This window comes from Mycobacterium attenuatum, assembly GCF_900566085.1.
In the GTDB taxonomy this organism is placed as follows: domain Bacteria; phylum Actinomycetota; class Actinomycetes; order Mycobacteriales; family Mycobacteriaceae; genus Mycobacterium; species Mycobacterium attenuatum.
The window spans coordinates 1-40,508 of the sequence record NZ_UPHT01000056.1 but is presented as its reverse complement, the minus strand read 5'-3'; the positions used below and the strand labels follow the sequence as shown (position 1 = coordinate 40,508).

35 protein-coding genes and 1 pseudogene are annotated in these 40,508 nt (G+C 66.7%); 27 read left to right on the top strand and 9 right to left on the bottom strand.

The features are described 5' to 3' along the window. Positions 1–334 precede the first annotated feature (334 nt). Positions 335–820: a (R)-mandelonitrile lyase gene (locus tag EET13_RS09665; RefSeq protein ID WP_211186397.1), complete on the bottom strand. Its 486-nt coding sequence runs from the start codon at positions 818–820 to the stop codon at positions 335–337. 183 nt (positions 821–1,003) lie between these two features. Between EET13_RS09665 and EET13_RS09660 the strand changes: the two genes are divergently transcribed. After that, positions 1,004–2,017 (top strand): alpha/beta hydrolase, encoded by a 1,014-nt coding sequence (locus EET13_RS09660; protein WP_122442079.1) that lies wholly within the window; start codon positions 1,004–1,006, stop codon positions 2,015–2,017. A gap of 8 nt (positions 2,018–2,025) precedes the next feature. Further along, on the top strand, positions 2,026–3,405 hold the full coding sequence (gene mtr, locus EET13_RS09655; protein WP_122442078.1) for a mycothione reductase: 1,380 nt from the start codon (positions 2,026–2,028) through the stop codon (positions 3,403–3,405). Positions 3,406–3,407: 2 nt separating this feature from the next. On the opposite strand, the gene EET13_RS09650 is transcribed toward mtr, so the two are convergent. Beyond that, positions 3,408–3,941 carry a Fur family transcriptional regulator gene (locus tag EET13_RS09650; RefSeq protein WP_122442077.1) on the bottom strand — a complete coding sequence of 178 codons (534 nt, stop codon included), beginning with the start codon at positions 3,939–3,941 and terminating at the stop codon, positions 3,408–3,410. A gap of 341 nt (positions 3,942–4,282) precedes the next feature. Here EET13_RS09650 and EET13_RS09645 point away from each other — a divergent pair, with 341 nt between their 5' ends. The 24 genes from EET13_RS09645 to EET13_RS09530 all read left to right on the top strand — a co-directional run bounded on the left by EET13_RS09645 (position 4,283) and on the right by EET13_RS09530 (position 26,955). Next, the gene (locus EET13_RS09645) at positions 4,283–4,648 is read left to right on the top strand and encodes a WhiB family transcriptional regulator (protein ID WP_280177671.1); all 366 of its coding nucleotides are present in this window, start codon (positions 4,283–4,285) and stop codon (positions 4,646–4,648) included. A gap of 124 nt (positions 4,649–4,772) precedes the next feature. Further along, a complete protein-coding gene (gene nicT, locus EET13_RS09640; RefSeq protein WP_122442075.1) occupies positions 4,773–5,909 on the top strand; it encodes a Nickel transporter NicT in 1,137 nt (378 codons plus the stop codon). A 121-nt stretch (positions 5,910–6,030) separates the two neighbouring features. Continuing rightward, the gene (locus tag EET13_RS09635; protein ID WP_122442074.1) at positions 6,031–6,366 is read left to right on the top strand and encodes a hydrogenase maturation nickel metallochaperone HypA; all 336 of its coding nucleotides are present in this window, start codon (positions 6,031–6,033) and stop codon (positions 6,364–6,366) included. 12 nt (positions 6,367–6,378) lie between these two features. Continuing rightward, a complete protein-coding gene (hypB, locus tag EET13_RS09630) occupies positions 6,379–7,143 on the top strand; it encodes a hydrogenase nickel incorporation protein HypB (protein WP_122442083.1) in 765 nt (254 codons plus the stop codon). 273 nt (positions 7,144–7,416) lie between these two features. Then, positions 7,417–8,472 (top strand): NADH-quinone oxidoreductase subunit B family protein, encoded by a 1,056-nt coding sequence (locus EET13_RS09625; RefSeq protein WP_122442082.1) that lies wholly within the window; start codon positions 7,417–7,419, stop codon positions 8,470–8,472. 39 nt (positions 8,473–8,511) lie between these two features. Beyond that, complete coding sequence (locus tag EET13_RS09620) at positions 8,512–10,311, top strand: nickel-dependent hydrogenase large subunit (protein WP_122442073.1); 1,800 nt, start codon at positions 8,512–8,514, stop codon at positions 10,309–10,311. An 83-nt stretch (positions 10,312–10,394) separates the two neighbouring features. After that, a complete protein-coding gene (locus EET13_RS09615; RefSeq protein ID WP_122442072.1) occupies positions 10,395–11,288 on the top strand; it encodes a NifU family protein in 894 nt (297 codons plus the stop codon). After that, the gene (locus tag EET13_RS09610) at positions 11,285–11,911 is read left to right on the top strand and encodes a DUF5947 family protein (protein ID WP_122442071.1); all 627 of its coding nucleotides are present in this window, start codon (positions 11,285–11,287) and stop codon (positions 11,909–11,911) included. The genes EET13_RS09615 and EET13_RS09610 overlap by 4 nt, the downstream gene beginning before the upstream one ends. 8 nt (positions 11,912–11,919) lie before the next feature. Then, positions 11,920–12,564 carry a DUF6084 family protein gene (locus EET13_RS09605; protein WP_122442081.1) on the top strand — a complete coding sequence of 215 codons (645 nt, stop codon included), beginning with the start codon at positions 11,920–11,922 and terminating at the stop codon, positions 12,562–12,564. After that, entirely contained in the window at positions 12,561–13,874 is a 1,314-nt protein-coding gene (locus tag EET13_RS09600; protein ID WP_122442070.1) for a hypothetical protein, read from the top strand. The genes EET13_RS09605 and EET13_RS09600 overlap by 4 nt, the downstream gene beginning before the upstream one ends. A 12-nt stretch (positions 13,875–13,886) precedes the next feature. Next, positions 13,887–14,006 (top strand): DUF6893 family small protein, encoded by a 120-nt coding sequence (locus tag EET13_RS32740; protein WP_023372388.1) that lies wholly within the window; start codon positions 13,887–13,889, stop codon positions 14,004–14,006. A 27-nt stretch (positions 14,007–14,033) separates the two neighbouring features. Continuing rightward, entirely contained in the window at positions 14,034–14,534 is a 501-nt protein-coding gene (locus EET13_RS09595) for a hydrogenase maturation protease (protein ID WP_122442069.1), read from the top strand. 2 nt (positions 14,535–14,536) lie between these two features. Further along, positions 14,537–14,797, top strand: coding sequence for a HypC/HybG/HupF family hydrogenase formation chaperone (locus EET13_RS09590; RefSeq protein ID WP_122442068.1), 261 nt, complete (start codon positions 14,537–14,539; stop codon positions 14,795–14,797). Position 14,798: 1 nt separating this feature from the next. Beyond that, positions 14,799–17,147, top strand: coding sequence for a carbamoyltransferase HypF (gene hypF / locus EET13_RS09585; RefSeq protein WP_122442067.1), 2,349 nt, complete (start codon positions 14,799–14,801; stop codon positions 17,145–17,147). After that, positions 17,144–17,860: a HypC/HybG/HupF family hydrogenase formation chaperone gene (locus tag EET13_RS09580; RefSeq protein ID WP_023372384.1), complete on the top strand. Its 717-nt coding sequence runs from the start codon at positions 17,144–17,146 to the stop codon at positions 17,858–17,860. Before hypF ends, EET13_RS09580 begins: the two co-directional genes overlap by 4 nt. After that, on the top strand, positions 17,860–18,522 hold the full coding sequence (locus tag EET13_RS09575; protein ID WP_168990732.1) for a D-sedoheptulose-7-phosphate isomerase: 663 nt from the start codon (positions 17,860–17,862) through the stop codon (positions 18,520–18,522). The genes EET13_RS09580 and EET13_RS09575 overlap by 1 nt, the downstream gene beginning before the upstream one ends. Next, positions 18,519–19,631: a hydrogenase expression/formation protein HypE gene (hypE, locus tag EET13_RS09570; RefSeq protein ID WP_122442065.1), complete on the top strand. Its 1,113-nt coding sequence runs from the start codon at positions 18,519–18,521 to the stop codon at positions 19,629–19,631. The genes EET13_RS09575 and hypE overlap by 4 nt, the downstream gene beginning before the upstream one ends. 18 nt (positions 19,632–19,649) lie before the next feature. Next, positions 19,650–19,922 carry a HypC/HybG/HupF family hydrogenase formation chaperone gene (locus EET13_RS09565; RefSeq protein WP_023372381.1) on the top strand — a complete coding sequence of 91 codons (273 nt, stop codon included), beginning with the start codon at positions 19,650–19,652 and terminating at the stop codon, positions 19,920–19,922. Between the two features lie 16 nt (positions 19,923–19,938). Continuing rightward, a complete protein-coding gene (gene hypD / locus EET13_RS09560; protein ID WP_122442064.1) occupies positions 19,939–21,078 on the top strand; it encodes a hydrogenase formation protein HypD in 1,140 nt (379 codons plus the stop codon). A gap of 2 nt (positions 21,079–21,080) precedes the next feature. After that, entirely contained in the window at positions 21,081–21,824 is a 744-nt protein-coding gene (locus tag EET13_RS09555; protein ID WP_425294232.1) for a DUF6390 family protein, read from the top strand. Between the two features lie 8 nt (positions 21,825–21,832). Beyond that, on the top strand, positions 21,833–22,951 hold the full coding sequence (locus EET13_RS09550; RefSeq protein ID WP_122442063.1) for an alkaline phosphatase family protein: 1,119 nt from the start codon (positions 21,833–21,835) through the stop codon (positions 22,949–22,951). A 544-nt stretch (positions 22,952–23,495) separates the two neighbouring features. Next, the gene (locus EET13_RS09545; protein ID WP_122442062.1) at positions 23,496–23,687 is read left to right on the top strand and encodes a hypothetical protein; all 192 of its coding nucleotides are present in this window, start codon (positions 23,496–23,498) and stop codon (positions 23,685–23,687) included. A gap of 14 nt (positions 23,688–23,701) precedes the next feature. Continuing rightward, on the top strand, positions 23,702–24,985 hold the full coding sequence (locus EET13_RS09540; protein WP_122442061.1) for a PPE family protein: 1,284 nt from the start codon (positions 23,702–23,704) through the stop codon (positions 24,983–24,985). Positions 24,986–25,785: 800 nt separating this feature from the next. Next, on the top strand, positions 25,786–26,955 hold the full coding sequence (locus EET13_RS09530) for a PPE family protein (protein WP_122442059.1): 1,170 nt from the start codon (positions 25,786–25,788) through the stop codon (positions 26,953–26,955). Positions 26,956–27,015: 60 nt separating this feature from the next. On the opposite strand, the gene EET13_RS09525 is transcribed toward EET13_RS09530, so the two are convergent. From EET13_RS09525 to EET13_RS09490, 7 genes and pseudogenes are all read right to left on the bottom strand, one after another. Beyond that, on the bottom strand, positions 27,016–27,756 hold the full coding sequence (locus EET13_RS09525; RefSeq protein ID WP_122442058.1) for a gamma-glutamyl-gamma-aminobutyrate hydrolase family protein: 741 nt from the start codon (positions 27,754–27,756) through the stop codon (positions 27,016–27,018). A 248-nt stretch (positions 27,757–28,004) separates the two neighbouring features. Further along, positions 28,005–28,559: an alpha/beta hydrolase gene (locus tag EET13_RS09520; protein ID WP_122442057.1), complete on the bottom strand. Its 555-nt coding sequence runs from the start codon at positions 28,557–28,559 to the stop codon at positions 28,005–28,007. Between the two features lie 72 nt (positions 28,560–28,631). After that, entirely contained in the window at positions 28,632–35,129 is a 6,498-nt protein-coding gene (locus EET13_RS09515; protein ID WP_122442056.1) for a PPE domain-containing protein, read from the bottom strand. Between the two features lie 236 nt (positions 35,130–35,365). After that, positions 35,366–36,868: a cobyric acid synthase gene (locus tag EET13_RS09510; RefSeq protein WP_122442055.1), complete on the bottom strand. Its 1,503-nt coding sequence runs from the start codon at positions 36,866–36,868 to the stop codon at positions 35,366–35,368. Between the two features lie 31 nt (positions 36,869–36,899). Further along, positions 36,900–37,757 (bottom strand): type I methionyl aminopeptidase, encoded by an 858-nt coding sequence (gene map, locus EET13_RS09505; RefSeq protein ID WP_122442054.1) that lies wholly within the window; start codon positions 37,755–37,757, stop codon positions 36,900–36,902. A 206-nt stretch (positions 37,758–37,963) separates the two neighbouring features. Further along, positions 37,964–38,440, bottom strand: a pseudogene (locus EET13_RS09495) (PE family protein); the annotation flags it as partial. Positions 38,441–39,050: 610 nt separating this feature from the next. Then, positions 39,051–39,635, bottom strand: coding sequence for a DUF1707 SHOCT-like domain-containing protein (locus tag EET13_RS09490; RefSeq protein WP_122442051.1), 585 nt, complete (start codon positions 39,633–39,635; stop codon positions 39,051–39,053). A 214-nt stretch (positions 39,636–39,849) separates the two neighbouring features. Between EET13_RS09490 and EET13_RS09485 the strand changes: the two genes are divergently transcribed. Further along, a partial coding sequence (locus EET13_RS09485; protein ID WP_136623142.1) for a PE family protein occupies positions 39,850–40,508 on the top strand: 659 nt, incomplete at its 3' end.

Genomic DNA, 40,508 nt, shown 5'->3' with positions numbered 1-40,508 from the left:
CGGTGATCCTCACCTGGGCGGGTTGGGGCGGGCTGGGCTGGGCGGGCCGGGGGCGATCCGGTTCGCAGACCGAAGCGGACCGCACGACAGTGTAGAAGTGACCGGGTTGCCGGTCAATCATGCTCGCCGGCGGCGTTCGGGCGCCACGGATACGTGGTGATTACGCTCCGCATAGGTACTCCGGGGTATTCCGGGGTATTCCGGGTATTCGGGGGCATTGCGGGGTACTCGGTACGCCCGGCGCGCCTGGTCCACGTTGCTCACCTCGTCCGAAAAGTCCCGGCAATTGAACACTCGATGCGTTGGCGGCCTGATCAACCCGGATCAACCCGGATCAACCCAGGTACTGCTCGTCGCTGACCTGCTCCATCCAATCGACAAAACGCCCGTCGACCATCTCTTGAATCGCAATGTGGGTCATCTCGCCGCTGGGGGTGGCTCCATGCCAGTGTTTGACGCCGGCCGGAGTCCAAATCACATCGCCGGGATTGATCTGCTGCCTGTCGTGACCCCATTGCTGCACCCAGCCGGTGCCGGCGGTGACGATCAGCGTCTGGCCGGCCGGATGCGTGTGCCAGCCGCTGCGGGCGCCAGCGGCGAAGGTGAGCTGTCCGCCGAAGGCGTTCGCGGAGCCCGCCGGTCCGAACAACGGCTTGAGCACGACGTCGCCGGTAAAGAAATCATGCGGTCCCGGAGCAGCCGGACGTTCACCGTCGCGGGAGATGCGCATGGCCTCCTCCGCTCCGGGTGGACCAGCCTTGAAAACGCCGAACCGAGCATATGCGGCGACGAACGCCGCGAGTGTCACGATGCCTCGCATGTCACGCCTTTCACCGGACCGGTAACCGGATCCTAGCTACCGGGACCGGAAAGCGGGGACGTTTCAGGTCCTCCACGCGTGCTGATGCGAACGCCGGCGTCACCGACACCCGTGCCGGCGAACCCCTGGTGCATCGGCTCGACCGAGCGTCCGACAGCGCCGACCACCCTCTAAGCTGGCCCCGTGACTGGCTGGATGCCCGATGTCCTGCCCGGCTATTGGCAGTATCTGATTCCGCTGGGACCGGACCCCGACGGCGAAGGCGACGTGGTCGCAACGCTGATCCGTCGGGGAGAACCCGTCCGGACCGATCACGCGGTCCTGGCGGTGCACGGCTATACCGACTACTTCTTCCACACCGAACTGGCCGATCACTTCGCGCACCGCGGGTTCGGCTTCTATGCGCTGGACCTGCGCAAGTGCGGCCGCTCCCGCCAGGATGGCCAGACCCCGCACTTCATCACCGATCTGGCGCACTATGACGCCGAACTCGAGCACGCCCTGCGGGTCATCGGCGAGCAAACGCGGACCGCCCGGGTTCTGGTGTATGCCCATTCGGCCGGCGGGCTGATCGTCTCGCTCTGGCTGGACCGACTGCGCCGGCGCAGCGCGGCAACGCCCCCCGTCGGCGGGCTGGTGCTCAACAGCCCTTTCCTGGACCTGCACGGGCCGGCGATTCTGCGTTCCGGCCTCACCGCGGCTGCGGTCGCCGCGATCTCGCGAATGCGGCCCAAGAGAGTGGTCCGGCTACCGCGTGAGAGCGGATACGGCACCACTCTGCACCGCGATTATGAGGGCGAATTCGACTACAACCTGCAGTGGAAGCCCGTGGGCGGCTTCCCGATCACCTTCGGCTGGGTGCATGCCACGCGCCGCGGCCAGGCCCGGCTACATCGCGGGCTCGACGTCGGCGTGCCCAACCTGATCCTTCGTTCCGATCACACGGTGCGCGAAACCGCCGGCGCCGCAGCCATGCAACGCGGCGACGCGGTGCTCGACGTCACCCATATCGCCCGCTGGGCCGGTTGCATCGGCAACCGCAGCACCATCATTCCGGTGCCCGACGCCAAACACGATGTGTTCCTGTCGCTGCCGGAGCCGCGCCGGATCGCCTATCGCCACCTGGACAACTGGCTGGACCACTACCTCAGCACACGAGATGACACCGGCGCCTCGGCCTCGTCGGGGAAAAGGTGAGCGGCCCAATGGAAACCTATGACCTTGCAATCATCGGAACCGGTTCGGGCAACAGCATTCTCGACGACCGCTATGCGCACAAACGGGTGGCGATCTGCGAGCAGGGCACCTTCGGCGGCACCTGCCTGAACGTCGGGTGCCTACCGACCAAGATGTTCGTCTACGCCGCCGATGTGGCCGGCACCATCCGCGACGCCGGCCGGTACGGCGTCGATGCGCACGTGGACGGGGTGCGCTGGGACGACATCGTCTCGCGGGTCTTCGGGCGCATCGATCCGATCGCGATGGGCGGCGAGCAATATCGGCGCTCGGCCCGCAACATCGACGTCTATCCCGCCCATACCCGCTTCGGCGGTGTCCAGGCCGACGGGCGCTATCTGTTGCGCACCGACGGTGGTGACGAGTTCACGGCTGACCAGGTGGTGATCGCAGCCGGCTCGCGTCCGGTGATTCCGCCGGCGATCCTGGCCTGCGGCGTCAAGTACCACACCAGCGATACCGTCATGCGGATCGCCGAGCTGCCGAAGCATCTGGTGATCGTCGGAAGCGGTTTCGTGGCAGCCGAATTCGCGCACGTCTTCTCCGCGTTCGGCGTTCGCGTCACGTTGGTGATCCGAGGCGGCTGCCTGCTGCGGCATTGCGACGACACGCTGTGCGAACGTTTTACCCGCATCGCATCGACCAAGTGGGAACTGCGCACCCACCGCAATGTCGTGGCCGGGGAAAACACCGCGACGGGCGTGTCACTCACGCTCGACGACGGGTCCACCATCGACGCGGACCTGCTGCTGGTGGCGACCGGTCGCAGGTCCAACGCCGACCTGTTGGACGCCGACCGCGCCGGTGTCGATATACAAGACGGCAGAGTTGTGGTCGACGAACATCAAAGAACTTCTGCGCGTGACGTTTTCGCGCTCGGCGACGTCTCGTCGCCGTATCAGCTCAAGCACGTCGCCAACCACGAAGCGCGCGTGGTGCAGCACAACCTGCTACGCGACTGGGACGACACCGCGTCGATGGCCGTCACCGACCACCGTTACGTGCCGGCGGCGGTGTTCACCGATCCCCAGCTGGCTGCTGTGGGGCTAACCGAAAATGAAGCCGTGGCAAGAGGTTTCGACATTTGCGTCGCCATACAGGACTATGGCGACGTCGGTTATGGCTGGGCGATGGAGGACACCACCGGGTTTGTCAAGCTGATCGCCGAGCGCGGCAGCGGGCGTCTGCTGGGCGCGCACATCATGGGCCACCAGGCGTCGTCGATCATTCAGCCGCTGATCCAGGCGATGAGCTTCGGACTTACCGCAGCCCAGATGGCCCGCGGCCAGTACTGGATTCACCCGGCGCTGCCGGAGGTCGTCGAGAACGCGCTACTGAACCTGCGCTGACCTCAGCGCCGGCGTTGCGCCGGATCGCGTCGCCGTGGCGGGCGCGGATCGGTGGGGTCACCGAGGTCCTGCACGCTGTCCTGGCAGTCCGGGCACAAGCCGCGCAGGGTCAAACCGGCGCGTTCCGACAGGGCGAACGAGCTGCCCGCCATGGCGTGCTCCAGCGCCGAGCTCAGCTGCCGCGCGGGCACTTCGATGATCGCCCCGCACTGGGTGCACACCGCGTGGTGGTGCGGCGCGGTGGCCAGCCCGTAGGTGGTGATCCCGCCATCGAGGGTCAACGCATGTAACACTCCCTGGTCGACCAGGGTGGTGACGGTGCGGTAGACGGTGGCCAGGTCGGGCGGCTGAGCCTCGGCGGACAGGCAGGCGCCCAGCCGCTGATGAATTTCGGCCACCGACAAATGGCCGTTGACCGGTTCAAGCACGGCCAGCACCTGAATACGCGAGGGCATCCGTCGCAGGCCGCGGGCGCGCAAGAGTTCGCCGATGCGTTCGGTGACGGCCGGATCCAGACCCGACGACTTTGACGTCACCCGTTCAGTGTCGCGCCGGAAGGTCGGGATTGCCAGTGTCCCGGCCGGCCCGGGCGGATCTTGCCGCCGGGACCGGAGAGGACGATGGTCCCAACCACAAGGGATTTGAAGCACCCCGGGTTGTGACAATCGGCCCTAGGCCCGGCGACATGCCCTTTCGTACGGTCACGGCAGACGCCTGTTGAACACCGCTTCATCCCCAACTGCGGGGCTGAACACGACAGGGAGTTAGCCGTCGGCGAATCTGGCGCGTGCACGCACTTGGCCGCGGGCAAACAGGCCGTTCGAAAAGTTCATCTGTTAACGCCGGCCGCAAGCCTTGGGGGGATCTCGTGCCAACAATCCGCAACACCGCCCGAAGCGGCGCCATTACGTGTGTTCAGAGCCTCAACGTGGAGGAAGCCCAGGCTCGCGCCGCGTGGGTGGCCAAAGCGCTGTGCCGCAACATCGATCCGGAGGAATTGTTCGTGCGCGGCGCCGCCCAACGAGAAGCGGCGGCGATCTGCCGGAACTGCCCGGTGATTCTCGAGTGCGCCGCCGATGCGCTCGACAACCGCGTCGAGTACGGGATCTGGGGCGGACTCACCGAACGGCAACGTCGCGCCCTGCTCAAGCGGCACCCGGAGGTGCAGTCCTGGGCGGCCTTCATCAACGCCCGGCGAAACCACCGCAGCGCCGTGCCAGACAACGGCGCGGCCAGCGCGTAGCGCGCCCGGTGCCGCTCAAGCTCACCGGTGAACGACGCAGCGTTGCTGCGAATGACTTGCAATAGCTGCTGAGGCAACTTACAGTCGTGCCTGTTGTGTTCCGCCCGCCGCCGCAAGGACCAACATGGCCCGTAGAGAACTCAACCGGCGCCCGTCAGATCCCTCCCAGTCGACAGGTTTCTGCCGGATGCTCGGCGTCCTGGCACCAGCGGAGTGGTGGCGTCTGGCATCGATGTTGGCCGTCATCGTCGCGCTGCACCTGGTCGGCTGGATCATCCTCATTGGCCTGGTGGAGCCCGCGCGACTCGCCGTAGGCGGCAAGGCATTTGGCATCGGCATCGGCGTGACCGCATATACGCTCGGCATGCGGCACGCCTTTGACGCCGACCACATCGCCGCCATCGACAACACCACCCGCAAGCTGATGAACGACGGACAGCGGCCGCTGGCCACCGGGTTCTTTTTCTCGCTGGGCCACTCCACGGTCGTCTTCGCGCTGGCAATCCTGCTGGCGAGCGGAGTCAAGACCATCGTGGGGCCGGTCCGCGACGACTCTTCGGCGTTGCACCACTACACGGGTCTGATCGGCACCGGCGTCTCGGGGCTGTTCCTGTATCTGATCGCCGTGCTCAATGTCGTCGTGCTGGTCGGCATCCTGCGGGTGTTCCTCCGGTTGCGGCATGGCGAGTTCAACGAAGCCGAACTGGAGCAACAGCTGGACAATCGCGGGCTGATCAACCGATTCCTGGGCCGGTTCACCGGCTCGATCACCAAGTCCTGGCACATGTATCCGGTGGGATTGCTGTTCGGCCTGGGCTTCGACACCGCCACCGAAATCGCGCTGCTGGTCCTGGCGGGCACCAGCGCGGCGGCCGGCCTGCCCTGGTACGCCATCTTGTGCTTGCCGGTGCTGTTCACCGCGGGCATGTGCCTGCTGGACACCATCGACGGTTCGTTCATGAACTTCGCCTACGGCTGGGCGTTCGCCAGCCCGGTGCGAAAGATCTACTACAACATCACCGTCACCGCGCTGTCGGTCGCGGTCGCGCTGCTGATCGGCAGCGTGGAACTGCTCGGCCTGTTCGCCGGTGAATTCGGCTGGCAGGGCTCGTTCTGGCAGTGGGTCGCCGGGCTGGACCTGAACATGGTCGGCTTCGCCGTCGTCGGCATGTTCGTGGTCACCTGGGCCGTCGCCCTGCTTGTCTGGCGCGTGGGCCGCATCGAAGAAAAGTGGCTCCCGGCGGCCGACAGCGCGGCCTGACGGCTCGGGTTCGCACTCAGCCACATTCCGTCGCCGGTCGCGGCGAGATAGCCCCGTTGGTTGCCGACGGTGTAGAACAGGCTCATGGGCTCGTCGACCCGCAGGCACGCGGGGCACGGTCATGCATGAGTTCGCCCTGTGCGAAGCGATCGCCGGTGTGGTCCGGACGCATGCCGACGGACGCCACGTCGACGTCGTTCGCGTGCGCGTCGGCGCACTTCGCCAGGTGGTCCCGGAATCCCTGTCATTCTGCTGGACGCTGGTGCGCGAGTCGGAGAACATGGCCGACGCCGAACTCGAACTGGAATGCGTCACCGCCGAGGTGCGCTGCCGTGCCTGCGGCCGGCAATCGGAACTAACCTCAGCCTGGTTGATCTGGTGCCCGCACTGCGACAGTCCCGACGTCGAGGTGCTCCGCGGCAATGAATTCCTGGTGACGTCGCTGGATGTCTCGTGAAAGGTGTTCAAAATGGGTAGGTTTCACCGCCATGACGACGGGACCGTGCACGTTCACCAGCATGAGCACGAGCACTGGGACCACACCGGGTACCAGACCGGCGCTGCGCGCATCGATGTGCTCGAAGACATCTTCGCCGAAAATGACGCCCGGGCCGCTATCAACCGGGCGGCCTTCGACACCAATGGCATCCGCGCGCTCAACCTCATGAGCTCGCCCGGGTCGGGAAAGACCACCGTGCTGCAAGCCACGCTCGACGAGCTCGCCGGCGAGTTCGCGATCGGGGTGATCGAGGGTGACATAGCCACCGACCTGGACGCCGCCAAGCTCAGCGGCCGCGGCGCCCAGGTGTCGCTGCTCAACACCAGCAACGGTTTCGGCGGTGAATGCCACCTGGACGCGCCCATGGTCAACCGCGCCCTGCCGGGTCTGGACCTGCCCGGTCTGGACCTGGTGATCATCGAAAACGTCGGCAACCTGGTCTGCCCTGCCGAATTCAACGTCGGCGAGCACGCTAAGGCCATGGTGTACTCCGTCACCGAAGGCGAGGACAAACCGCTGAAGTATCCGGTCATGTTTCGTTCGGTGGATGTGGTGCTGCTCAACAAGATTGACCTGGTCCCCCACCTGGACGCCGATGTGGACGCATACATTGCCCATGTCCGCCAAGTGAATACGACCGCGGCGATCATGCCGGTCAGCGCACGCACCGGCGCGGGGATGGCCGACTGGTTCGGCTGGTTACGCCGTTTCGCCCGCGGCGCAGACCCCGAATAGGGCGGCATGGGGTGCTGGCATTACGTCAATTGCAAACGGTTCGCATCGATGAAGTAGCCGGCCGGATTGCGAATTCCGTTCTGGCACTGCCGGTAAACAACAAAGATAGGCTATGCAACAGCCGTCGATCGGCCGCCGAATCGGTTGCCACCTGCGAACCATTGACAATGCACAACGACAGGGAGTAGACCCAAAAATAGCGCTGCGCAAGTGGGCCGAGGGTCGACTCCGGCAGCGTTAGGGGTGTTCAGCTCGACCCCGGAAAGCTGCATTATGCCGACAGAAGCAGCAGTCAAAGCAGAAGAAGCGCTGATTCACGTTCTATGGATCAACGCCGGGCTTAGCTGTGACGGCGATTCGGTGGCGTTGACTGCCGCCACCCAGCCCAGCGTCGAGGAGATTGCCCTGGGAGCGCTTCCCGGCCTCCCGAAGGTCGCCGTCCACTGGCCGTTGATCGACTTCGAATGCGGGCCCACCGGCGGGGCGGACGACTTCCTCGCCTGGTTCTTCAAAGCCGATCGCGGCGAGTTGGACCCCTTCGTGCTCGTCGTCGAGGGGTCGATACCCAACGAAAAAATCAAGGACGAGGGCTATTGGTGCGGGTTCGGCAACGACCCGGCCACCGGCCAGCCGATCACCACCAGCGAGTGGCTCGACCGGCTGGCACCCAAGGCCACCGCGGTCGTGGCCGTCGGGACCTGCGCCACCTATGGCGGCATTCACGCCATGGCCGGCAACCCCACCGGCGCGATGGGTGTTCCCGACTACCTCGGCTGGGATTGGAAGAGCAAGGCCGGCATCCCGATCGTCTGCGTGCCCGGTTGCCCGATTCATCCCGACAACCTCGCCGAGACGCTGACCTACCTGCTCTACATGGCGACCGGCCAGGCGCCGATGATTCCGCTCGACGACGCGCTGCGACCCAAGTGGCTGTTCGGCCAAACCGTGCACGAGGGCTGCGACCGAGCCGGTTACTACGAGCAGGGCGACTTCGCCACCGAATATGGGTCGCCGAAATGCATTGTGAAACTTGGCTGTTGGGGTCCCGTTGTGAAATGCAACGTGCCCAAGCGCGGCTGGATCAATGGCGTCGGCGGTTGCCCGAACGTCGGTGGCATCTGCATCGGCTGCACCATGCCGGGCTTCCCGGACAAGTTCATGCCGTTCATGGACGAGCCGCCTGGCGGCAAGGTCTCGACCGCCGCATCGGGCCTGTACGGCAGCGTGATTCGCAACCTGCGGGGCATCACCAACCGCACCCTGGACAAAGAGCCGCGCTGGCGCCACAAGGGCGACAAACTGACCACCGGCGCGCAGCGCACCTGGTAGGTCAAGCGCTCCAATCTCAGCTCAGACGGAGACACTTCGATGACAACTATCATCCCCGAGCCGACCACCGCCAAGCGCGAACCCGGCCAGCTCGTCGAAATGGCCTGGGATCCGATCACCCGGATCGTGGGCAGCCTAGGCATCTACACCAAGATCGACTTCGAGAACAAAGAAGTCGTCGAGTGCCACAGCACCTCGTCGATCTTCCGCGGTTACTCGATCTTCATGAAGGGCAAGGACCCTCGCGACGCCCACTTCATCACCAGCCGCATCTGCGGCATCTGCGGCGACAACCACGCCACGTGTTCCTGCTACACCCAGAACATGGCCTACGGCGTCAAGCCGCCACACCTCGGCGAATGGCTGATCAACCTCGGCGAAGCCGCGGAATACATGTTCGACCACAACATCTTCCAGGAGAACCTGGTCGGCGTGGACTTCTGCGAGAAGATGGTCGCCGAGACCAATCCCGGCGTGCTGGCCAAGGCGGAGCAGACCGATGCGCCGCATGCCGACGCGCACGGCTATCGGACCATCGCCGACATCATGCGCTCGCTCAACCCGTTCAGCGGCGAGTTCTACCGGGAGGCGCTACAGGTCAGCCGTTGGACCCGAGAAATGTTCTGCCTCATGGAGGGTCGCCACGTGCATCCCTCGACGCTGTACCCCGGCGGCATCGGCACCACCGCCACCGTGCAGTTGATGACCGACTACATGACCCGGCTGATGCGCTACGTCGAGTTCATGAAGAAGGTCGTGCCCATGCACGACGACCTGTTCGACTTCTTCTACGACGCCCTGCCCGGCTACGAGAAGGTTGGGCTGCGGCGCACGCTGCTGGGCTGCTGGGGTTCCTTCCAGGATCCCGAGGTGTGCAACTTCGCCTACAAGGACATGGAGCGCTGGGGCAATGCGATGTTCGTCACCCCGGGCGTGGTGGTCGACGGCGAGCTGGTCACCCACTCGCTGGTGGACATCAACCTGGGCATCCGAATCCTTTTGGGCAGTTCATATTACGATGACTGGACCGATCAGGAGATGTTCGTCAAGACCGATCCGCTGGGTAACGCGGTGGATCGGCGCCACCCGTGGAACCAGCACACCAACCCCCATCCGCAGAAGCGGGACATGGACGGCGGCAAGTACAGCTGGGTGATGTCACCGCGCTGGTTCGACGGCACGGACCACCTGGCGCTGGACACCGGCGGCGGCCCATTGGCCCGGCTGTGGGCCACGGCGCTGGCCGGCCTGGTCGACATCGGCTACGTCAAGGCGACCGGCAACAGCGTCAAGATCAACTTGCCCAAGACCGCCCTGAAAGGTCCGGTCGAATTCGAATGGAAGGTGCCCAGGCACGGCAGCAACACCATCGAACGCGACCGGGCCCGCACCTACTTCCAGGCCTACGCGGCGGCGTGCGCGCTGCACTTCGCCGAAAAGGCGTTGGCCGAAATCCGCGCCGGACGTACCAAGACGTGGGAGAAGTTCGAGGTGCCCGACGAGGCCATCGGCTGCGGGTTCACCGAGGCGGTGCGCGGCGTTCTCAGCCACCACATGGTGATCCGCGACGGCAAGATCGCCAACTACCACCCGTACCCACCTACCCCGTGGAACGCCAACCCGCGCGACAGCTACGGCACGCCGGGCCCCTACGAAGACGCGGTACAGGGTCAGCCGATCTTCGAGGAGAACAGCCGAGAGAACTTCAAGGGAATCGACGTGATGCGTACGGTACGCAGCTTCGATCCGTGCCTGCCCTGCGGCGTACACATGTACCTGGGTAAGGGCAAGACACTCGAGAGACTGCACACGCCGACGCAGTCACCCATCGAGGCGTGATGATCGCAGGCGCGGCGAAGCCGGGCGCTGGGGGCACCTCCCGCGTGCGGGGGCCGGGTCATCACCATCCAAAGGAGTGACGCATGGCCGATCGCCCGGATACCCCCGAGAACGACACACAATGGCGCACCGCGGGCGATCGAATCCAGACGTTGCTGGATTCGTGCGCGGCCACCGGGACGGCCGCGCACGAACGGGCCCAACAGCTGGTCCGCGAGGTGGTCGGACTCTACGGGGCCGGGCTGGAACGGATCATGGGGTTGCTTAGCGATGCCGCGTTAGCCGAGCGGCTGGCCACCGACGACCTGGTGGCCAGCCTGCTCCTGGTACACGGCCTGCACCCCCATGATGTGCACCGGCGGGTGTCGAATGCGCTGGAGCGGGTGCGGCCCTACCTGGGGTCGCACGGCGGCGACGTCGATCTGCTCGAAGTCACCGATACCGTTGTGCGGCTGGCGTTTACCGGAAGCTGCAAGTCCTGCCCGTCGTCGGCGGTGACGCTCGAGCTGGCGGTGCAGGACGCCATCCGGACGGCCGCACCGGAGATCTGCTCGATCGAAGTGGTCACGAACACCAAGCCCGGCACCGTCATCGCGGCCGAAACCCTTTTGGCGCGAGTGCATTCCACCGGCCACAGTGCTGCCACCTGGCATCGGGTGGCGGAGCTGGACGAGTTGGAGTCCGGCGAGGTGGGCGGTTTCCTCGTCGTCGGAACAACGTTGCTGGCGTGTCGGGTCGGCGACGACATCTTCGCCTATCGCGATCACTGCCCGGTGTGTGACGACACGCTGGCCGGTGCGGCGCTGGCCGGCGGGCTGCTCCACTGCCCGCGCTGCGACACCGGATTCGACATGGTGCGCGCGGGTGCCGGCGCGAACGGCGCGCACCTCGACCCGTTGCCCCTGCTGGTCCGCGACGGCGCGCTCGCGGTGGCGCTACCCTGCGCGGTGACCGACGCCATGGGAGCTTCGGCATGACCAGTCCCTATGACGTCCTGGCCCGGATCAGGACCAACCAGCGGGCTCCCGAACCGGCCGGCGAGCGATGTGAGATGTGCTCGGAGTCGATACCCGACGAGCATCAACATGTGGTGAATGTGGCCGGGCGGCAACTGATGTGCGTCTGCCGCGCCTGCTACCTACTGTTCACCGACTCCGAGGCCGAGCTGCGCTACCGCGCCGTGCCGGACCGGTATCTGGCGTTCCCCGATTTCGCTCTCGACCGGCCAGCGTGGGAGGCGCTGCAGATTCCGGTCGGGGTGGCATTCTTCTTCACCAACTCCGCCATCGGCCGCACCGTCGCCTTCTACCCGGGTCCGGCCGGCGCTACCGAATCGGAACTAGATCTCGACGCCTGGAACGCCCTCGGCGGGGCCGACCCCCGGCTTAGCCTGGTGGCCGACGACGTCGAGGCGCTGCTGGTCCGGGTCCCCGAATCTGGGCCTCCGCAAAGCTATCTGGTGCCGATCGACGCCTGCTACGAGTTCGTGGGCCGGTTGCGGTTGCTGTGGCGCGGCTTCGACGGCGGCCACCAGGCGCGGGAATTCATCGACGGCTTCTTCGCCCAGGTCGCCGCCCAAGCACGGGAGACGCCGCGGTGACCCAGCCGATGGACCTGATGTTCGCCGTACTCGACGTGGCGCCCGAGCCGTACACCGTCAGCCCGTTGCTCACCGCCCGCATCGACATCGCCGCCAGCGGTGACGACCCGGTGCACGCCATCGCGCTGCGCTGCCAGGTCCGCATCGAACCGCTACGCCGGCGCTATTCCGACGACGAAGCGGCCGGGCTGCTCGACCTGTTCGGACCCCGCGAACGCTGGGCACGCACCCAACGGACCTTCCTGTGGCAGCATTGCACCGCCATGGTCCCGGGTTTCACCGGCCACACCACCGCGGCGCTGCCCTTGGACTGCACCTACGACTTCGAGGTGACCGCGGCCAAGTACCTGCACGCGCTGCGCGACGGCGCGATCCATCTCCAATTCCTTTTCAGCGGAACGGTTTTCGTCAAATCCGAGCGCGGTTTCTCGGTGCAGCACGTATCCTGGGACTGCGAGGACCGATACGACATGCCGGTCGCGGTATGGCACGAGCTGATGGCCCAGCACTACCCGAACACCGGATGGCTGCGGCTCAGTCACGACACCATCAGCGCGCTGGTCCACTACAAGTCGGCGCGCGGCCTGCTCGACCTCGACCACGCTGTCACCGCGCTGCTGGCCGACGCATCGCAACGGGAGGCAAGCCCGTGACCTCCAGCTGGGACCGCGCCCGCGCCGTCGCCGACGCGGTGCTCTACGAAGGCTATCTGCTCTACCCGTACCGCGGGACGTCCAGCAAGAACCAATCCCGTTGGCAGTTCGGCGTGCTGGGACCACCCGGCGCGGCCGGCTCCGGGCTGGGCGAAGAGGACACCATGGCGGCGCAGTTCCTGGTCGACGGCGCCCGAGCGATCACCCTGGTGATCCGGTTCCTGCAGTTGCAGCACCGCCGCGCCGAGCGGGCACGTGCCGGCGGCGGCTTCGAACCGGTGGCCGAACTGAACACGCCGTCGGGATCGTGGCTGTCCTGGGATGAAGCCGTCGAATGTGAAAGGTCCTTCGGCCCGTTGGTATTCGAGGACCAGCCGTGGACACTGCCGGTGCTGGCACAGGAGGCGACCGACGTCGAATCGGTGGACGGCGGCCGGCTGGTTCGCCGACGCCGGGAGGTGCGCGGCGAGCTCACCGTATCCAGCGAACCCGACGGTGACCTGCACCGCGTGTCGGTGCGCATCGCCAACGTGGGCCCCGGCGCCGCCGACCAGAACGACGCGATTGCGCGGTCGCTGATCGGGACCCACCTGATCGCCGAAGTGGTTGGCGGCCAGTTCGTTTCGTTAGTGGAACCGCCGCCGGCCGCATCCGGGGCGGTGTCGCGGTGCACCCAGCACCGCTGCTTTCCCGTGCTGGCCGGGCCGCCGGGCAACCACGACCTGTTGCTGGTATCGCCGATCATCCTCTACGACCATCCCGAGGTGGCCGAACAGAGCAGCACCGCGCTGTATGACTGCACCGAGATCGACGAGATCCTGACGCTGCGCGTGATGACCATGACCGACGAGGAGAAAGCGCAGGCGCGGGCCACCGATCCGCGGGCCGCCCGGATCATCGACCACTGTGATGCCATGTCGGCGCAGGACATGGCCCGGTTGCACGGGGTGCTGCGTGATCCGCACGGGGTTGCCGGGCTGGTCCCGGAGGTGCCCGAGGGGCTCGACTGGTGGGATCCGTTGGCCGACGGCGCCATTCGTCCCGAGATCGACGCGGTGCTGGTGAACGGAGTCCGGATTGCCCGGGGCAGCCGCGTCCGGCTACGGCCGCGGCGCAACGCCGACGCACAGGACATTTTCGTCGCCGGCAAGACCGCGCGCGTCGCGTCGGTGCACCAGGACGTCGACGGCAACACCCACGTTGCGGTGGTCGTCGACGACGATCCGGCCGCTGAACTGCACGAGTGGTACGGCCGCTACCGGTACTTCTCGCCCGACGAGGTGGAACCGCTACAAACTCACAACATGTGAAAGGAGTTCGCCATGGACGTCTTAGGTTGGGTGTTCATTGCCCTCATCGCACTGGTGGTGGCCGTCGCGGTGGCGCTGGGTGTGGCATCACTACCGGATGCCCGCCGCTACCTGAAGCTACGGCGGATGTAGCCGGGCCGGACAGCTACCGGACAGCTCATGACAGGTCGCATCCTGGTCGCCGGAATCGGAAACATCTTCCTGGGGGACGACGGTTTCGGCTCCGAGGTGGTCCGCCGGGCTGACATCCCGGCAGAAGGTGCGGAGGTGCGTGTCATCGACTACGGCATCCGCGGCATGCACCTGGCCTATGACCTGCTCGAAGGCTGGGACACCCTGATTCTGGTCGACGCGGTGCCCAACCGCGGCAATCCCGGTGCTTTGCATGTCTTCCAGGCCGATCACGACTGGCGGTCGGACCCGGCGGCGCTGGACGCGCACCACATGGATCCGGCCGCCGTATTCGCCAACCTGCGGGCACTGGGCGGCACGCCGCCCTACACCGTCGTCGTCGGGTGCGAAGCGGGTAGCGTCGAAGAAGGCATGGGGCTCAGCGAACCCGTCGCCAAGGCGGTCCCCCGCGCCGCCCGCGCGGTCGAGGAGATTGTCGCGGCGTTGCGGACACCCTCGGCCCCCCAAGTGATCCGAGAGGAGTGCTGACCATGTGTCTGGGTATCCCTGGTCAAGTGATCAGGATGCTGGACGGCTACGCAGGTCAGCTCGCACTGGTCGACGTCATCGGCGAACAGCGCAAAGTCAACGTCGGGATGCTTGCCGACGAAACCTTCGCCCCGGGCGACTGGGTGATCATTCATCTGGGATTCGCCGTCGAGAAGACCGACCGGGCCGGGGCCGAAGAGGCGATGGCCGGTCTGGAGCTGATGGGGCGGGGCGGTAGCGATCCGTTTGCCGATGGCGATTGACATGACCGACACACCCGTGCTGCTGCGCTCCGCCGACATTCGGCGGCGCCTCACGGTGACGGGTGTCGTCCAAGGGGTTGGTTTTCGTCCGTTCGTCCACGTGCTCGCCACCGAGCTGGGCCTGACCGGGTTCGTCGGCAACGAGTCGGGCGCAGTGTTCCTCGAGGTGCAGGGCGGGCGCGCGCAGCTCGACGAGTTCGCTCGCCGGTTGCGCGCCAAGGCGCCGCCGCTGGCGCGGATCAGTTCGGTCTCGGTGACCGAGATCCCAACCGAGACAAGCTCATCCGGATTCCGGATCGTGGCCAGCAAGGTGGTCGGCGGTGCCACGACGCCGATTCCCCCGGATGTCGCGGTGTGCGACGATTGCATCGCCGAATTGTTCGAGCCCCGGGACCGCCGCTACCGGCACCCGTTCATCACCTGCACCAACTGCGGCCCGCGATACACCGTCATCCGCACGCTGCCCTATGACCGCCCGGGCACCACCATGGCGGCGTTCGCCATGTGCGAGCGCTGCGCGGCCGAATACCACGATCCATCCGATCGCCGGTTCCACGCCCAGCCGATCGCCTGCCCGGAGTGCGGGCCGTCGCTGTGGTTCCGCGGCGATGACCGGCGCGTCAGCGGTTCGGACGCCGCGCTGGCGGCCACGCAACGGGCGCTGGCGGCCGGTGCGGTGGTCGCCATCAAGGGGATCGGCGGTTACCACCTGGCCTGTATGGCTGACGACGACACGGCGGTGCGCTCGCTGCGGTCACGGAAGGCGCGCGGCGCCAAGCCATTTGCCATGCTGGTGCGTGACCTGGACGTCGCGCGCCGGTACGCCTACGTCGACGACGACGAGGCGGCGGTGTTGTCTGGTCCGGCCCGGCCCATCGTGCTGCTGCGCCGGCGTGACACCGCCGCGGTAGCCGACTCCGTTGCGCCCGGCAGTCCGCTGCTCGGGTTGATGCTGCCCTACTCCCCCGTCCATCACCTGCTGCTGGCCCCGGTTCCCGGCGGCACCGGGCCGGTGCCCGGCGCGCTGGTGCTGACCAGCGCCAACCGTTCCGACGAGCCCATCTGCTTCAGCGATGTCGATGCGGCAGAGCGCCTTTCGGTGCTGTGCGATGCGGTGCTCGACCATGACCGGCCCATCCACGTGCCCTGTGACGACTCGGTGGTGCGGGTGGTCAGATCCGACGGGTCGGCCCGTGAGCTGCCGATCCGCCGGTCCCGTGGCTATGCGCCGTTACCGGTCGAGCTCGGGTACGACGGTCCCGCCGTCCTGGCGGTGGGCGGGGAACTGAAGAACACCTTCTGCCTCACCGATGGCCGGCGCGCGTACCTGTCCGCCCACATCGGTGACATGGGCACCTGGGAGACGTTGCGCGCGTTCGAGGGAGCGGTGCGCCAGCTCAGCGAAATACGTGGCCGCCCAGCGCGATTGGCCGCCGACCTGCATCCTGGCTATCACACCCGCGGCTGGGCGGAGCGCCACGCCGGCGATCGGCCGCTCGATCTGGTGCAGCACCACCACGCGCACGTGGCGTCGCTGCTGGCCGAACACGGGCGCCTCGGCGAACCCGTCGTCGGGGTGTCCTTCGACGGCACCGGCTACGGCTGCGATGCCACCATCTGGGGCGGAGAGATTCTGGTCCTCGGCCGCGACAGCCACCGCTTCGTTCGGGCCGGGCACCTCTTGCCGGTGCCGCTGCCCGGGGGTGACGCCGCGGTGCGCAATCCCTGGCGGATGGCGCTGTCGCAGCTGTGGCTGGCCCACATCGACTGGACCCCGGATCTGGCCCCGGTCGCCGCCGCGACACCCGACGAATTGCGGCTCATCCGTTCGCAATTGGACAGCGGTGCTGGCTGTGTGCCCTGTTCGAGCATGGGCCGGTTGTTCGACGCAGTCGCGTCGATACTCGGAGTGCGCCACCGGATCGACTACGAAGGCCAGGCAGCCATCGAACTCGAAGTACTGGCCGAGTCGGCGGGCGGGCGCGCCGGCCCGTCGCTGCCGCTGACGGTGCGGGCCGACGGGGTCATCGATCCGGCCACCATGGTGCAAACCCTGGTGTCGGCCCTGCGCGCCGGCACTCCCCCGGCGCTGCTGGCGGCGTGTTTCCACCGGGCGGTCGCCGACGCCGTCGCCCGGGTGGTTGCTCAAGTGGCCGGCAGCGTGCGGCTGGTCGGCCTGACCGGTGGCGTGTTCCAGAACGTCCTGTTGCTGCGAGCGTGCCGGGAACGGTTGCTGCGCCTCGGGTTCGAGGTGCTGACCCACCGCACGGTGCCGCCCAACGACGGCGGGTTGGCGCTGGGTCAGGCCGTGATTTCGATGCTGACAGGGGCGGAGGCGGCTGAGCAGTGAGCATTCCCACCGCCATCGACCGCGGAGTCAGTTCCGAATTGGCCGCCGACCTGGCAGCCACCGCTTTCACGTTGGCCAGGCGATTCGCCGCGGGAGCCACCATGTGGTCGGTCGCGCCGTCGTGGGAACCGCATGCCCTGCACATTGCGGTCGAATTCGTGCACCCGGTGATCATGGGCAAACGCGCCCTGCCGGCGGTCGCGCTCACCGGGGCGGATCTGGTGGACCTGGTGCGGGTGTCGGTGCGCCCCGGCGACATCGTCGTCGCGGTCGCCGGCGCCGACCAACCGGACGTACGCTCGATCATGCGCCGTTGCCCGGCCTGGGGTGCCACCACGCTGTGGATCGGCAGCGGTGAGCGCCCGAAAGCCGGTGCGGCCGATCATGTGTTGTGGCTGGATGATCCCGACCCGCGGGCGCCCGCGACCGGTGGCTTCGTGCTGTTCTATCACGTGTTGTGGGAGCTGACCCATGTGTGCTTCGAACATCCAGGGTTACTCAAACCTGAATGCGCGGAAGAGGTTTGCGTCACCTGTAGCGACGAGGGACGGCTGGGCGAAGTGGTGGCCGTGTCGGCTGACGGCCTGGCCGCCGTGCGCACCGGGCGCGGCGTCGAGGACGTGGTGACGACGCTGGTGGGTCCGGTCGCCGCCGGCGACCTGGTGCTCGTGCATGCGGGCACGGCGATCAGCCGGCTCGAGGAGGACACCTGATGAGCGACGAACCGACCAACTTCCTGTATCCGTTCATCGACGCCCAGGAGGAAAACCCCGAATCGCTGCTGGCCGACCTGGCGGCGTCGGCGCAGGCGAAGGCCGCCGAAAGCCTGGCCTTGCGGCGTGCCACCCTGGACGCCAACGCCGACCTGGTGACGGCGGCCGCCACCGAAATGGCGCGCCGATTCGCCGGCGGCGGGCGACTGTTCAGCTTCGGAAACGGCGGCAGCTGCACCGATTCCACCACCTTGGCCACCCTGTTCGCCCGGCCGCCGATCGGCACTCCCCTGCCGGCCTGGTCGTTGACGGCCGATCAGGCGATCCTGACCGCCCTAGGCAACGACGTCGGATTCGAGTTGGTGTTCGCCCGCCAGCTGATCGCCCGCGCGAAGGCCGGTGACATCGCGATCGCCATGTCCACCAGCGGCAATTCGCCCAACCTGCTGGCCGCGCTCGCCGAGGCGCGCCAGCGGGGTTTGTACACCATCGGATTCGCCGGATACGACGGCGGTGCCTTTGCCGACAACCCACATGTGGACGCCTGCTTCATCGTTCGCTCACAAAGCGTGCACCGGATTCAGGAATCCCAAGCGCTGCTGGGCTATCAGCTGTGGTTGGCCGTGCACGAACGGGGCGAACGTGATCTGGGGGCCGCATGAGTAAGTCAGCAGGCGACTACCTTTCGTCGGGGCCACGTTTCGCCGAAGGCGAGGTCATCGAACGCATCGAGTCGTTCCGCAGGCGCCGGCCCCGGCTGCTGGATGACCACGTCACCCTGGCCCACGGCGCGGGCGGAAAGGCGTCGGCGGCACTGGTCGATGCGGTGTTCGTGGAGGCATTGCGCAACCCGGCGCTGGAGTCGCTGGGCGATAGCGCCGTGCTCGCCTTGCCCAGCGGCGAGCGGGTCGCCATGTCCACCGATTCGTTTGTGGTGGCGCCCAGACGTTTTCCCGGCGGCTCGGTCGGTTCGCTGGCCGTGCATGGAACGTGCAACGATCTGGCGATGGCCGGCGCCGTGCCGTCCTGGCTCTCGGCGGCCTTCGTGCTCGAAGAGGGCTTTCCTATCGCCGAATTGAAGGAGATCGTCGCCGACATGGCGGCCGCGGCCGAGCAGGCTGGGGTGCAGATTGTCACCGGTGACACCAAGGTGGTGCCCAAGGGCGCCGCCGACGGCCTGTTTATCACCACCACCGGCACCGGCGTGATTCCCGCCGGACGCCGGCTCTCCCCCGGCGCGGTGCGCGCCGGCGACAAGGTACTGCTGTCGGGGTCCATGGGCGATCACGGCATGGCGGTCATGCTGGCCCGCGGCGATCTGGCCATCGAGGCCGACATTAGTTCGGACACCGCGTCGCTCAGCCCCTTGGTGGAGCTGCTGATCGCCGCCGCGCCGTCGACGCGCTGGCTGCGGGATGCCACGCGGGGCGGAGTGGGCACCGTCTGCAATGAACTCGCCCAAGCGTGTGGGCTCGGGGTGCTACTCGAGGAGCAACGGCTTCCGGTGGCGCCGACGGTCAACGGCGCGTGTGAGCTGCTGGGCATCGATCCCCTCTACGTCGCCAACGAAGGCAAGTTCGTCGCCGTCGTCGCACCCGAGGAAGCCGAAGCCGCGCTGGCCGCGGTGCGCTCGCATCCGCTGGGCGCCGCTGCGGCCGAAGTCGGCGAAATCATCGCCGAGCCGGCCGAAACCGTGATACTGCGAACCGGATTCGGCGGCACCCGGATCGTCGACATGCTGGTCGGCGACCCGCTGCCGCGAATCTGCTGACCCGAGAAAGGAGCTGACATGTGCCTGGGCATACCGGGGCGGATCGTCGAAATCACCGACCCGGCAAACTATCTGGCGAAGGTCGACGTCAGCGGAGTGCAGCGGACCATCAGCGTGCGACTGCTGGACGAGGACATGCCCCAGCCGGACGACTGGGTGCTCATCCACGTCGGTTTCGCCATGGCCAAGATCGACGAGACCGAGGCGTTGCTGACCCTGGCCGCCATCCAGAAGCTCGGCGATGCCTACACCACCGAAATGCAAGCCTTCGACTCGTCGGCGATCATCTAAACAGGGGTGCCACACTATGAAATTCGTTGACGAATTCCGCGACCCGGCCGCGGCGCGCAAACTGCTGACCGCGATCGAGCACCTGGCCGGCTCCGGCCCCGAACACTTCAAGTTCATGGAGGTGTGCGGTGGGCACACCCACACCATTTACCGGCACGGCATCGAACATCTGCTGCCCGACAATGTCGAACTGGTGCACGGCCCGGGTTGTCCGGTGTGCGTGATCCCGATGGGCCGCATCGACGACGCCATGTGGCTTGCCAGCCAACCCGACGTCATTTTCACCTGCTTTGGCGACATGATGCGGGTGCCCGGCTCGGCCGGCAGCCTGCTGGACGCCAAGGCACGCGGCGCCGACGTGCGCTTCGTCTATTCGCCGCTGGATGCGCTCAAGATCGCGGTCGACACCCCGGACAAGCAGGTGGTGTTCTTCGCGATCGGCTTCGAGACCACCGCGCCCTCGACGGCGGTGACACTGGTGCGCGCCCGCGACTTGGGGCTGCGCAACTTCAGCGTGTTCTGCAACCACGTGACGATCGTGCCGCCGATCAAGGCGATCCTGGAATCACCCGACCTGCGGCTGTCGGGTTTCATTGGGCCCGGCCACGTTTCGACCGTGGTGGGCAACCGGCCGTACCGGTTCGTGCCGCAGGTCTACGGAAAGCCGTTGGTGGTCTCCGGGTTTGAGCCACTGGACATCCTGGCGTCGGTGGCGATGCTGCTGCGCCAGATCCGCGAGGGCCGCTGCGAGGTGGAAAACCAGTACAAGCGGGTGGTGCCTGAGCAGGGCAACCCGGCCGCGCTGGCGCTGATGGGCAAGGTGTTCGCGTTGCGGCCGCACTTCGAATGGCGCGGACTGGGTTTCATCTCCCAAAGCGCGCTGCGCCTGCATGACGATTTCGCCGACTTCGACGCCGAGCTGCGGTTCGCGATGCCGGGTGTGCGGGTGGCCGACCCGAAAGCGTGCCAGTGCGGCGAGGTGCTCAAGGGTGTGCTCAAGCCCTGGGAGTGCAAGGTTTTCGGCACCGCGTGCACCCCGGAGACACCGATCGGCACCTGCATGGTGTCCCCGGAAGGCGCGTGTGCCGCCTACTACAACTTCGGTCGCATGCATCGGGACGCGGTGAAGCTGGTGGGGTCGTCGGGGCGGGGGTGACAGTGGCCGCACGCGGCGTGGAACCGGGCACCGAGATGTTCGCCCGCTATGCCTATGCCCCCAATGCGCTGGGCTATTGCGGTCCCCCGCTGGGCGCGACGTTGCGTGACGGCTCGGCCGCGGACGTGCGCGCAGCGGCGGCGAAGTTCTCCGGTGCCTGGCCGTACCTGCGGGTGCTGTCACGATTGACCGGCATCGCCGACCCGCTGGACTACCGGCTGGTCGAATCGTATTGGCTCGGCGGCGGCGTCGGCGCCGGCCTCGATCCCGGCCGGTTCTTCGAGGAGCTGCTGGCCATCATCGGTCCGCGGGCGGGACGCTATTGGTCGCACCTGACACCGGAGCTGGCCGATGAGGCCGCCGCCAACCACTGCTTTCATGTGTTCGGCGTCTATCCGTGGACCCGGTTTCTGGGCCGGGGCATGGACGAGCAGCCGTTGAGCGTGCTGGACAACTGCCGAATCACCTGGGGCACCGTCCTTTCCCGCAACGACGATGCCGTCGAGATATCGTGCCGGCGGCTGATGTGGGACGGCGCGACGCTGGGTTTGTCCGAGCCCTCGGCGCGGGTGCTCGACGTCTGGGCCGACGGGTACAGCGCGGTGCCCGACGTCGCCCCCGGCGACGACGTCGCCGTGCACTGGGGCCGGCTGTGCGGACGACTGCGGCCGCACCAGGTGTGCGCGCTGGCCGACAGCACCGACCGACAACTGCGGGTGACCAGCCGGCGCCTGGCGCCGGTTTAGTATGCGTCATGGCCGCTTCGATCCGCGACGTGCTGCCCGCCGCGGCCGCGCTGCTCGGCGTCTCCGGAGCGGTCGACAAGCTGGGCATTGCAGACCGCGCTTGCCGTGTCGATCGCGTCCTGGTGATCCTCGTCGACGGATTGGGTTGGCATCTGCTGCCCGAATTGGCTTGCGATGCACCGCTTCTCGCTGCTGTCCTGAACGGTTCCGCCGGACGGCTCAGCCAACTCGGCTGCGCGTTCCCGTCCACCACACCCACCAACCTGGTCTCTTTGACCACCGGAGCCGAGCCCGGCGAGCACGGCATCCTGGGCTTCACGCTCAACATCCCCGGCACCGACAAGGTGCTCAACCACATCCGGTGGCGCGACGATCCGCCGCACACCCGGTGGCAACCGCTGCCCACCTGGTTCGAGCGGCTCACCCGGGCCGGCGTCGAGGTGCGCGCCGTGTTGCCGGAGTGGTTCCTGGGCAGCGGTCTGACCGCCGCCGCATACCGCGGCGCGCAGCTTCGCCCGACGCGCCACGGCCAGGACTACGCCGGCCAGATAGCGGTCGAATTGGCCGCGGCGCCCGGACTGGTTTACGGCTATACCGCCGAACTTGACACCGCGGCGCACCTGTTCGGCATCGGTTCGGAGCAATGGCACGCCGCGGCCAGCAACGTCGACAACCTGCTGACCCGCCTGGTCGAGGCGCTGCCGACGAACGCGGCGCTGCTGGTGACCGCCGACCACGGCGGCCTCAACGTGCCCGCGGGTGCCCGGATCGATCTCGATGCCGACCCGCGGCTGACCGCGGGAGTCCGGGTGGTCGCCGGCGAACCTCGGGTGCGCTACCTGCACACCCAACTCGGCGCCGCCGCCGATGTGCTGGCCACCTGGAGAGAACTGCTGACCTGCCGCGCGGATGTGCACAGCCGCCAGGAGGCGGTGGCGACGGGACTGTTCGGCGCGGTGAACCCGCGGCACTTGCCGCGGATCGGCGACGTCGTGGTCATCTGCCGCGGCGACACGGCCGTGCTGGCCACCGGCCACGAACCTCCGGAAGCGGCCCGGCTCATTGGTTTCCATGGTGCGGCCACGGCCGCCGAGATGGCGATCCCGTTGATCGTCTTCGCGGGCTGACATCAACTTCCGCACAGCGTTCGCAACTTTGTCCTGCGAACCGATTGCATCTGGACGGCGAGTGTAGTTATGTGAATTCTACGAATACGCTTCGGAAACTTGAGGTGAAGCCATGGCCGGTGCTTCAATTTGCCGGCTCCCGCCGCGCCCGTGCCCGGCTATGGCCGCGGGTAAGCCGCCGCGCTACATCGCTACCTGTGGTCAGGTCGAGGAGAAATGGACGGCCGCGGCCGGATGCCACGACTGACCGGTGTCGGCCAATCGGCTTGGGTCCTTCTCAAGCCGCGGTCGCCACCGCGCTGCCGCCGATGTGACACGAGGTTGACCTGGCAACCGTTGCACACCAGGATCTTTCGAGCGGGAAACCGCTGAACGGGGGCTTTGCCCTGCCGTGGGATGAATCATCGCTCCCCTGCTTGATGAGCTGAAACCTGGTTCAGCGGGCCATCTTTCATGCACGTCGACCTGTCGTTACCTGTCGTTGTCGTGCATTCCGGCCGTGCGCGCACGCCGGCTCCGGAACCACATCCGAAGGAACCAACTCATGCCATTCGTCCACATCATACCGGAAACACTGTCCCCGGCCGCCCAGAACCGGCAATCGTTCGGCGCGGTCGCAGTTGTGGCCGATGCCGTCGTCGCCTATGCATCGGCTTTAACCACAATGCAATTCGTCGTGCCGGGCCAGATAACCCGTGCGGTCTGCACGGCGGCCAACGCAGCCGTCACGGCCTGAGGAGGTGTAGAGCAATGGATTACGCAGCGCTGCCGCCGGAAGTCAACTCCGCCCGCATGTACACCGGCCCGGGCTGCGGCCCGATGCTGAACGCCGCGCTGGCCTGGGACGGCTTGGCCAGCGCATTGAGCTTGACCGCAAGGGAATACGGGACGGTCATCGCCGGCATGACGAGCGGGCCGTGGCGGGGGCCGGCATCGGCAGCCATGGCCGCAGCCGGCGGCCCCTACGTCGCGTGGCTGGCGAGCACCGCGTCGGCGGCACTACGGGCGTCGGGTCAGGCCAAAGCCGCTGCCGCGGCATACGAGGCTGCGTTCGCCATGACGGTGCCCCCGGCGGTGATCGCGGCCAACCGTGCCCAACTGGCATCCCTGGTCGCAACCAATCTGCTGGGCCAAAACACGCCGGCGATCGCTGCCACCGAGGCGCTCTACGGCCAGATGTGGGCTCAAGACGCCACGGCGATGTACAGCTACGCCGGCTCCTCGGCGGCGGCATCACAATTGGCCCCGTTCGCCGATGCGCCCGTGACCACCAATGGCGACGCGGGCGGCCTCGTCCGGGCCGCCTCGGGGACCAGCAGGGCGAGCCAGGGCGCGCTGTCGCAAGTCATGCAGACCGTGCCCGACGCACTGCAGGGCCTGGCCGCACCCGCCGGAGCGAGCACTGCCGGTGCCGATCTGGTTGGCCTGCTGGGGTCTGGCATGGAGGATTGGATCGGCCTCGCGGGAGCCGACTTATCCAGCCCGGCAGGCATTCTCAATTTCCTGTCCGGAGCCGATGGATCGCCGCTTGGCGTGGCACTGAGCAGCGTCTACTTCAGCGCCCTCTCGTCCGGCTTCTACACGCCCGGCAACTTCTTGGGGACGCTGGCCGACGCCGTCGGATTGCAGGGCGCCGAGGCGGTCGAGGAGGCGGCTGCCGGCGCCGCCGAAGCCGCGACGAGCGAGCTCGGCGCCGCGGGTGGACTTGCGGGTGGACTTGCGGGTGGACTTGCGGGTGGACTTGCGGGTGGACTTGCGGGTGGACTAGGTAGCGCGGCGTCGGCGGGAGTGGGCAATGCCGCGACGATCGGACCGTTGTCGGTACCGCCGGCCTGGACCGCGACATCGTCGTTCGGTGCCCCCGCGTTGGCGTTGCCGTCGCATGTCACCGGTGCCGCGCCGGCGTTGCCGGGAGCAGCGCCCAGCATGCTCGGCGGAATGCCGCTGAGCAGCCTGGGCGGGCGCGGTTTCGCCGAAGCCCCCCGCTACGTGTTCCGACCAACCGTGATGATGCATCCCCCGGCCGCCGGGTAGCAGCGCGGCCGGCAGCCGAAAACCGGTACAAACGTTCACATGTCGGACGGTGCCACCGCTGGTAGAGTGGGTGCACTGTGAGTTTGCGGGGCCGGGGTGGATCAACGCGATGGCAGCAGGCCATCGCCGTTGTCGCCGCTCTGAGTTTGCTATCTGCCCTTGCCGGATGCTGGGCATTGCGGGTCGAGCGTGCCACGTGGTTGGCGGATCCGGTCGTGGCGTCACACGATGCTGTGGGTATCGGTCCGGCGCGCAACGAGATTGGCACCCGCGCCACCGGCAATTCCGACCACGGCTCCTCCTCGAGGGGCCATAAGCCGTTCAAAAGCCCTGGCCTGAAACGTGATCGCCCACCGACATGGTCGCGTTCGGCGCCACCGCAGTGGTCGTTGCCGACGCCGGCCTCACTGACCGCCGCCGGGCACCCCCCGGACGTGCCGCGCGCCCGAGCGCCGGCGGTTGCCGCATCCAGCCAGGACATTGTGAACCTACTCTGCGTCGCACGCTGCTGACGCGCCGCTTCCCGGCGCCTGGCGACCCCTCGTCACAACCGCGTCAGCGCCGGTGAGAGTTCAACCGTGGCAGCGGTATCGCCGCAATGGGCGTACACGATCCCATCGCGCCCATCGCGCTCATCGCGCTGCCTGAAATCGCCTGACACGAGCGAATCAAGCCGGCGCCCCGGTTGGCGCGCCCCGGCGCAGCTTACCCATGCCTCAAGGAGATCTCATGTTCTATTGCAGCACAACGCAATCCATCATCGACATAGTCGGCCGTCCGCTGGCCCGGGAGAATTAATAATGGATTTCGGTAGTTTGCCGCCGGAAATCAACTCCGGCCGCATGTATTCCGGTCCGGGTTCGGCGTCCATCTTGACCGCCGCGGCGGCCTGGGACGCGCTGTCCGCCGAGCTGTACGCGGCGGCCAGCGGTATCGGTTCAGCGACCTCCGGGCTGGCCGCCGACTGGCTCGGTCCGGCGGCGACAGCGATGACCCAAGCCGTAACGCCCCTTACCGCGTGGCTCGCCGCCACGGCGGGCCAGGCCGAACAGGCGGCGCTCCAGGCACAGGCGGCCGCCGCCGCTCACGCGGCGGCGTTCGCGGCAACCGTTCCGCCGCCGGTGATCGCCGCCAATCGGGCAGTGCTGACGGCTCTGATCGCGACCAACATCCTGGGTCAGAACAGCCCGGCGATCGCAGCCACCGAGGCCCAATACGAGTACATGTGGGCTCAAGACGCTGTCGCGATGTATGCCTATGCCGGCGCTTCCGCGAGCGCCGCCAGGCTGACCCCGTTCACCGCGCCCCCGTCCGTCGTCGACCCGGCCGGGCCGGCCAGCCAACGCGCCGGCCTCGCCAGGGCAGACGGTGCCGCAACGGCCACCCAAGTGCAGGAGACCCTTCTGGCGGGGTCTGAGCTGCTCTCGACGCTGCCGCAGGCGCTTCAAGGGCTATCCGTGTCGGCGACGGTTAATTCGTTGGACACCGCCCTTACGTCGGTGTCGACGTCGCTGTCGAAACTGAGCTCGCTCACCGTACCGTTGAATTTCGCGATGTATCCGCTGAACTACCTCGACAAGGGCATGGGGTTCGCCAAGGCGGCCACGGCGCCGGTCACCGCGGCCGCCGCGGGTGCGATGAAGGCCGTCGATTACGGGACGCGCTCGTTGGGGTCGCTGTTGCCCGGCCCAGGCGGCGGCGCCGGGCTGGCCGCGTCCATGGGCCGCAGCATGTCGATAGGCGCGCTGTCGGTGCCGCATGCCTGGACCGCTGTGTCGGCAAGCGCCCCCTCGGTGGGGTCGTCAGCTGCCGGCTGGAGCGCTGCGTTGTCCGGACCGGCGGAGGCCGGGCCATCGGGCGTGCCGTTCGTACCGCTGACGAGCATGGGCGGGCGAGATAGCGGCGGCCCTTCGGCTTCGCGGTTCGAGCTGCGTTCCACCGTCGTTCCCCGGTCGCCGGCGGGTGGATGACCGCGCGGCGCTCGTGCGGGTGGTGATCTCGGCTGCGGTGTCGGCCCCAGGGGGCAGCACTCAGCGGTCAGCGTACCCGCGGGCCGCCTCCACCAGCCCGGCGAACAACCGCAAGTCGTCCAGGGCCTTCTCCGGATGCCATTGCACCGCAAGCACAAATCGGCTTCCGGGCAACTCCAGCGCTTCCACCACGCCGTCGGCGTCGGTCGCGCTGACCACCAGACCTGCCGCGACGTCGCCGACCGCCTGATGGTGATAGCAGGGTACGTCGGCGGCCTCCCCGATCAGCCCGGCCAACCGGGTGCCCGACACCGTGCTGACCGGCAAGGTGGTGAACACCGCATTGCCCGCGCAATGCCCGCTGTGGCCGATGACGTCGGGGAGGTGCTGATGCAGCGTGCCGCCGAGCGCGACGTTGAGCAACTGCACGCCGCGACAGATCCCGAGCACCGGCAATCCCCGCTCCAGCGCGCCCTTCAGCAACGCGAATTCCCAGGAGTCGCGGCAGGTTCGCGGTCGGTCGGTGGCCGGATGCGGTTGTTGACCGTACGCCGCGGGATCGAGGTCATATCCCCCGGTGATCACCAACGCATGCAAGCCGTCCAGCACCCGGTCGGCTATCTCGGGATCCACCTGCTGCGGCGGCAGCAACACCGCGATACCGCCCGCCATGATGACAGCATCGGAGTAGTCGGCGGGCAGGTAGCTCGCGGCGACGTTCCAGATGCCGGCCTGCACCTGCTCCCGATAGGTCGTCAGACCGACTACCGGCCGCCGGCCCGTAAAAGCGTTCGAAACCACGTTGGCTCCTCAATAGATCACGCCGCATTCAACCCGGCGAGCTTCACCTGAGCATTGTGGTGCGCGACGGACCCTCGCCGCCCGGCACCGGCCGCGGCGCCCGCGCACCGCTGCCTCGGCTGCCGCTAGCGAGCAACCAGCGGAAAGCATTGTGGGACACGATAAATGAAGCGAAACCGAGCCGAAGCACCGGGCACGGCGATATCGCTTGCCGAACTCGACATCACGACATGCCGCTCGACGACCCACTACCAGCCGCTGGTACGCAGGACGATCTCGGTGGCCAACTGCGCGGACGAGTCGTTTGCATTGCGTCTCGCCGGAAGGTCCACGACGCGGTAATCGGCGTAGACCAGTCGCTGGCTGTCCTGGGCGACTTTCCGCGCCGCCGGAGAACTCACCAGCACGGTGGTACTGATTTCCACCGGCGGGCAGTGAGCGTCGCGGATCACGCCGTTGACATCGGCCACGCGCGGATGCCCGCGATCGATGACCACCAGACCGGCGAACCGACCCAGCCGAGTCGCCGCCAGTTCCCAAGCGAGCTCGCCACCGGCACGGTCACCGACCACCACCGCCCAGCCGATCGCCAGGACGTCAAGGATGCCCATCACGGACTTGGGGGTCAGCCGCGCGTCAGCGCCGATAACGACGGTCCGAAGCGATGCCGTATGCAGGCGTTCACAAATCGCACCGTAGGCCGCGACGGCACGCTGCTCAGCACCGAGGATGGTGACGACGACGCCCGCTTCCGGACCCGATACCGCTACCGGAACCGGAAATCCGTCGAGCGTGGTCATCATCGAGGACACTTACGCCAAAGTACAGGGAATCTGGCTGGCTGCGCACCGGTTCCAGACGTTCGTGCGGCCCGCTCACAGAACCGTCAGCACACCGAAGACAAGGTTGGCGAGGTACAGCGCACGCGGCGCATAACCGACGTCCTCGGTTCCGGAGGTGTAGATTCCGAGGTTCTTGACGCCGGACAGCAGGGTACCGAAGTTGAGCAAGCCGGAATTGGTGACACCGAAGTCCAGCAGTCCCGACACCCCGGCGCCCAGGTTCAGCGCTCCGGAGTTTCCAAAACCGGCCAGCAGGCCACCCGAGTTTCCCGCACCCGGTGTCAGCAGGCCCGAGTTCCCTGCGCCCGGCGTCAGCCACCCCGAATTGCCCAGGCCGAAAGCCAGATAGCCCGAGTCCCCGGCGTAGATGTTGAGCAGGCCCGAGCTGCCCGCGCCCGGGTTGAGCGTCCCGGAATTCCCCGCGCCGGGGTTGTAGCTGCCGGAACTCCCGAAGCCCAGGTTTTGGTTGCCGGAGCTGCCCGCGCCTGGGTTGTTGGTGCCCGAACTGCCGGCGCCGATGTTGCCGGCGCCCGCATTGCCGGCACCGGGGTTGTCGGTGCCCGAACTGCCGGCCCCGATGTTGGCCGTGCCGGAGCTGCCGAAGCCGATGTTTCCGGTACCGGCATTGCCGCCGCCGATGTTGCTGCGGCCGGAGCTGCCGGCTGAGCCGTTGTTGTTGGTACCCGAGCTTCCCGCGCTTCCAGCGTTGTCTTGGCCCGAGTCTCCCCCGGTGCCCGAGTTGCCCGAACCCGAGCTGCCCTGCGCCGCGATGTTGCCGGTCCCCGAGCTGCCGAACGTCACCGCGTTGTTGCCGCTGCCCGAGTTGCCCGCGCTGCCGTTGTTGCCGGTCCCCGAGTTGCCGCCGCTGCCGTTGTTGTCCTTGCCCGAATTGCCGGCGGTTCCGTTGTTGCCCGAGCCGGAGCTGCCTCCCGAGGCGTTGTTACCCGAGCCCGAAGTGCCTGCGCCACCATTGTTTCCGGTGCCTGACTGCCCGCCGCTACCGTTGTTGTTGAAGCCCGAGTTGCCGCCGCTGCCGTTATTGCCGGTGCCGGAACTTCCCCCGGCCGCGGCATTACTGCTGCCCGAGCTTCCAAAGGTGGCCCCGGTGTTGCTGGCCCCCGAGTTGCCGCCGCCGCCGCTGTTGCTCTGGCCGGAGTTGCCCGCGCTTCCGGAGTTGCCGCTACCTGAGTTGCCGCCGCCGCCCGAATTGCCGCTGCCCGAATTGCCACCGGCTGCGAAATTGCCGGAGCCGGAGCTTCCGAGGGTGACTCCGGTGTTGTTGCTTCCCGAATTGCCCGCACTGCCGCTGTTGTTGTGACCGGAGTTGCCGGCACTTCCGGAGTTGCCGCTGCCTGAGTTGCCCGCGCTGCCTGAGTTGCCGGTGCCGGAGTTACCTCCGGCACCACCGTTGTTGTGCCCGGAACTTCCGGAGGACCCGTTGTTGTTGGTGCCCGAGTTTCCGGCGCCGCCGCTGTTGTCGGTGCCGGACTGCCCGGCGCTGCCGCTGTTGCGGAAGCCGGAGTTCCCGCCGGCGGCCGAGTTGCCGACACCCGAAGTTCCATTGCCGCCGGTGTTGTTACTGCCGGCATTGCCCCCACCAGCTGTCCCATTGTGGTCACCCGAATTGCCCCCACCCGCACCGCCGTTGAAGGAACCTGAATTCCCGCCGCCGGCAACGTTATTGCTCAATCCGGAGTTACCACCACCGGGACTGCTGTTGTTTTCACCTGAGTTTCCGCCGTTGGCGAACCCACCGTTGTTCTTGCCGGAATTACCCGAACTACCGGCACCACCGTTGTGGGAACCCGAGTTTCCACCGCCCACTCCGCCGTTGTCGGACCCCGAGTTACCGCCGCCCGCGCCACCGTTGTTCGAACCGGACCACCCACCGCCCAGGCCATTGTTGTCGTGACCCGATGAACCGAACGATAGGTTGTTGGAGCCGGACGAACCGGGGAGGTTGCCCGTACCCGAAGCCAGCACCAGGGGGCCATCGCCGCTGTTACCGTTACCGATGTTGTAGTTGCCCGAATTGTTGTTGCCCGTGTTGAGATTCCCGGAGTTCTTATTGCCGGTATTGGTGTTGCCGGTGTTTTCGTCGCCGGTGTTGGTGCTGCCCGAGTTGTTGTTTCCCGTGTTGGTGCTACCGCTGTTTCCGTCGCCGGTGTTGGTGTGGCCGGAGTTGAGGTTGCCGGTGTTGGTGTTGCCCGAGTTGAACCCATCCGCCCTGCTGGGGTCACCATAGGTGTTGGTGTTGCCCGAGTTGAAGTTGCCGGTGTTGGTCTTGCCACTGTTGCCGTTGCCGGTGTTGGTGTCGCCGGCGTTGGTGTTGCCGGTATTGGTGCGGCCCGAGTTCCCGTCGCCGGTGTTGGTGAACCCGGAGTTGTAGTTGCCGGTGTTGGTGTTACCGGAGTTGTAGTCGAATCGGTTGGTGTTGCCGGAGTTGGCGCTGCCGGTGTTGGTGAAGCCGGAGTTCTTGTCGCCGGTATTGGTGTTGCCCGAGTTGGCGTTGCCGGTGTTGGTATTGCCGGAATTGCGGTCGCCCGTGTCGGTGAACCCGGAGTTGTAGTTGCCGGTGTTGGTGTTGCCCGAGTTGTAACTGCCGGTATTGGTATTGCCGGAGTTATATCCATCCGGGTTACCGGCATTGCCATAGGTGTTGGTGCTGCCCGAGTTGAAGTTGCCGGTGTTGGTCTTACCGCTGTTGCCGTTGCCGGTGTTGGTGTTGCCAGCGTTGTAGTTGCCGGTGTTGGTGTTGCCCGAGTTGTAACTGCCGGTGTTGGTGTTGCCCGAGTTGTACCCATCCGGCCTGGTCGGGTCGCCATAGGTGTTGGTGCTGCCCGAATTCAGGTTGCCGGTGTTGGTGTTGCCCGAGTTGTAACTGCCGGTATTGGTATTGCCGGAGTTATATCCATCCGGGTTACCGGCATTGCCATAGGTGTTGGTGTTTCCCGAGTTGAGGTTGCCGGTGTTGGTGTTGCCCGAGTTGAGGTTGCCGGTGTTGGTGTTGCCCGAGTTGAGGTTGCCGGTGTTGGTGTTGCCCGAGTTGAGGTTGCCGGTGTTGGTGTTGCCCGAGTTGTAGTTGCCGGTGTTGGTGCTGCCCGAGTTGAGGTTGCCGGTGTTGGTGTTGCCCGAGTTGTAGTTGCCGGTGTTGGTGTTGCCCGAGTTGAGGTTGCCGGTGTTGGTACTGCCCGAGTTGAGGTTGCCGGTGTTAGTACCGCCCGAGTTGTAATTGCCGGTGTTAGTACCGCCAGAGTTGTACAGGCCGGTGTTGGTGCCGCCGGAGTTGTAGCTGCCGGTGTTGGTGCCGCCGGAGTTGTAGTCACCGTAGTTGGTGCCACCGGAGTTGTAATTGCCGGTATTGGTACCGCCCGAGTTGTAATTGCCGGTATTGGTCCCGCCGGAGTTGTAACTGCCGTAGTTGGTGCCCCCGGCGTTGTGGTGGCCGGTGTTGGTCCCACCGGTGTTATGGTCACCGGTGTTGGTGCCGCCGGCGTTGTAACTACCCGTGTTGGTGCCCCCGGCGTTGTAGTCACCGGTGTTGGTGCCGCCCGAGTTGTAGCTGCCGGTGTTGGTGCCGCCCGAGTTGAAGTTGCCGGTGTTGGTGCCGCCCGAGTTGAAGTTGCCGGTGTTGGTGCTACCCGAGTTGAACAGGCCGGTGTTGGTGCTACCCGAGTTGAACAGCCCGGTGTTGGTGCTACCCGAGTTGAACAGCCCGGTGTTGCTGTTGCCCGAATTCCATAACCCGGTGTTGAAGTTGCCCGAATTCCAGAAACCGGTGCTGTAGTTGCCGGAGTTCGACGCCAACGTATTCCCAGTGCCGGAATTCCACCAGCCGGTGTTACCGTCACCAGAGTTGCCGAAGCCGATGTTGTAATTGCCTGAATTCCCGAAGCCGATGTTTCCGTGGCCCGAGTTGCCGAACCCGATGTTGAAGTTTCCAGAATTGCCGAGGCCGAGGTTGAACCAGCCTGAGTTCAGACCGCCGATACCCACCTGGCTGTCGCCGGTGAGTCCGAGTCCGAAGTTGTTGTTGCCGCTGTTGCCGAACCCGACGTTGTTGTTTCCGGTGTTGCCCCAGCCGATGTTGTTGGTGCCGTTGTTTCCGCCACCCTGATTGGCACTGCCGATGTTGCCCATGCCTGGATTGTTGTTGCCGAGGTTGCCGTTGCCCAGATTGCCGTCGCCCCGGTTTCCCTGGCCGGCGTTTCCGCTGCCGTAGTTACCGGCACCCTGGTTGGAATTTCCGAAGTTACCGCTGCCGCCGTTACCGCTGCCGGTGTTGCCGCCGCCGGAATTGGTGTTGCCGATGTTTCCGTGCCCGATGTTGCCGCTGCCCTGGTTGCCGCTGCCCTGGTTGTTGTCGCCGGTCCCTAAGAGCCCGCTACCGCGGTTGCCGCTGCCGGCATTGTTGTTGCCGATATTGCCGTTGCCCGTGTTGCCGCTGCCCTGGTTACCGCTGCCCTGGTTGTTGTCGCCGGTCCCCAATCCGATACCGCGGTTGCCGCTACCCCAGTTGCCGCTACCGATGTTGCCGTCGCCGGTGTTGGTGCTGCCGATATTGCCGCTACCGACGTTGCCGTCGCCCAGGTTGCCCGAACCCTGGTTGTTGTCGCCCTTGTTGCCGTAACCGGAGTTGCCGCTGCCGAAGTTACCGTCGCCGGAGTTGGTGTTGCCGCGGTTGCCCAGTCCGGAATTGGTGTCGCCGAAGTTTCCATTGCCGGTGTTGGCATTGCCGGTATTTCCGTTTCCTTGGTTGTTGTCGCCCTTGTTGCCGAAGCCCGTGTTGCCGCTGCCGAGGTTGCCGTCGCCGGCGTTGTTGTTTCCTGCATTGCCGAAGCCGGAGTTGGTGGCACCTTTGTTGCCGTCACCGGTGTTTCCGCTCCCCGCATTTCCGGTACCGCGGTTGTTGTTGCCCTTGTTGCCGTCGCCGGCGTTGGCGTTGCCGATGTTGCCGTCGCCGGTGTTCGTGTGGCCCTTGTTGCCGTCGCCGACGTTCGTGGCGCCCAGGTTGCCATTGCCGGAATTGGTGTCGCCGTTGTTGGCGTTGCCGGTGTTGCCGGTGCCGAGATTGCCATCACCGGAGTTGTTGGTGCCCTTGTTGCCGTCGCCGCTGTTGCCCAGCCCTACGTTTCCGTCGCCGGAGTTGCTGTTGCCCTTGTTGCCGTGGCCGATATTTCCGTTGCCGAGGTTTCCGCTACCGGAGTTGTTGTCGCCCTTGTTTCCGTCGCCGGAGTTGCCGCTGCCGATGTTGCCGTTGCCGGGGTTGCCCGCCGCCGGATTGCCACTGTTGTTGTTGCCGTCGCCGGCGTTGTTGCTGCCGATGTTGCCGTCACCGTCGTTGTTGTTGCCCGTGTTGCCGCTGCCCACGTTGTTGTCGCCGCGGTTGCCGTCGCCGGCGTTGCCGGTCCCCTGGTTGCCGTTGCCCTGATTGCCGCTGCCGGTATTGCCGCTACCGGGATTGTTGGCGCCGGTGTTGCCGTCGCCCTGATTGCCGTTGCCGCGGTTGCCGTCACCGGAGTTGAAGCTGCCCGTGTTCCCGCTGCCCGGATTGTTGCTACCGCGGTTGCCGTCGCCGGCGTTGCCGCTGCCCTGGTTACCGCTGCCCTGGTTACCGCTGCCGGTGTTACCGCTACCGGGGTTGTTGTCGCCGATATTGCCGTTGCCCCGGTTACCGCTGCCCCGGTTGCCGCTGCCGATATTGCCGTTGCCCTGGTTACCGCTGCCCTGGTTGCCGCTGCCACGGTTACCGCTGCCGGAGTTGTTGTCGCCGATGTTGCCGTTGCCCGTGTTTCCGCTGCCTTGGTTGCCGACTCCTGAAAGTGCCAGCGGTGCAGCAGCATTCACACCGACCGTACGCGCCGAGGCCGCATCGCCGGCCTGGCCGGCGGTCTGGGTGGAATTGCCGGTGAGCGCGGTGGCGCCGGAAGCGCCGGCCTTGGCGGCGACAGCGTCAGCACTCGCCGAGGCGCGGCCGGAGCCTCCGAGGAGCCCGCGCAGGGGGCCGGTCAGGTTGCGCAGCGCACGCTGCCAGGGCAGCAGGCGGCCGGCGGCCGCCGAGGCCCCCGAATAGTAGCTCGACATCGCCGCCACGTCCTGAGCCCACATCCGCTCGTAGTCGGCCTCGGTGGCCGCTATCGCAGGGGTGTTCTGCCCGAACAGATTTGAGAACACCAACGACAGCAGCCGACCCCGGTTGGCCACCAGCGCAGCCGGATGCACTGTCGCCACCTTTGCCGCCTCGAATGCACCCGCTGCGGCTCGGGCCTGACCCGCAGCATCCTGGGCCTGCGTGGCCGCCGTATTCAGCCAACTCAGATAGGGGGTGGCCGCGCCGGCCATCGCGACCGCCGAAGGACCCTGCCAGCCGTCCGCCAGTCCGGACGTCACCGATCCGAAATCCACTGCCGCAGCGGCTAACTCGGCGGCCAACCCATCCCAGGCCAGCGCCGCGGCCAGCATCGGGCCCGCTCCGGCACCAGAAAACATTCGTGCCGAGTTGACTTCCGGCGGCAACACCGAGAAATTCATCAGGGGTCTTCTTTCAGCCGGGCCACCTCATCGCCCGCCGCCGCACGTCGTCAGCGCCCCAGCACGGTGCGGGCAATCAGGACTCGCCCCGATGCGAACATGCGCGCCTCCAGACACCAAGCACCGGCAGTCGCTGTGATCACCGAAAGCTACAGCAAGCCGGAGCACGATATCTGCGTTTCGGGAAATGGCATATCAAGCATGCGGCCGACGCGGCCGCCGACCACTTCGCCTGCCTAACCGCGCAGTTCGCTGATCAGATACGGCCGTTGCGGGGGCGGCCCGGCAAGCAGGCCGAGCACCGACTCGACGTCGACATGCGAGGCCAGCAGATCGGCCGTCAGATCCAGCTGAGCGTCACGGCGCGCCGCCACGTTGACACCGTCGGCAACCACGAACCCGCTCCGGCCGGCAGCGTCGGCCACCTGCATGAGCCAGGCGCGACGGAAGTCGTCGTTGTCGAGCAGACCGTGCCAGTGGGTGCCGAAAACCGCGCCCGACCGTACGCCTTGTATCTCGGAGTCGATGTCGAACCACCCCGTCTCGGCGCAGCGGGCCAGCCGCCCATGATGGATTTCGTAACCGCGCAACGGCGACTGCCAGCGCCGCAGCCTCTTGACCGCGTCGAACACGATGTCGGCGTCCAACAACCCCAGCCCAGCCACCAGCCCGGCCCCGGTTTCGACGGTGTCTTCGATGCTGCGACACAGCATTTGGAAACCGCCGCAGATGCCCAGCACCGGCCTGCCCGCACGCGCGTGCTCGACGATTCCGCCGGCCAGGCCACGGTCACGCAGCCACGACAGGTCGGCGACGGTAGCTTTGCTGCCGGGTAACACGACCAGGTCGGCGTCGGCCAGGTCGACGGGTTCGGTAACCCAGCGCACCAGTACGCCTGGCTCACAGGCCAACGCTTCGGCATCGGTGGAGTTGGAGATTCGGGGTAACCGGACCACCGCCACCCGCAGCCACTGCCCGCCGCGAGGTGGCTCCGGCGTGCCGACGACCCGGTGAGCTACCACCGACAGCGAGTCCTCGGCGTCGAGCCAGAGCTGCTCGACGTGGGGCAGCACCCCGTAGGTGGGACGTCCGGTCGACTCCAGCAGCTGCTGCAGGCCGGGCTGCAGCAGCGCGGGGTCACCACGAAACTTATTGACAATGAAGCCCGCAATGTGTGCCTGGTCCTCGGGATCGAGCACCGCGACCGTCCCGAACAGGTGGGCCAGCAAGCCGCCACGGTCGATGTCGCCGACCACGATCACCGGCAGGTTGGCTGCGCGTGCCAGCCCCATGTTTGCTAAATCTGTTGCCCGGAGGTTGATTTCGGCAGGTGAGCCGGCGCCCTCGCAGATCACCGCATCGAACTCGGCTCGCAGGCTTGATAATTCGCCGAGAACCAGGCCGGCCAGCCTATCGCGGTGCTGCAAGTAGCCGGCCGCCGTGACACTATCGGCAACGTGGCCGCGCACGACCAGTTGCGACGTCCGGTCGCTGCCCGGCTTGAGCAGGATCGGGTTGAACCGCACGCTGGGCTCCAACCCGGCCGCGCGAGCCTGGATGGCCTGAGCGCGGCCTATCTCGCCGCCTTCGACGGCGACGGCGGAATTATTGGACATGTTCTGGGCCTTGAACGGCGCCACTCGGACGCCGCCGCGGGCCAGCAACCGGCACAGGCCCGCAACCACCACCGACTTGCCGGCATCGGAACTGGTTCCGGCAACCAGCAGTGCCCCGCTCACGTGGTTGTGGCGAGCAGACGCGGTGAGAAAGTCACGGCAACGTAAGGATTTCCACGCCGGTGTCGGTGATTAGCAGCGTGTGCTCGAACTGCGCGGTCCATTTGCGGTCCTTGGTGACCACCGTCCAGCCGTCGTCCCAGATCTCGTATTCCAAAGTTCCCAGGTTGATCATCGGCTCGATGGTGAAGGTCATGCCCGGCTGCATGATCGTTTCCACCGCGGGCTGGTCGTAATGCAGCACGACCAACCCGTTGTGGAACGTGGTGCCGATGCCGTGACCGGTGAAGTCGCGAACCACGTTGTAGCCGAATCGATTTGCGTAGGATTCGATAACCCTTCCGATGACCGACAATGCACGCCCGGGTTTGACGGCGTTGATCGCACGCATCGTCGCCTCGCGGGTCCGCTCCACGAGCAGGCGGTGTTCTTCGGCGACCTCACCGGCCAGGAAGGTCGCGTTCGTGTCGCCGTGCACACCATCGAAGTAAGCGGTGACATCGATGTTGACGATGTCGCCGTCGGCGATCACCGTCGAGTCGGGGATTCCGTGACAGATGACCTCGTTGAGCGACGTGCAGCACGACTTCGGGAACCCCTTGTAGCCCAGCGTCGACGGATACGCGCCATTGTCGAGCATGTACTCGTGGGCGATCCGGTCCAGTTCGTCGGTGGACACCCCCGGGGCGACGGCCCTACCGGACTCGGCCAGGGCGCCGGCCGCGATCCGGCCCGCGACGCGCATCTTCTCGATCACCTCGGGTGTTTGCACCCACGGTTCGGTGCCCTCCTTAGCGGTCGGCTTGCCGACATATTCGGGGCGCGCGATCCACGTGGGCACCGGCCGCATCGGGGACAGGACGCCGGGAGAAAGCGCGGTGCGAGCAGGCATCCCGCTAGCTTAGTGGTCGCGCCCGTAAGTTCGTCGCGGATGGCGTGCCTGCCTGTTGCTGATGTGGCGGAGAACCGCCCAACGTGCACTCACGGTGCGCTTCCAGCCCGGATTTTCCGCCATGGGTACACGTCCGGCGCGGTGTTCGCAAGAGCGGTCGATGTGCATCCGGAACTGCACCCAGGACACCACCGTCATGATCAAGCAAGCCCCGGCGCCCTGCCGGTTCCGCCGGCACCGGACCCACCATTGCCGCCATTGCCCCACAAGATCCCACCCGCACCACCGGGCTGCCCAGTACCCGGGGCGCGGTCAGCGCCGTTGCCGATCGGCAGACGCCCGAACAAGGCGTTGGTGGGCGCATTGATCAGGTCAAGCAGCGGCTGTAGGGGTCCCGCGCTGGTGGCCTCGGCGGTCGCATAGCTCACCACTCCAACGGCCACCGCCTGCACGAACGAATCATGAAGCAGCGCAACCTGCGTGCTCAGTGCCTGATAGTCCCGGGCATAACCACCGAACAGCGATGCGATAGCTGCCGACACCGCATCCTGCGCCGCAACGGCCAAGGACGTCGGCCAACTCGCAGCCGCCGCATTTGCCGCCCGAAGCGCCGACCCCATACCCGTCAAATCCTCGGCGGCCGCTCCCATGGCCTCAGGCGAAACGATCACAAACGACGACATCGAGCTCCCACCGGCCGGAGGAAAACCGAGGCAGTCAAGCATCTATACCGATATGCCAGGCATATCGCACTCGTCACGGACATCTCGGCCGACGCCTCACCTGAATCGATTCGGCAATAGTAGCCGGCATTGCGTCCCGTTCGTGGCCGAGCTGCAGCATGCGCGCTGGTCACGCAGTATGTCGAGCCGCCTTAGCGGTCGTGCGCGTAAGTTCGTCGGGCTCACGCCGCACGGGGTCGGGCGGGATGGTCTCGGTGCATGTCGAGTCTGGTGAGTAGGTCGTCCAAGTCGGTGGTGGTGAACTTGTGCGGATGCAGATAACCACTCGGCGCGACAACCTCCAAGATCAACGGACGTCGTCTTGACCGTATGAATCCACCGGCCGGAAACCCACCGCGAGTGCACGTTGGGCGGGCCTTAGCCACATCAGCAACAGCAGGGCACGCCATCCCGACGAACCTACGGGCGCGACCACTTAGTCGTGGCCGCGCGACGGTCCGCCACTGCGCCGCAATGGCCGCCGCCCGGGCAGACGATGCGCCGGCACCGGCTGGGCACCCCGCTAGACCGCACCGAACAGGACAGCTGCTGCACCGCCGCGCGGCGCGAGTCAGGCCTGGTAGCGGCGCAGCAATGCCCGGCGTGGTCCGCGAATCACCACCGAACCGCAGACGACCCGACCGGTCAGCACCACATGCGGCGTTCCCTCCGCCGGTGCGTCTTTGCGACGGTCGCTAGCGCTGCCCACATAGACTTCGACGTCGTCGACCGAAGCACTGGCGCCCTCAGGCAGCCGCAGGTCCAGCGAACCGAACTTCATGTCGAGTTCGATGACCACCACCGGCCCGGCGAAACGGGCCTTGGTGAGGTCGAGGTCAATCGAACCCAGGCGGCGCACCAGGGCCAGCCGGGTGGGCACCATCCATTCGCCGTGGCGCTTCAACGAGCCGGCCCAGCCACGCAGCTCCACCCGGTCGGCCGCGGACCTGACGATCGCGCCGGGCCCGGGCAGGTCGCAGACCAACCCCTCCAGTTCGTTGTGAGTACGCGCAAAGGACACGCGAGACGAGCGTTGCTCGAATTCGTTGATATCGATCAGCCCCAGCGCGACGGCGTTGTGCAACCGCCGCATGGTGCCGTTGCGGTCAGCGTCGGACACCCGCAGTGTCACCATGTCCCCACCGCTGTCAGTCATGGCCCTTCCCGATCGTCCCGATCGTCCTGATCGTTGCTCACCCTCGCAACTTACCTCCGTTATCGGCCCGGCGAGCCGGCCGCATCGTCGGCAAACCCCCGGTCACGCCCACGCGATCGCGATACGATCCATCGGTCGCGGATTCGGCGTGGTCAAGGCTCAGCAGACGCTTGGGCGCGGCGAATCTGTGGATCGCCACGAACGCGAGGTGCACATGTCTTACCTGATCGCCGCTCCGGAGTCGATCCTTGCGACGGCCTCGAGCCTGTCCAGTATCGGGTCGACGATCACGTCAGCCAACGCGGCGGCCGCGCCCGCCACCCTGGAGGTGCTAGCCGCGGGCGCCGACGAGGTGTCGGCGGCCATCGCTGTGCTGTTTTCCGCGCATGCTCGCGACTTCCAGGCACTCAGCGCCCACGCGGCGGCGTTTCACGACCAATTCGTCCGCGCCTTGACGACGGGCGGGAGCGCTTATGCCGCTGCCGAGGCGGCCAACGTCCAACAGAGTCTGCTGGCCGTCATCAACGCGCCCACCCTGGCCCTGGTGGGGCGCCCGCTGATCGGTAACGGCTCCGCCGGCGCCCCGAGCACCGGGGCGAACGGGCAGGCCGGCGGAATTCTGGTCGGCAACGGAGGCGCCGGCGGCTCAGGTGCAGTCGGCCAGCGGGGCGGCAACGGCGGTGCCGCCGGGCTGTTGTTCGGCAACGGCGGCAACGGCGGCAACGGCGGCGGCTCGGCGACCGTCATCGCCGGTGACGGCGGAAACGGCGGCGCCGGCGGGCTGTTCGGCACCGGCGGGACCGGCGGCAGCGGCGGATTCGGTCTCAACGGAGGTGCCGGCGGCGCCGGCGGAGCGGCCGGCCTCTTCGGCAC

Bases quoted from the DNA above. Each gene is read 5' to 3' on its own strand.
- nicT (WP_122442075.1), top strand. From the start codon at position 4,773: ATGGCCCGTAGAGAACTCAACCGGCGCCCGTCAGATCCCTCCCAGTCG.
- EET13_RS09625 (WP_122442082.1), top strand. From the start codon at position 7,417: ATGCCGACAGAAGCAGCAGTCAAAGCAGAAGAAGCGCTGATTCACGTT.
- EET13_RS09515 (WP_122442056.1), bottom strand. From the start codon at position 35,129: ATGAATTTCTCGGTGTTGCCGCCGGAAGTCAACTCGGCACGAATGTTT.
- map (WP_122442054.1), bottom strand. From the start codon at position 37,757: ATGCCTGCTCGCACCGCGCTTTCTCCCGGCGTCCTGTCCCCGATGCGG.
- hypD (WP_122442064.1), top strand. From the start codon at position 19,939: ATGAAATTCGTTGACGAATTCCGCGACCCGGCCGCGGCGCGCAAACTG.
- mtr (WP_122442078.1), top strand. From the start codon at position 2,026: ATGGAAACCTATGACCTTGCAATCATCGGAACCGGTTCGGGCAACAGC.
- EET13_RS09595 (WP_122442069.1), top strand. From the start codon at position 14,034: ATGACAGGTCGCATCCTGGTCGCCGGAATCGGAAACATCTTCCTGGGG.
- EET13_RS09550 (WP_122442063.1), top strand. From the start codon at position 21,833: ATGGCCGCTTCGATCCGCGACGTGCTGCCCGCCGCGGCCGCGCTGCTC.
- EET13_RS09590 (WP_122442068.1), top strand. From the start codon at position 14,537: ATGTGTCTGGGTATCCCTGGTCAAGTGATCAGGATGCTGGACGGCTAC.
- EET13_RS09545 (WP_122442062.1), top strand. From the start codon at position 23,496: ATGCCATTCGTCCACATCATACCGGAAACACTGTCCCCGGCCGCCCAG.
- EET13_RS09530 (WP_122442059.1), top strand. From the start codon at position 25,786: ATGGATTTCGGTAGTTTGCCGCCGGAAATCAACTCCGGCCGCATGTAT.
- EET13_RS09605 (WP_122442081.1), top strand. From the start codon at position 11,920: ATGGACCTGATGTTCGCCGTACTCGACGTGGCGCCCGAGCCGTACACC.
- EET13_RS09620 (WP_122442073.1), top strand. From the start codon at position 8,512: ATGACAACTATCATCCCCGAGCCGACCACCGCCAAGCGCGAACCCGGC.
- EET13_RS09575 (WP_168990732.1), top strand. From the start codon at position 17,860: ATGAGCGACGAACCGACCAACTTCCTGTATCCGTTCATCGACGCCCAG.
- EET13_RS32740 (WP_023372388.1), top strand. From the start codon at position 13,887: ATGGACGTCTTAGGTTGGGTGTTCATTGCCCTCATCGCACTGGTGGTG.
- hypF (WP_122442067.1), top strand. From the start codon at position 14,799: ATGACCGACACACCCGTGCTGCTGCGCTCCGCCGACATTCGGCGGCGC.
- EET13_RS09615 (WP_122442072.1), top strand. From the start codon at position 10,395: ATGGCCGATCGCCCGGATACCCCCGAGAACGACACACAATGGCGCACC.
- hypE (WP_122442065.1), top strand. From the start codon at position 18,519: ATGAGTAAGTCAGCAGGCGACTACCTTTCGTCGGGGCCACGTTTCGCC.
- EET13_RS09490 (WP_122442051.1), bottom strand. From the start codon at position 39,635: ATGACTGACAGCGGTGGGGACATGGTGACACTGCGGGTGTCCGACGCT.
- EET13_RS09635 (WP_122442074.1), top strand. From the start codon at position 6,031: ATGCATGAGTTCGCCCTGTGCGAAGCGATCGCCGGTGTGGTCCGGACG.
- EET13_RS09565 (WP_023372381.1), top strand. From the start codon at position 19,650: ATGTGCCTGGGCATACCGGGGCGGATCGTCGAAATCACCGACCCGGCA.
- EET13_RS09610 (WP_122442071.1), top strand. From the start codon at position 11,285: ATGACCAGTCCCTATGACGTCCTGGCCCGGATCAGGACCAACCAGCGG.
- EET13_RS09540 (WP_122442061.1), top strand. From the start codon at position 23,702: ATGGATTACGCAGCGCTGCCGCCGGAAGTCAACTCCGCCCGCATGTAC.
- hypB (WP_122442083.1), top strand. From the start codon at position 6,379: ATGGGTAGGTTTCACCGCCATGACGACGGGACCGTGCACGTTCACCAG.
- EET13_RS09520 (WP_122442057.1), bottom strand. From the start codon at position 28,559: ATGATGACCACGCTCGACGGATTTCCGGTTCCGGTAGCGGTATCGGGT.
- EET13_RS09665 (WP_211186397.1), bottom strand. From the start codon at position 820: ATGCGAGGCATCGTGACACTCGCGGCGTTCGTCGCCGCATATGCTCGG.